Below are 56233 nucleotides of genomic sequence, written 5' to 3' on the forward strand. Positions count from 1 at the left end.
ATGTAAGACCCCTTGTAGACGACGAGGTAGATAGGTTCGGGGTGGAAGCGCGGCAACGTGTGGAGCTGACGAATACTAATCGGTCGAGGGCTTATCCAAAAGATTCAGTGAGCTTTGTTTCGAATCCAGTTTTCAGGGTGCAAGCCACCTTGAACAATCAATGGATGTTTCTTGGCAGAAACGTCATAATCCGTTTGGTGATGATGGCGGAAGGGAACCACGCGTACCCATCCCGAACACGACCGTTAAGCCTTCCAGCGTCGATGGTACTTGGACCGCAGGGTCCTGGGAGAGTAGAACGTCGCCAAGCAAATTGAAAGAGCCTCATTGGACAATATCCAATGGGGCTCTTTTTTTGCTTTTCAAAAAGAATAAATCAGAAGCTATTTACCGAACACTATAACATGGTGGTCTGGAGTTGCAATCTTAAGTAAATCTGGTATAATGTTATTAAAGTCAAAGAAAGTCAAAGTCAATTTACTTCTTTCTGGAGGTTGAATTGATGCGCAATGTTTCAGAAGTGATTGAGCAGTATCTGAAGCAGGTTCTGCAGCAGAGCCCTGAGGGCATAATAGAAATTCAGCGTAACGAGCTGGCTGATCAGTTCAATTGCGTGCCATCGCAAATCAACTACGTCATCAGTACTCGCTTTACCCTTGAGAAGGGGTACATTGTCGAGAGTAAGCGCGGCGGCGGGGGGTACATTCGTATCCAGAAGATCGAGTTGAATTCGCATGGAGCGGTGTTGGACCACATTTTTCAAACGATCAGCACCTTCATGGACCAAACGGCTTCGGAAGGCTTAATTTATCAGCTCAGAGAGGGCGGGTTTATCACGACTCGAGAAGCGTCCTTGATGAAGGCTGCGGTGGATCGGGAAGTGCTGGTGCTCAAGCTCCCTTTGAGGGACGAAATTCGGGCTAAGCTTCTAAAAGCGATGCTAATCTCCTTATTAAGCAGCAAATGATTAGGTGGTTACAACCGACATCAGGATCGGTTGCAACAAGGAGGGAACCAGATGATCTGTCAGGAATGCGGTAAGAAGCAGGCAACGCTTCATTTTACCAAAATACTTAATGGAGAAAAGACGGAATTCCACATCTGTGAGTCATGCGCAAGGGAGAAGGGAGAGTTGATTCCTGGGACGCCGAATGGCTTTTCGATTCACAACCTGCTCAGCGGGTTATTGGACTTTGAACCTTCCTCCGCTCAAAGCACGCTGGCAAACAAAGTCCAACCGAGTCGTTGTGAGCATTGCGGATTGACTTATTCTCAATTCAGCAAGGTAGGCCGATTTGGGTGCAGTGAGTGTTATAAGCACTTTGGCGAGAAATTAGACCCTCTGTTCAAACGAGTGCATGGAAGCACGGTGCATACCGGCAAGGTGCCGAAGCGATCAGGCGGGTTGATTCAATATAAGCGTGAAATCGATCAAATGAAAAAAGATCTGCTGGTGCGCATTGAGAACGAGGAATTCGAGCAAGCGGCTCAGCTTCGGGACCAAATTCGAGAATTGGAGAAAAAGGTGGCCGAGGGCTAGTCTAGTTGACTTGGCGGTTAGGAGGAATGCTTATGACGGAAGTCAGCCGTTTTACGCAGCATGCGCTTAGCGATTGGATGAAGGGAGATGGCCCGGATTCGGATATCGTGATCAGCAGCAGAATCCGGATAGCCCGCAACCTTAGGGCGTACCCATTCCCAATGCTGGCCACAAACCAGCAATCCAAAGAAGTGCTTGATCAAGTGGCAGGGCTGCTTGACAATGATGAATTTCAAACGATTAGCCGGTTTACGCTGCTGCCTCTTTCTGATTTAAATGAGCTTGAGAAGCGCGTATTAGTGGAGAAGCACCTGATCAGTCCGGCACTAGCAAATGAGTCCCGTAATGGGGCTGTCATTTTAAATGAAAATGAATCCATCAGCATCATGGTGAATGAAGAGGACCATCTCCGAATACAATGCTTGTGCCCCGGATTTCAGATTAGGGAGGCCTGGGGGCTAGCAAATCAGATCGATGATGTGTTTGAGGTCCAACTGAATTATGCTTTTGATGAAAAACGAGGCTACCAAACCAGCTGTCCTACAAATGTAGGTACAGGTATACGGGCTTCGGTCATGATCCATTTACCGGCATTGGTTCTTACGCAGCAGATCAATCGGATTTTGTCTGCGGTCACACAAGTTGGGCTGGCTGTCCGCGGTCTATACGGTGAAGGAAGCGAAGCGCTGGGTAATTTGTTTCAAATTTCGAACCAAATTACGCTGGGGCAGTCGGAAGATGAGATTATTGATAATTTGTACAGTGTCGTAAGACAAATCATTGAGCATGAACGCGCAGCGCGGCAGAAGCTGGTGTTTGAGACGAAACCGAAAATTTTGGACCGGGTCAGCCGATCCTATGGGATCCTCTCATATGCTGCTATCATGGACTCCAAGGAAGCGGCACAGCGACTATCCGATGTTCGGCTGGGGATCGACCTAGGCTTTATCAAGAATGTTTCCTCCCATGTGCTTAACGAACTATTAGTAATGACACAGCCGGGTTTTTTGCAGCAGTCGGCAGGAGAAAAGCTAACGGCTGAAGAAAGAGACATTAGGAGGGCTCAGCTGATTCGGGGGAAAATATCCGCCGCGGCTGAATAGGCCTCTACACCTTAGACTATTGCACTGTAATTTTTTTGGTAGAACAATTTTGGAGGTGTTACTCATGATGTTTGGCAGATTTACTGAACGTGCACAGAAAGTGCTGTCTTTGGCGCAAGAGGAAGCGGTCCGTTTAGGACACAACAATATCGGAACAGAGCATATTTTGCTGGGACTCATCCGGGAAGGTGAGGGCATTGCGGCAAAAGCGCTTATTGCTCTGGGGCTCGGCTTAGAGAAAATTCAAGATGAAGTGGAATCGTTGATTGGCCGCGGGCAAGAGCAGCCGACCAATATTGCTTATACGCCTCGGGCAAAGAAGGTCATCGAGCTGTCGATGGACGAAGCCCGCAAGCTGGGTCATACGTATGTAGGCACAGAGCACATTTTGCTGGGCCTGATTCGTGAAGGAGAAGGCGTGGCTGCACGCGTTCTGAACAACCTCGGCGTCAGCTTGAACAAGGCCCGCCAACAAGTACTGCAACTGCTTGGAAGCAGTGAAGTGGTCTCGCCTAACCATGGGAACCAAACCAATGTAAATACGCCGACACTGGACGGTTTGGCACGCGATTTGACCGCCTATGCCAAAGAGGGCAACCTGGACCCAGTGATTGGCCGCAGCAAGGAAATTGAGCGCGTGATTCAAGTCCTGAGCCGCCGCACGAAAAATAACCCGGTGCTCATTGGGGAGCCTGGGGTAGGTAAAACCGCGATCGCGGAAGGGCTGGCGCAGAAGATTGTGGCCAATGAAATTCCGGAGACGCTTCGTGACAAACGCGTTATGACGCTCGATATGGGCTCCGTGGTTGCAGGTACGAAGTACCGCGGCGAATTTGAAGACCGGCTTAAAAAGATTATGGATGAAATCCGCCAAGCGGGAAATATCATCTTGTTCATCGACGAGCTGCATACGCTGATCGGTGCAGGTGGAGCGGAAGGCGCCATCGACGCTTCTAACATCTTGAAGCCGGCACTGGCCCGTGGCGAGCTGCAATGTATTGGTGCGACGACCTTGGATGAATACCGCAAATATATCGAGAAGGATGCGGCACTGGAGCGGCGCTTCCAGCCGATTACGGTGGATCAGCCTTCGCCGGAGGAAGCGATTCAAATTTTGTATGGGCTTCGGGATCGATACGAAGCGCACCACCGCGTGAAAATAACGGATGAGGCTATTGAGCAAGCGGTGAGGCTGTCGGACCGTTATATTACGGACCGCTTCCTGCCGGACAAAGCGATCGACCTGATCGACGAGGCGGGCTCCAAGGTAAGGCTTCGCTCCTACACGGTACCGCCGGACCTGAAGAAGCTGGAGAGCCGTCTGGAGGATATCCGCAAGGAGAAAGACGCTGCGGTGCAAAGCCAGGAGTTCGAGAAAGCTGCTTCGCTGCGCGATACCGAGCAGAAGCTGCGTGAAGAGCTCGACACCACGAAGAACGAGTGGAAAGAGAAGCAAGGGCGTACCGATTCCGAGGTTACACCGGATGACATTGCGCAGGTCGTCACCAGCTGGACCGGTATTCCGGTAGTGAAGCTGGTAGAAGAAGAAACGGAGCGCTTGCTCAAAATGGAATCAATCCTGCACGATCGCGTGATCGGCCAGGAGGAAGCGGTGAAAGCCGTCAGCCGTGCCATCCGACGGGCTAGAGCAGGCCTTAAGGATCCGAAGCGTCCAATGGGCTCCTTCATTTTCCTGGGACCTACTGGGGTAGGTAAAACGGAGCTGGCTCGTGCGCTTGCCGAATCACTCTTCGGTGATGAAAATTCCGTGATCCGGATCGACATGTCGGAATACATGGAGAAGCACTCCACTTCGCGTCTGGTCGGGGCGCCTCCAGGGTATGTCGGCTATGAAGAAGGCGGTCAGCTGACCGAGAAAGTACGCCGCAAGCCATACTCTGTAGTCCTGCTGGATGAGATCGAAAAAGCGCATCCGGAAGTGTTCAATATCCTGCTTCAAGTATTGGAGGATGGACGCTTAACCGACTCCAAGGGCCGTACCGTCGATTTCCGCAATACACTGATCATCATGACATCCAACGTGGGTGCCGATGCGATTAAGAAAAACTCGACGCTGGGCTTTACCGCGGCGCACGATTCAGGTCGTGAATACAATAGCATGAAGGACAAAGTGATGGGCGAGCTCAAGAAGAGCTTCCGTCCGGAATTTTTGAACCGGATTGACGAAATTATTGTGTTCCATTCGCTCGATGAGAAGCACATCGCTGAGATCGTGACACTGATGGCTGACGAGCTGCGTAAGCGTCTGAAAGATCAAGATGTCGATTTCACATTGACGGATTCGGCCAAAGCGTTCCTGGCTAAAGAAGGATACGATCCGACCTTCGGGGCACGCCCGCTGCGCAGAGCGATTCAGAAGCATATTGAAGACCGCTTGTCGGAGGAATTGCTTCGTGGCAATATATCCAAAGGCGATAAGCTGATTATCGATGAAAAAGACGGCGAATTGACCGTCGAGCGGAACACGGAAGTGGCCTCGAAGGCTTAATTGAAGTAATAAATAAATCCAGTCCTACCGATGATAAATGGGGGGCTGGATTTTTTTGTGGTGAACCGATCAAGGAGGGCTTTCATGACTGCGGTAAAAATGGTAAACTTTGAAATGGTGGAATTTGGAGATTGCGGGTGGAAATTCAGTACGTTAGGGGAACAGCATGGCTAAAACGAAAACGAAATTTTTTTGCCAGCAATGCGGCTATGAGTCCTTGAAGTGGTTGGGCAAATGCCCAGGCTGTCATGCATGGAATACATTTGTTGAAGAAGTGGAAACGGTCAGTAAAAGTCAAGGTTTGCATACTTCTTTTTCAAAAAAGAAAGAAAAGCCGATATCCATCATAAACATAGATAGCAGTGAAGAGCAGCGCATCGTGACCGATAATAAGGAGCTGAATCGTGTCTTAGGCGGTGGGATCGTTCCAGGCTCGCTGATCCTGGTCGGGGGCGATCCGGGAATCGGGAAATCAACGCTGCTGCTGCAAACCTCTCATGCGCTGACACAGCAGCAATTGAAGGTGCTGTATATATCAGGAGAAGAATCGGTCAAACAAACGAAGCTGCGGGCAGATCGCCTTCAAGTCACTTCGCCGCTGCTGTTTGTGCTCTGCGAAACGAATGTGGAGCATATCGAAGCCGCGATTGATGAGATTGAACCGGATTTCGTCGTGATCGACTCCATTCAGACGGTATTTCACCCTGCGGTAACCTCGGCGCCTGGCAGCGTCTCGCAGGTGCGGGAGTGCACGGGCCATTTTATGCGCATCGCCAAAATCAAAGGAATTGCAACCGTAGTAGTTGGTCATGTTACTAAGGAAGGGGCCATTGCAGGACCCCGCATGCTGGAACATATGGTCGACTGCGTGCTGTATTTTGAGGGAGAGCGTCATCATTCCTATCGCTTACTGCGTGCGGTGAAGAATCGCTTCGGATCTACGAATGAGATCGGAATCTTCGAGATGCAGGAAGTCGGATTGGTGGAAGTAAGCAATCCATCGGAATTATTTTTGTCCGAACGGCCGCTGGGAGTTTCGGGATCGACGGTTGTGGCCAGTATGGAAGGTACCAGACCGGTGCTCGTTGAACTGCAAGCGCTTGTTTCGTCCACCAATTTTCCTTCGCCTAGACGGATGGCGACCGGCTTTGATCATAACCGTCTGTCTCTGATCATTGCGGTGCTGGAGAAGCGGATGGGCATGTTTTTGCAAAATCAGGATGCCTATTTGAACATCGCCGGTGGTGTGAAGCTAGATGAACCTGCGGTTGACTTGGCCGTGGCGGTTAGTATCGCTTCGAGCTTCCGGGAGCAGCCGACCCAGCCTTATGATGTCGTGTTCGGCGAGGTGGGGCTTACCGGCGAGGTGCGCGGCGTTTCCCGCGTCGATCAGCGCGTACGTGAGGCACAGAAGCTGGGCTTCAAGCGAGTCATTCTTCCGGAGAAGAGCCTCAAGGGCTGGACACCGCCGAAAGGCATAGAAATCATCGGCGTAGAGACTGTGTCGGAAGCCTTGAAAGCGGCATTACTGTAATTTTGTTTAGATATTGGAGCGGAGTGTGGGGACATCGTGAGTAAGGAAGAAGCCAAGAGAGATCAGGTGAGCCAGCTGCTGCAGCTCGTCGCCCCAGGGACCCCTTTTCGCGAGGGGTTGGAAAATGTATTGCGGGCGAAAACCGGAGGCTTGATCGTCGTCGGATATAGTCCTGAGGTGATGGAGATTGTAGATGGAGGGTTCTCCATTAATTGCGATTTTTCCCCCAATTACCTGTATGAGCTCGCAAAGATGGACGGCGCCATTATTTTGAGCGAGGATTTGAAACGGATTCTGTACGCCAACACTCAGCTGATTCCGGATTCTTCCATCTCCTCATCAGAGACGGGGATTCGTCATCGGACAGCCGAACGGGTGGCCAAACAGACTAACAAGCTGGTCGTTTCCATCTCACAGCGTAGAAATATCATTACCCTTTATCAGGGGAATCTGCGGTATGCACTCAAGGATATTGGGGTTATTTTGACCAAAGCGAATCAAGCCATTCAAACGTTGGATCGGTACAAGACGGTGCTCGATCAGGATCTGACGAATCTCGGTGCGTCTGAATTTGAAGAGCTGGTTATGCTCCACGATGTGACCGAGGTCGTTCAACGCGTCGAGATGGTGCTGCGCATTAAAGCGGAAATTAAGCGCTACATTAACGAACTGGGCAACGAAGGTCGGTTGATCAGCATGCAGCTGCAAGAGTTGGTAGGAAATATGGAATTTGAAGCCTATTTGCTGGTGAAGGATTATGTGAAGGACCCCAGCGAGGAAAAGGTGAAAGAAGCACTCAATGCATTCCGGCGGCTGGCGTCCGACGACTTGCTGGACCACTCCCATATTGCCCGCGTGCTCGGCTACCCTCATGCCAACAACAGCGCCGAAGAAACGGTATCGCCGCGCGGCTATCGGGTGCTGCATAAGATTCCGCGACTTCCAACCGTCATCATCCATAATCTAGTGGAGCGATTTGCGTATCTTCCGCACCTGATGATGGCTACAATAGAAGAGCTCGATGAAGTTGATGGAATTGGCGAGGTGCGGGCTAGAACTATTAAGGAAGGATTAAAACGTATCCAAGATCAGGTACTCATTGACAGACATATCTAACTTGCATACAATCAGAAGGTAGCCTAAATGAGAGCATCTGAAGCGGGGCGAACCTGTGGTTCTAACTAAAACTTTCCGGTGCTATAATAATATAGATTAGGGTACAGTAAAACCAGAGGTGGACTATACAATGATAACGAAATCCCTCCCGAACGTATTTACCGTGGGGAATCTGTTTTTGGGCATTATCTCCATAATATTGGTATTTAACAATAAACCGGAGCTGGCGGCCATCATGGTCATTGTGGCCATGCTGATGGACGGACTAGATGGGCGTGTAGCCCGTGCGCTGAATGCACAGAGCGAATTCGGCAAAGAGCTGGACTCGTTGTCCGATGTGATCTCCTTCGGCGTCGCCCCAGCGTTCATTATGTACGTAGTTGCTTTCACAGAGCTCAATGCAGCGGCTGCGTGGATTGCAACAGCAGTATTCCCGATTTGCGGAGCGCTTCGATTGGCACGGTTTAACGTAGTCGCAGGGACACCGGGCTATTTCATCGGCTTGCCGATTCCAGCTGCAGGCGGTGTGCTTTGTACGCTGGCATTGTTCCACAATGAGTTGAATACCATCGTATTGCTGTTGTCGACGCTGCTGCTCTCGTACTTGATGGTCAGTACCGTCAAATATCCAAACTTTAAGAAAGTCGGTATTCCAAAAGCTGCGATCTGGGTAACTCCGATTGTCGTGGCAGCGGCGGTGCTTCTCGCCATTCTATATCCAGGCATGCTGTCCAAACTGATCTTTGTACCGCTGGTCATTTATGCGCTGTGGGGCTTAAAAAAAAACGTTGATCGGCTCTTCTTCCGAAGAAGAAAAAAGAAGTCCGTAGACGACGAATCGAAAACCACGACGTTCTAACAAAACGAATAGACGATGAAAATGAAAAGCATTTATTTTCCTTCGGGGAAGTAAGTGCTTTTTTGTATTTTCTTATGGGGCGGAGGATTAGGCAGGAAACTTTTGGTTCATAATTGTAACGAGGAGTATTTTTTATTGATGGAGGTGAAGTCTATGATGAAAAGATGGTTCCAGCTTCTGTTCGCAGTTATTGGCGGTGTGTTAGGGGTACAGTGGAGTGATACAATTGGTCGGCCATTTTTTAACGTCATAGAACCGGTCTTTGGATGGGGTGAGATTAAAGGGCAGGAAGTATGGATGTTTGGGCTCGGCGCCCTACTGTTTTATTCCTTCAGCTCGCTCACGTTGGAGTACCTGCTGAGCATCATGCACAAAGGGGAAGAACGGGTAGGCACCGTACCGGCGGCGGACTTATTTGCAGGCTCGTTGGGGATGGTTATGGGACTGCTTGCAGCTTCCATGCTGCTAGGGCCGTTCGAGAAAGCGGGGATGGCGAATCCCTTCCTGTATGCGGTGGGTGTCGTGCTGCTAGCCTGGGCCGGCTACCGATTGGGAGTCGTGAAGAAGGAGGAGATCTTCTCCATTCTGGAAAAACGTCAATCCGGCCGTGACCGCGGAGGACAGGGAGAAGGGAAGCGGTATGAGGAGCACAAAATTCTCGACACGAGCGTCATCATTGACGGGCGGATCGCTGATATTTGCAAGACCGGATTTATTGAAGGGACCTTGGTCATTCCTGAATTTGTCCTCGAGGAGCTGCAGCATATTGCAGACTCGTCGGATTTGCTGAAACGGAATCGCGGACGCCGTGGACTTGACATTTTGAACAAAATTCAGAAAGAGCTGGATGTGAAGGTGCTGATCTACGAAGGGGATTTCGATGAAATTTCGGAAGTGGACAGCAAGTTGGTTCGCCTGGCGAAAGTGCTGCAGGGGAAAGTGATTACCAACGATTTTAACCTGAACAAGGTGTGTGAGCTGCAAGGCGTCTCCGTGCTCAATATTAATGACCTAGCCAACGCGGTGAAACCGGTGGTGCTGCCGGGCGAGGAAATTTTGGTGCAGGTGATCAAGGATGGCAAGGAGCACGGGCAAGGCGTGGCTTATCTCGATGACGGTACGATGATCGTCGTGGAAGGTGGACGCGATTTTATCGGAACGACGCTGGATGTACTCGTAACAAGCGTGCTGCAGACGTCAGCAGGCCGAATGATTTTTGCCAAGCCCAAGCTATTGGAAAAAGCGCTCTAACACGGTATGATAGAAGCTGCAGCTGTTATCCGCCCAAGGATCAGTTGTCATAGAGTGTTGTGGCAGGTGAACAAAGTGACGGACAAGCTGGGGATCGTAATTGTTGCCGCGGGCAAGGGCTCACGGATGAAGACCCAAGAAAGCAAGCAGTACTTGATGATCGACGAGAAGCCTATTTTGGTACATACTTTGGCATTGTTTGACCGCATGGAGGTCGTCGATACGATCGTGCTGGTTACAGGGAGCGCTGATGTAGATCGGTGCCAGCAGTATGTCGAGCAATACGGGCTGCGCAAAGTGCAGCACGTTGTAACCGGTGGTTCGGAACGTCAGGATTCGGTCTATCAGGGACTTGCTACGCTGCAAGGAAAGGTCGACTGGGTCATGGTGCATGATGGCGTTCGGCCGTTTGCAGCAGAGGCGCATATCCTCGCATGCTTAGACAAGGCCAAAGAAACAGATGCAGCAGTGCTTGCTGTGCCTGTCAAGGATACGATTAAGGTCGTCGATAGCGACGGGCTTATTCAAGCTACACCAGATCGACGCAGCTTGTGGGCGATTCAGACCCCGCAGGCTTTTCGTCTTTCTATGCTGCTGCAGGCGTATGAGTCGGCTCGGCAGGATGGCTTCCTGGGCACCGACGATGCGATGCTGGTGGAGCGGCTGGGGATCAAGGTAGCTGTCGTAGAGGCAGATTACTACAATATCAAAATCACGACGCCGGAGGATTTGCCTTGGGCTGAGTGGATCATACGCAATGCTAGAGGAGAGAAGAACACATGATTCGAGTGGGACAAGGCTTTGACGTGCATCAATTAACCGAGGGGCGCAAGTGCATTATCGGCGGCGTAGACATTCCATTTGAAAAAGGGCTGCTCGGCCACTCCGACGCGGATGTGCTGCTGCATGCGCTGAGCGATGCCATTTTGGGTGCGTTGGGACTCGGCGATATCGGCAAGCATTTTCCGGATACGGATGCGGCGTTTAAAGATGCGGATAGCTATATTTTACTGGAGCGGGTATGGAAGCTGGCGAAGGAAGCGGGATACCGCTTGGGGAACGCCGATTGTACGATCATTGCGCAAAAGCCGAAGATGGCTCCCCATATTCCGGCTATGGTGCAGCGCATTGCAACGGCCTTGGAAGCGGAAGAGCTTAGTCAAGTCAATGTCAAAGCAACGACGACGGAGCAGCTCGGGTTTACCGGCCGGGGCGAAGGCATTGCAGCGCAGGCGGTTGTTTGTTTGGTAAAAGGTGTGCTATCATAACAGATAATATTTTTTGGGACTATGGATTGGCTAGGTGTGAGAGGAGAAGGGACCATGGCAGATTTTCGCGTTAGATACGCTCCGAGTCCGACAGGACATCTTCATATCGGCGGAGCACGGACGGCCTTGTTTAATTATTTGCTTGCGCGTAAGGAAGGCGGGCAATTCATCATTCGCTTTGAGGACACGGATCAGACCCGGCACCTGGAGGCAGGGATCCAGAATCAGTTCGACGGCCTGGAATGGCTCGGCGTGAACTGGGATGAGAGTGTAGATGTGGGCGGCCCTTACGGCCCTTATCGTCAAACGGAGCGGCTGGATCTGTACCAGCCTTTCATCGATCAACTGCTGGCGCAAGGCGATGCGTATCACTGCTACTGTTCCGAAGCGGAGCTGGAGCAGGAGCGGGCGGAGCAGGAAGCGAAAGGGCAAATGCCGATGTACTCGGGCAAATGCCGTCATTTGACGGAGCAGCAGAAGCAGCAATACCAGGCGGAAGGGCGCAAGCCATCGACTCGTTTCCGCGTGCCGGCGGATAAAGTGATCGCGTTCGAGGATCGCATTCGCGAGCATGTAGAATTTGAATCGGCGGGGATTGGCGATTTTATTATCGTGCGTCCGGATGGCATCCCAACCTATAACTTTGCGGTTATTTTGGATGATCATTTGATGAAAATCACTTTGGTCATCCGTGGGGAGGAGCATTTGACCAATACGCCGCGGCAAATCATGATGTACGAAGCGTTAGGCCTTCCCGTGCCGGAGTTTGCACATTTGTCGCTCATTTTAAATCAGGATCGGAAAAAAATGAGCAAGCGCGATGAATCCATTATTCAGTTTATGGAGCAGTACAAGGAGCTTGGCTACTTGCCAGAGGCTGTACTGAACTTTATCGCGCTGCTCGGCTGGTCGCCTAAGGGTGAAGAAGAGATTTTCACCAAGGAAGAGTTGATCGCGCAGTTTTCCCTAGATCGAGTGTCCAAAAGCCCGGCAGTATTTGATATGGATAAGCTGAACTGGATGAACAATGTGTACATCAAGAAAGCGGACAAAGATCGAATCGCCGAGCTGTCGCTGCCGCATTTGCAAAAAGCAGGCCGCCTTCCAGGCACCCTTACAGCGGAGCAGGAGCAGTGGGCACGTTCGCTGATCGGCCTCTATCAGGAGCAGCTGCGCTATGCAGCGGAGATTGTACCGCTCTCGGAGCTGTTTTTCCGCGACGCGGTGAGCTTTGAAGATGAGGAAGCGAAGGCTGTGCTGGCGGAAGACCATGCCAAGATCGTGCTGCGGAGCTTCTTGTCCCAGATCGAGCAGGCGGCGGATTTCAACGTGGATGCCATGAAGGGCATCATGAAAGCCGTGCAAACCGAAACTGGTTATAAAGGCAAGCCGTTGTTCATGACCGTACGCGTTGCGCTGACCGGACAAATGCATGGACCGGATCTCAACATGACGATTTATTTGCTGGGCAAAGAGACCGTTATGAACCGCGTGAATACATTATTGTAAACTACATGTTTTTCGGATATACTTAGAGAACATATGTCACAGCGACGAACGGGAAAGTACGCGAAAGCTGGGATTCTCAGAGAGGACAATCGGTTTCTTCAATAGAGCCGGCTGCGAGTTGTCCAATCCTAACTTCACGGAAGTGCACCCGGGAGCTGTAAAGACGATCTGTGCGCAACACATCTGTTCAGCGGCAGGGTAGCCTTTACCGTTACGTTCACGATACGAACGATCGAGATGGATTATGTGATCCAAGCAGAGTGGAACCGCGAGACGACGCCTCTGCAGCCTTATGGGCTGTGGGGGCTTTTTTGTTTTTCATCCGAGGTGCTGGGGAGAGGTGGATGGGGATGTTTGACCGAATGAGAGAGGATATTGCTACAATTTTTGAGAACGATCCGGCGGCAAGAGGCTGGTTCGAAGTGGTCTTTACATACTCCGGACTGCACGCGCTTTGGGCGCACCGGGTGGCACATTGGTTTTATGGCAGGCAATGGTACACCACGGCACGGATCATCTCCCAAGTAAGTCGGTTCATGACGGGGATTGAAATTCATCCGGGTGCGGTAATCGGAAGACGGTTTTTTATCGACCATGGCATGGGAGTCGTCATCGGGGAAACCTGTGAGATCGGGGATGACGTATTGCTGTATCACGGAGTAACCTTAGGCGGGACCGGCAAGGAAAAAGGTAAACGGCACCCGACCATTGGAAATAATGTGGTTATATCGGCAGGAGCTAAGGTGCTGGGATCGTTTTCGGTAGGAGATAATTCACGCATTGGCTCCAACGCCGTTGTATTGAGCGAAATCCCTTCAAACAGTACCGTCGTGGGCATTCCTGGACGCATTGTGAAGCGCGATGGCGTGCGGGTAGGTCGATTGGAGCACGATAAGCTGCCGGATCCGGTGGTGGATATGTTTCGCCAGCTTCAGCAGCAGATCGATGAGTTGAAGGTGGAAGTAGAACAGGCCAAATCAAGCAATGGAGGAAACGAAGATCATGACATTAAAGATTTACAATACGATGTCTCGAACAAAAGAGGAGTTTAAGCCGTTGGAGCCCGGCAAAGTGAAAATGTACGTGTGCGGGCCAACCGTATACGGATATATTCATATCGGCAACGCGCGTCCGGCGATCTTTTTCGACGTTGTACGTCGCTATTTAGAATCCATTGGCTACGACGTTAAGTTCATCGTGAACTTTACTGATGTGGACGATAAGCTGATTAAGAAGGCAGCAGAGATGGGAACAACTGTTCCTGAGGTGGCAGAGCTCTTTATTCAAAAATATTATGAGGATACGGATGGGCTGGGTGTGCGCAAAGCTACCGTTAATCCTCGCGTCACGGAAAATATGACCGAAATCATCGCTTTTATCACCGGTCTGGTGGAGAAAGGGATGGCCTATGAAAACGGTGGCGACGTCTTTTACCGCACCTCCTGTTTTCCGGAGTATGGGAAGCTCTCTCATCAAAATATGGAGGAGCTGCAGTTCGGGATTCGCGTTGATGTGGATGAGCGCAAAGAGCATCCGCAAGACTTTGTTCTCTGGAAAGCAGCTAAGCCGGGCGAGATCAGCTGGTCGAGTCCATGGGGAGAAGGCCGCCCAGGTTGGCATATTGAATGCTCGGCGATGGTGCGCAAATATTTGGGTGAGACAATCGACATTCATGGCGGCGGCACGGATTTGACCTTCCCGCATCACGAGTGCGAAATTGCTCAGTCCGAAGGGTTAACGGGGCATGTGATGGCTAACTACTGGATGCATAACGGCTTCGTAAACATTAACAATGAGAAAATGTCCAAGTCGCTGGGCAACGGAATCAACGTGAACGATATGCTGAAAACCATGTCGTCGCAAATTATCCGCTATTTTATGCTGTCGGGCCACTATCGCAATCCGCTCAATTTCAGCGATGAAACGGTAGAGCAGGCCAAGGGCAGCTTAGCCCGGATCGAGAACTGTATCGCAGGCATCAAGCACCGTCTCAAGACAGCGGAAGCGGGAGAGGCGGAAGCGAGCGTTCGGGAAGCGGTTCAGAGCGCGAAGGAACTGTTTGAGTCCAAAATGAACGACGATTTCAATACGCCGGACGCGATTACTGCGGTGTTCGAGCTGGTGAGCGCAGCTAATTTGTACTTAAACCAAGAGCGGGTGGCCGCCCAAGCGCTGGAGCTGCTGCTGCAGCAGTTTGATGCGATGGATCAGGTATTGGGCATACTAGCTAAAGCAGATGACGACCTGGTCGATGAAGAAATCGAACGGTTGATCGCGGAGCGGGCGGAAGCGAGAAGAGCGAAAAATTGGGCGCGTTCCGACGAAATTCGGGATTTGCTTGCGAATCAAGGCATTGTGCTGGAAGATACGGCGCAAGGCATTCGTTGGCGGCGGAAATAAGTGATGGAGTCTAATCCGCTGCTGTTTTCACCCGATCATGTCAATTTGTTTGCTTTCCCACCGGCGCATGATCCCAAATTGTTGAATCCTTTAGTGCTGGCCTATATGGGGGATGCGGTGTACGAGGTCTTTATTCGCCAGTACGTCGTATCCCAACCGAACCAGCGGCCGAATCATCTGCATCGGCAGTCCACACAGTATGTTTCAGCCAAGGCGCAGGCGAAGTCGCTGCAGCGGTGGCTGCCTCATTTGACAGAGGACGAGCTGGATATCGTGAAGCGGGGGCGAAACGCCAAGTCCGGCACAACGGCTAAGAACGCAGATGTCTTGGAATACCGTCATAGCACGGCCTTTGAGTGTTTAATCGGATTTTTATACTATACGCAGCAGTGGGAGCGGCTTCAGTACCTATTGATGCTGTCCCTGGAGCGGGAAAAATAAACTTGATTTAAGGCTGAAAGAGGGACGTTCACGATGGAAGAATTAGAATTTATTGGCGGAAAGCATTCCGTATTGGAAGCGCTGCGTTCCGGTCGAACGATCAACAAGATCTGGATCGCCGAGGCGGCCCAAAAGCAGCTCACTCAGCCGATTTTGGCGGAAGCGAAGCAAAACGGAGTCATCGTTCAGTTTGCAGATAAGCGGAAGCTGGATCAAATGGCAGGGGATGTGCAGCATCAGGGCGTAGTCGCACAGGTTGCGGCCTACGAGTATGTAGAAGTGGACGACCTCTTGGCAAGAGCGGCGGAGCGGGGGGAAGAACCCTTTCTGCTTATTTTGGACGAAATTGAGGATCCGCATAATTTGGGATCGATCCTACGATCGGCGGATTGCACCGGTGTACACGGGGTCATCATCCCCAAAAGACGCTCCGTAGGACTGACCGCCGCCGTGTCTAAGACATCGGCCGGTGCCGTCGAATATGTGCCTGTCGCCCGTGTGACGAATTTGGCGCAAACGATCGAGCAGCTGAAGGAGCAGGGCGTTTGGGTTGCGGGGACGGATGTAAGCGCCAAACAGAATGTCTATGAATCGAACTTCAATCTTCCTTTAGCGATCGTCATCGGCAATGAGGCTAAGGGCGTAGGGCGGCTCATTAAGGAAAAATGCGACTTCCTCCTGAAACTTCCGATGTTTGGCCAGATTAACTCCCTGAACGCTTCCGTCGCGGCCTCCGTACTAATGTACGAGGTCGTGCGCCAGCGTCTTGCAGCTCGAAAATAACGGCCGGCGAGGCGGGACGGTATGATTCAGGAGATACTCATTGTAGACGGCTACAATATAATCGGTGCGTGGCCGGAGCTTCAGAAGCTGAAGGATCTCCGGCTGGAAGATGCGCGCGACCGGCTGATCACGATTATGTCCGAATACCAGTCATTTTCCGGGATGAAGACGATTCTCGTATTCGATGCTTACTATGTGCCGGGACTGGGGAAGAAGTACACGCAGAGCAAGCTCCCGGTCTACTACACGAAGGAAAAAGAAACGGCGGATGAGCTGATCGAACGGCTTGTTACGGCACACATCGGACGCCGCAAGCAGGTCTATGTGGCCACCTCGGATATGACCGAGCAGCATGTCATTTTTGGGAAGGGCGCGTTCCGGATTCCGGCGAGTGAGCTATTGGTCAAGGTCAAGCAATCACGGAAGGAAATTCGCCGAAAAATCGAGGACGATCACACATCTGGCCGTCATAATACGTTGGAAGGCAAGCTGAGCGGAGACATGAAAGCGACGTTCGAAAAGTGGCGTAGAGGCCGTTAAAATATGCCTTAAAGTCTAGTAAAATGAAGGTTTTCTAATCTGAATATTGTTGACGATAATAGATTACATAATGTATACTTATCCTATCTTTCAAGCGCAGGGCCGGAGGGATTGTGGTGAGCGTCGACCTCAAAGAATTGAGAATGTTCGAATATGACCTCAAGGCAGATGAAGATCTTGTCGAAGCGGTTCGCGAAGGCAACAGCGATGCACTGGAGTATCTGATCAACAAATATAAGAATTTTGTGCGCGCCAAAGCGCGTTCATATTTTTTGATCGGTGCGGACAGAGAAGACATCGTGCAAGAAGGTATGATTGGTCTATACAAATCGATACGAGACTTTCGTGGCGATAAGCTTGCATCCTTCAAGGCGTTTGCTGAGTTATGTATAACCCGTCAGATTATTACGGCGATCAAAACGGCCACCCGCCAGAAGCATATACCCCTGAATTCTTACGTCTCTTTGGACAAGCCGATTTATGATGAAGACTCCGATCGAACGCTATTGGATGTCATCTGCGGCTCCCGAGTTTCAGATCCTGAGGAATTGATTATAAATCAGGAGGAATTTAGCGGGCTCGAGGACAAGATGGGAGAAATCCTGAGTGACCTGGAGCGCAGAGTGCTGATGCTGTATTTAGATGGAAGGTCGTATCAAGAAATTGCGGTAGACTTAGATCGTCATGTCAAATCGATAGATAACGCACTCCAGAGAGTGAAACGTAAACTAGAGAGATATTTGGAAGTTCGAGATGCGTAGATCCGAGCACCTTTGCTGAACAGCAAGGTGCTTTTTTTATTTTGTCATAAGGGTGACATGAATATGTAAGGCACAATTCATGGGTGAATTATTGAATTATTGGATAAATCCATTCTAGAACAAATGTTCGAGGTAGTCAAATCTTGAAAGATAGCCTATTTGGTTTAAGTCCGCGCGGATTGGTCGATAATGGATATAGCGGGGCAAGTGGTTCATGTTAATCCTTTTTCCTTGACAGAAAAAAGGGCGTGTGCTAAAGTATTTTGGTAGCCTTAAGCTGTGAGGCGTTTTTTTGCTGATCGTTTAAGGTTGTAAATTTTGAGGCTGGTCCGTAGGAGGTGTACATCATGCGGGTAATTATTACATTAGCGTGCACAAACTGCAAGCAAAGAAACTATACGTCCACCAAAAATAAGCGCAACCATCCTGACCGCATGGAGCTCAAGAAATATTGCAAGTTTTGCAATGAACAAACTGCTCATCGCGAAACTCGCTAGTTTGTTGGAGGTGTAGTTGTGTCCTTTTTGGCTAAAATGAAGCAGGGATTCGGCAACACATTTTCTTTTTTTACGGACAGCTGGTCCGAATTGAAAAAAGTAAAATGGCCTAGCCGTAAAGAAATGATCAGCTACACGCTGGTGGTATTGTTTACGGTCGCCTTCGTAACGGTGTACTTCTACGTTCTGGACTTGGGTATTTCTGAGCTGCTTCGCCTCGTATTTCAATGATGACGACGACGGGTGGCGCTATGGAAATGGAGAAAAGATGGTACGTCGTGCATACCTATTCCGGGTATGAGAACAAGGTTAAGGCAAACTTGGAAAAGCGTGTGGAATCCATGGACATGAAGGATAAGATCTTTCGTGTGCTAGTTCCCATGGAAGAAGAGCTTGTGAATAAAGACGGCAAGAAAAAGACGGTTATGCGTAAGGTGTATCCGGGCTACGTTCTGGTGGAGATGATCCAAACGGACGATTCCTGGTATGTCGTGCGCAACACGCCTGGGGTTACCGGGTTTGTAGGGTCAACCGGTTCTGGTTCGAAGCCGACTGCGCTGCTGCCTGAAGAGGTAGAAGCGATTCTTAAGCACATGGGGATGGAAGAGCCGAAGCCGAAAGTGGATTTCGTGCTCAAAGAAACCGTTCGCGTGAAAGTTGGACCGTTCGCGAACTTTGTCGGCTCGATCGAAGAGATTTTGTTCGACAAAGGCAAGCTGAAGGTTCATGTCAACATGTTTGGCAGAGAAACTCCGCTGGAGCTCGATTTCAACCAAGTTGAGAAGCTGTAGTTTGGATTTTCGGCCATACTAGAATGAGGAGGTGCACACAATGGCAAAAAAGGTTATCAAAATGGTAAAACTGCAGGTTCCTGCAGGTAAAGCGAATCCGGCGCCGCCGATCGGTCCTGCACTTGGTCAAGCAGGGGTTAACATCATGGCGTTCTGTAAAGAGTTTAACGCTCGTACAGCAGATCAAGCAGGTTTGATTATTCCTGTTGTGATCACGGTATTCGAAGATCGTTCCTTTACGTTCGAGACTAAGACGCCTCCAGCTGCAGTTCTTCTGCGCGTTGCTGCTGGGATTCCTAAAGGATCTGGCGAACCGAACAAGAAGAAAGTTGCTACGGTTAAGCGTTCCAAAGTTCGCGAAATCGCTGAGCAAAAAATGCCTGACCTGAACGCTGCATCTGTTGAAGCTGCTATGCGTATGATCGAAGGTACGGCTCGCAGCATGGGCGTAGTTATCGAAGACTAATTCGGTAACGGGCAGCTCGTGCCCAATTCGGTGGGAGGATATTCCGCTAATACCACATAGGAGGACTAGAAAGTGGCTAAACACGGCAAGAAATACCTTGAAGTAGCCAAGCTGATCAACGCTGAAACGTTCTATGAACCGGCTGAAGCGATCGAGCTTGTTAAGAAAACAGCACGCGCGAAATTCGACGAAACGGTTGAAGTAGCAGTGCGTTTGGGCGTAGACCCGCGGAAACAAGACCAAGCTGTTCGTGGTGTAGTTGTATTGCCACACGGTACTGGTAAAACTAAACGTGTTCTTGTATTTGCTAAAGGCGAAAAAGCAAAAGAAGCAGAAGCGGCTGGCGCTGATTTCGTAGGCGATCTGGACATGATCAACAAAATCCAACAAGGTTGGTTCGACTTTGATGTCTGCGTAGCTACACCGGACATGATGAGTGAAGTCGGTAAACTCGGCCGTATCTTGGGTGGTAAAGGTTTGATGCCTAACCCTAAAGCGGGTACAGTTACATTTGACGTAACTAAAGCCGTTCAGGAAATCAAGGCAGGTAAAATCGAATACCGTCTGGATAAAGCGGGTCAAATCCACGCGCCGATCGGTAAAGTATCCTTCGACGCTGAGAAGCTTGCTGAGAATTTCAAGGCACTTATCGATGCTTTGAACAGAGCGAAGCCGGCTGCAGCGAAAGGTGTTTACTTGAAAAACGTAGCGGTAGCTTCCACTATGGGCCCTAGCGCTCGGATTAACGCTGCGAACCTGCGCTAATCTTAAATAGCATAGTTTGGTAGTTGACTTCAGAAGTCACCCGTGCTAATCTATTTAAGTTGCAATTGACATTGTTGTTTGATGAAACGGCAATTGTCAACCAGGTTCTTGACAAACGAATATGCTTACCGTAGACAGTAGGTGCTCGCGTTAGAGCTTAATTCCCTACCGAGGTGTTATGATATAAGTTCGGTATTCTTTGCTAGTGATGTACAAAGAATTCGTGAATCATCATGCCTTCGCCTTGTCTGCGAAGGCATTTCGCTTTTAATGGCGGATGCTTTCGTAGAACACGAATGTGAACGAGTTGTTTACGAGATAGGCTTCGAAATGTAGAGCAAGCATACTGCTACATGAAAAGAGGTGCAAATATGGCAAACACAAAAGTTCTCGAGCAAAAAGCGGCACAAGTAGCTGAGATCAGCGAGAAGCTGAAAGAAAGCTCTTGTACGATTGTTGCGGATTACCGCGGATTGAACGTAGCTCAAGTAACTGAGCTTCGTAAACAGCTGCGTGAAGCCGGCATTGAATTCCAAGTGTTGAAAAACACAGTGGTTCGCCGTGCGACTGCAAGCGTTGAATTGTCTGCACTGGATGAATACTTGACCGGTCCTACCGCGATTGCATTCAGCAAAGACGAAATCGTAGCTCCAGCAAAAATCTTGTCTGATTTCGCTAAGAAAAACGACAAGCTGAGCGTAAAAGCGGGTGTGGTTGAAGGTAAAGTCGTTGACGTTACTCAAATCCAAGCTTTGGCAGCATTGCCTTCCAGAGAAGGCCTTCTGTCCATGTTGCTCAGCGTGCTTCAAGCTCCTATGCGCAACTTCGCCCTTGCGGTTAAGGCTGTTGCAGAGAAGCAAGAAGGCGGAGCGCAAGAAGCTTAATTGTTTTAGCTTTTTCCAAAAAAATAATCTATCGAAGATACAATGGAGGTTTAACCATGAGCAAAGAGCAAATCTTGGAAGCCATTAAAGGCATGACTGTACTTGAACTGAACGACCTGGTTAAAGCAATCGAAGAGGAGTTCGGCGTAACAGCAGCAGCTCCGGTTGCAGTAGTAGCTGGCGGCGGCGCAGCAGAAGTTGCTGAGCAAACTGAATTCGACGTAATCTTGATGAACGCTGGTGCTTCCAAAATCAACGTTATCAAAGTTGTTCGCGAAATCACAGGCCTTGGCTTGAAAGAAGCTAAAGATCTCGTAGACGGCGCACCTAAGCCGCTTAAAGAGAAAATCGGTAAAGAAGAAGCTGAAGGTATCAAAGCTAAATTGACAGAAGCAGGCGCTACTGTTGAAGTGAAGTAATTTCAGCTTAAAGCACCCCTTGCAGAGGCGACTCTTCAAGGGGTTTTCCTTTTCGAAGTAGAGTGAAGGAGGGGTAATCGCTTGTCGGAGCACTATTATACAAAGAAGCCGAGCGTTGCGCATGATCTGCATACAATTGAAGAAACGATGCGCGGTCGTAAATATGTGTTTACAACAGATGCCGGTGTATTCTCCAAGCGGGGGGTGGATTACGGATCAAGGCTGCTGGTCGAAACCATGCAGTTTGCAGAGGGCGCGCGGGTATTGGATGTCGGCTGTGGCTATGGAACGATGGGGCTTGCGGCGGCTGTGCTTGCAGTTCGGGGCTCGGTGACGATGGTGGACATCAATGAAAGAGCGATCGAGCTCGCAAAAAGCAACGCGGCTCGCAATCACATTTCGAATGTACATATTATGCAAAGTGATTTATTGGCGCAGGTAATGAATCAAAGCTTCGACGTGGTGTTGACGAATCCTCCGATTCGAGCAGGGAAGGAAACGGTGCATCGCATTTTCGAACAAGCACACGAGGTGCTCGTTCCAGGTGGAGCGCTGTGGGTTGTCATTCAGAAGAAGCAAGGAGCACCGTCGGCGGTGGCCAAGTTGGAGACGCTGTTTACCAAGGTGGAAGAAGTAGAACGCGACAAGGGGTATTGGATCCTGAAAGCCACCAAATAGCTTGAAAACCGATTTATACCGCAACAGGAAAAATGTTGACTTGCATTGCTCAATGTGGTACTATTATAAAATGTCAGCATTATGATTGGGTTTTATGTCTTTAGTTTGCTAAAATGTCAAGATATTTTTCGTGCCTGGTTGAATAAAATGTTGGCGTTATACGTATAATGTCTAAGTTTTAGGTACAACCTACATGGTATGAAGAAAATTATGGTAAGTTGAAGGATGGTCTCCAATTCATTGTTAAGTGATTAGAAGCTTTCTAAAGAAGTTCCAACTTCGGGCGGCAATTACTCGAGAAGGCTTCCAAGAGGCTTTTATTTTGTTCTATTGAGTAGACATGAGGGGTGAATCTAAGTTGGCGGGTCATCTTGTTCAATTAGGTCGACGTAAACGCAGGTCGTACGCGCGGATCAATGAGGTTCTGGAGGTTCCGAATCTGATTGAAATCCAACAAAAATCGTATCAATGGTTTTTGGATGAAGGATTGCGTGAAATGTTTCAGGATATTTCCCCGATTCAAGACTTTACGGGGAATTTAGTGCTGGAGTTTATCGATTATAGCTTGGGAGAGCCTAAGTATTCGGTAGATGAATCCAAGGAACGCGACGTCACCTTTGCAGCGCCGCTTCGTGTAAAAGTACGTCTGATCAATAAGGAAACCGGCGAGGTCAAGGAGCAGGAAGTCTTTATGGGCGATTTCCCTCTCATGACAGAAACGGGGACCTTTATCATCAATGGTGCCGAACGGGTTATCGTCAGTCAGCTGGTTCGTTCTCCTAGTGTTTATTTTAGCACGAAAGTGGACAAAAACGGCAAGAAAACTTATACCGCGACTGTCATTCCTAACCGTGGCGCATGGCTTGAGCTTGAAACGGATGCCAAGGATATCATTTACGTGCGGATCGACCGTACGCGTAAGATTCCAGTGACCGTATTGCTTAGAGCGCTTGGGTTCGGATCGGATGCGGAAATCATAGATTTGCTCGGTGATGACGAGTACATCCGCAATACGCTGGACAAAGATAACACCGATTCAACCGACAAAGCGTTGATCGAGATTTATGAGCGTCTCCGTCCGGGTGAGCCACCGACGTTGGATAACGCGAGAAGCTTGCTGATCGCACGTTTCTTCGATCCAAAGCGGTATGACTTGGCAAACGTGGGTCGTTACAAAATTAACAAAAAACTGCATATCAAAAACCGACTATTCAATCAGCGGTTGGCAGAAACCTTGGTTGATCCAGATACGGGTGAAATCATTGCGGAAGCGGGTCAGGTGATCGATCGTCGCTTGCTTGATGCCATCATACCGAACTTGGAGAACAACATCGGATTTAAGGAATATACGGCAGTGAATGGTGTGATGGAGACGAACCAAATTCCATTACAGACGATTAGCGTGTATTCTCCGATCGAGGATGGCAAAGTAGTTAAAGTCATTGCGAACGGCAAGATTGATAAGACGGTTAAGAATATTACTCCGGCAGACATTATTGCTTCGATTAACTATTTCATGGACTTACTTCATGGTATCGGAAGCACGGATGATATTGACCACTTGGGTAACCGTCGTTTGCGTTCGGTAGGCGAGTTGCTCCAGAACCAATTCCGTATCGGTCTATCCCGTATGGAGCGTGTGGTTCGTGAGCGGATGTCGATCCAAGACGTCAACACGATTACGCCACAGCAGCTGATCAACATCAGACCGGTCATCGCGTCGATTAAAGAGTTCTTTGGAAGCTCCCAGCTGTCGCAGTTTATGGATCAGACGAACCCGCTGGCCGAGTTGACGCATAAGCGTCGTTTGTCTGCACTGGGACCTGGTGGTTTGACGAGAGAGCGGGCGGGCTTTGAAGTGCGCGACGTGCATCACTCCCACTATGGGCGGATGTGTCCGATTGAGACGCCTGAGGGACCGAACATCGGTTTGATCAACTCGCTGTCTACTTTTGCAAGAGTGAACGAGTTCGGATTTATTGAGGCGCCATATCGCCACGTAGATCCGAATACCGGCGTGGTAACCGATGATATCGCTTATCTGACGGCGGATGAAGAGGATAACTACGTAGTCGCACAGGCGAATGCTGAACTGACTGAAGACGGCAAATTCGCCAATGATTCCGTTATCGTGCGTTACAAGGATGATATCCTGACGCTTTCAAAAGATCGGGTAGACTACATGGACGTTTCGCCGAAGCAGGTTGTGTCCGTAGCTACGGCGCTCATTCCGTTTCTTGAGAACGATGACTCCAACCGTGCGCTCATGGGTTCCAACATGCAGCGGCAGGCCGTTCCGCTTTTGATTCCAAAGGCGCCTCTCGTAGGTACAGGGATGGAGCACAAATCCGCGAAGGATTCCGGGGTTTGTATCGTATCCAAAGTGAACGGTGTTGTAGAACGCGTATCCGCTAATGAGATTTGGGTCCGCCGCCAGGAGATGGTGGATGGCCGTCTGGTGAACGGGGATCTCGTTAAGCATAAACTGCATAAATTTTTGCGCTCCAACCAAGGGACTTGCATTAACCAACGTCCGATTTGCCACAAAGGCGAGCAAGTTCGCGTAGGTGACATTTTGGCGGACGGTCCTTCGACGGAGCAAGGAGAATTGGCGCTGGGCCGTAACGTAGTCGTCGCGTTTATGACGTGGGAAGGCTACAACTACGAGGATGCCATTCTGCTAAGCGAAAAGCTGGTGAAGGAAGATGTGTACACTTCCATTCACATTGAAGAATATGAATCCGAATCCCGCGATACGAAGCTGGGTCCGGAAGAAATCACTCGCGACATTCCGAACGTTGGGGAAGACGCGCTCAAGAATCTCGACGAGCGCGGCATTATCCGTGTCGGTGCAGAGATTGCCGCTGGCGACATTCTCGTTGGTAAAGTAACGCCTAAAGGGGTTACGGAGCTTACGGCGGAAGAGCGTCTCCTGCACGCAATCTTCGGTGAGAAAGCGCGCGAAGTTCGTGATACCTCTCTCCGTGTACCGCACGGTACCGATGGTATTGTCGTAGATGTCAAAGTATTTACCCGTGAGAATGGCGACGAGCTTCCTCCTGGGGTTAACCAATTGGTACGCGTCTATATCGCTCAGAAACGGAAAATTTCCGAAGGCGATAAAATGGCGGGTCGCCACGGTAACAAAGGGGTTATCGCACGCATCCTGCCAGAAGAGGACATGCCGTTCATGCCGGATGGCACACCTGTAGAAGTCGTTCTTAACCCGTTGGGCGTACCTTCGCGGATGAACATCGGTCAGGTGCTTGAGGTTCACTTGGGGATGGCGGCAAGATTCCTTGGTATTCACACAGCATCTCCTGTATTTGACGGAGCGCGTGAGTATGACGTGTTTGATGCGATGGAAGAAGCTGGCATGCAGCGTAACGGTAAGACGTTGCTCTACGATGGTCGTACCGGTGATCCGTTTGAACGTGAAGTTACAGTCGGCGTCATGTACATGATCAAACTGGCGCACATGGTTGATGATAAGATTCATGCGCGGTCCACTGGACCGTACTCGTTGGTTACGCAGCAACCGCTCGGTGGTAAAGCACAGTTCGGTGGACAGCGTTTCGGGGAGATGGAGGTATGGGCGCTTGAAGCTTACGGTGCCGCATATACTCTGCAAGAAATTTTGACTGTCAAATCCGATGACGTGGTTGGACGCGTGAAGACCTACGAATCGATTGTTAAAGGTGAGAATGTTCCTGAGCCGGGTGTTCCGGAATCCTTCAAGGTATTGATCAAAGAGCTTCAAAGCTTGGGTATGGACGTTAAGATCCTCTCCGAGAACGAAGAAGAGATCGAGATGAAGGAAATGGACGATGACGACGAGGTAACCAGCGATAAGCTGAATCTCAATCTTGAAGGCGCAGAGCTCGGTGTAGAATAAGGGCTGCAGCGCAGGACGTTAGTAAAGTGGGCCACTAAGCACACAAGTAGGATCATGGGCATCGGCCGCAGGGTCGGTGTCTATGGTCATCACGAATAACACTTCGCATCCTAAGATGCAGTAAGTTCCACAATAGCTGGAGGAGGGTTGCTCCTTGATCGACGTCAACAATTTTGAATTCATGAAGATCGGCTTGGCTTCACCCGACAAAATCCGTTCATGGTCGCGCGGCGAAGTAAAGAAGCCTGAAACGATTAACTATAGGACGCTAAAGCCTGAAAAAGAAGGCTTGTTCTGTGAGAAAATCTTTGGACCGACGAAGGATTGGGAGTGCCATTGCGGTAAATACAAGCGAGTGCGTTATAAAGGCGTAGTCTGTGACCGTTGCGGAGTTGAAGTAACCCGCCAAAAGGTGCGCCGTGAGCGTATGGGGCACATCGAGCTCGCTGCTCCGGTATCCCACATCTGGTATTTCAAAGGTATTCCTAGCCGCATGGGCTTGGCACTGGATATGTCTCCGCGTTCGCTTGAGGAGATCATTTACTTCGCATCTTATGTTGTAACGGATCCAGGGGATACGCCGCTGGAGAAGAAGCAGCTGCTGTCGGAGAAAGAATACCGCAGCTATCGTGAAAAGTATGGTTACGCGTTCCAAGCTGGAATGGGTGCCGAAGCGGTGAAAAAGCTGCTCCAGGATATCGACATCGAGAAAGAAGTCGAGATGCTGAAGGAAGAACTGAAAACCGCACAAGGCCAACGCCGCAATCGCGCGATTAAGCGCCTTGAGGTTATGGAAGCGTTCCGGAATTCGAAGAACTTGCCTGGTTGGATGGTTCTTGATGTATTGCCGGTTATTCCGCCAGAGCTTCGCCCGATGGTGCAGCTCGACGGAGGACGTTTCGCTACATCTGACTTGAACGACTTGTATCGCCGTGTAATTAACCGTAACAACCGTCTGAAGAGACTGCTGGATCTCGGAGCGCCGGACATCATCGTGCAGAACGAGAAGCGCATGCTGCAAGAAGCAGTTGACGCGTTGATTGACAACGGCCGTCGCGGGCGTCCTGTTACAGGTCCGGGTAACCGTCCTTTGAAATCCCTCAGCCACATGCTGAAAGGTAAACAAGGTCGTTTCCGTCAGAACTTGCTGGGTAAGCGGGTAGACTACTCCGGTCGTTCCGTTATCGTCGTAGGGCCTAGCTTGAAGATGTACCAATGTGGACTTCCAAAAGAAATGGCGTTGGAGCTGTTCAAGCCTTTCGTAATGAAAGAGCTTGTGAATAAAGGTCTTGCTCATAACATCAAGAGCGCGAAGCGTAAAGTAGAGCGTGTGAGTCCGGAAGTTTGGGATGTGCTTGAAGAAGTCATTAAGGAGCATCCAGTACTGCTGAACCGTGCCCCTACGCTTCACAGATTGGGGATCCAGGCGTTCGAACCGATCCTGGTTGAAGGACGCGCCATTAAGCTTCATCCGCTCGTATGTACAGCCTATAACGCTGACTTCGACGGTGACCAAATGGCGGTTCACGTTCCATTGTCGGCGGAAGCCCAGGCAGAAGCGCGCGTACTGATGCTTGCTTCAGGGAACATTCTTAACCCTAAGGACGGTAAACCGGTTGTTACACCATCTCAGGATATGGTCTTGGGAAGCTTCTACTTGACCACAGAGAACAAAAATTCGCAAGGATCTGGAACGATTCTTCGTACCGTTTCCGAAGCTGTTTCCTTGTATCAACGTGGCGAAGCGTCCCTGCATGCACGTGTTGCAATTCCTGCCAAAGCTTTGGGTAAGACCAGCTTTACGCCGGAGCAACAAGAAGCGATGTTGATTACAACCGTTGGTAAAATCATTTTCAACGAAATCTATCCGAAGGATTTCCCATTCATCAATGAGGCAACTAAGCCGAATTTGATTAACGGTCCAGCGGATCGATATTTCGTATTCGATAAAGGCGGAGACATTCGTAAGCAGATGAATGAGCTGCCGGAAACGAAAGCCGTTGGTAAAGACTATCTTGGTAATATCATTGCGGAATGCTTCCGTAAATACCATACAACTCAAACCTCGGTAATTCTCGATAACATCAAGCAACTCGGGTTTACTTACTCGACTCGTGCAGGGATTACGATCGCTGTAGCCGATGTTACAGTTCCGCAGGAAAAAGTTAGGATTCTTCAAGAGTCGGATGAGAAAGTCAAGGTTGTTACAAATCAGTATCGCCGCGGCTTAATTACCGATGATGAAAGATATGACCGTGTTATTGCGATCTGGAGTAAAGCTAAGGATGAACTGACGGATATCCTGATGAAATCCCTGGATAAGTACAACTCCATCAATATGATGGTGGAATCCAAAGCACGGGGTAATAAATCGCAGATTACTCAGCTTGGCGGGATGCGCGGTCTCATGGCTAACCCGTCCGGTAAAATCATCGAGTTGCCAATCAAATCGAACTTCCGTGAAGGTCTTACCGTCTTGGAGTACTTTATCTCCACACACGGTGCACGAAAAGGTTTGGCGGACACGGCACTTCGGACAGCGGACTCCGGGTATTTGACGCGTCGTTTGGTCGACGTTGCGCAGGACGTGATCGTTCGCGACGAAGATTGCGGCACAGACAAGGGCTTCCTTGTCAGCCGGATCCAGGACGGCAAAGAGGTTATTGAGGATCTGTACGACCGTATCGAAGGACGTTATTCCTTTGAGACGATTCGTCATCCGCAAACTGGTGAAATTATTGTTTCCCGCAACGATTTAATTGAAGCAAACATTGCCGACCAGATTATCGACGCGGGCATTGAAAAGCTGCAAATTCGTTCTGTACTGAGCTGCCGTTCCAGACATGGCGTTTGTAAAAAATGCTATGGTCGTAACTTGGCGACTGGTCAGCACGTCGAGATCGGGGAAGCGGTTGGTATCATCGCTGCACAATCGATCGGTGAACCGGGAACTCAGCTCACGATGCGTACGTTCCATACCGGGGGCGTAGCAGGGGACGATATCACTCAAGGTTTGCCGCGGATTCAAGAGCTCTTTGAAGCTCGAAATCCGAAAGGTCAAGCGATCATTTCCGAAATCGACGGAGTCGTTAAGGAAATTCGTGAAGCCAAGGATCGCCGGGAAATTGAAGTGCAGGGTGAAGCGGAGAACAAGGTGTATTCCGTACCTTACGGTTCTCGTGTTCGTGTAACAGCGAATCAGGCCGTTGAAGCCGGCGATGAACTGACAGACGGTTCGATCGATCCGAAAGAAATGCTGCGCATTAAGGGTATTCGTGGCGTGCAGAACTACATTTTGCAAGAAGTTCAACGCGTTTACCGAAACCAAGGGGTGGAAATCAACGACAAGCACGTTGAGGTTATGATCCGCCAAATGCTACGCAAAATAAGAATCGTCGATGCAGGTAACACAACGTTGCTGCCTGGATCGTTCGTAGATATGCACGAGTACGAAGAAGCAAACAAGGTTGCACTATTCGCTGGTGAAGAGCCGGCGGTTGCGAAGCCTATTTTGCTCGGGATTACCAAGGCATCGCTCGAGACGGATTCCTTCTTGTCTGCAGCTTCCTTCCAAGAAACGACTCGTGTCCTGACGGATGCAGCGATCAAGGGTAAGGTTGACCAACTGCTCGGCTTGAAAGAAAATGTCATCATCGGTAAGCTGATCCCGGCAGGTACGGGGATGGCGAGATACCGCAACATCCGGATTACCGATCCGAATGCGGAAGAACTGGATGAATCATTTGATGAAGCAGAAGCTGTTACTGTAGAATAAGGATGAGGCGGCCGCCTTCAAAAAAATGGATTGTAAAATCTATTTGAAGGCGGTCGACTATTCTTGACACGGTATGGTTGAAGTGCTAATATATCAAAGTGTGCCATTTTGGGTGACCAGCTGAGCGCTTTGGAGGATGTGCAACATGTCTTACGATAAAGTGAAGCAGGCTGTGAAGATCACAACTGGCACGAAGCAAGCGACAAGAATGGTTGAGCTAGGAATAGCTACGGAAGTCTTCGTTGCTAAAGATGCAGATCCGCGAATTACGATAAAGATGATTAACCTCTGCGAGACTCTGGGGGTTAAAGTGACATACGTGGACTCCATGAAAATGTTAGGTAAAGCGTGTGGAATCGAAGTAGGCGCCGCGATGGCGGCTGTTGTGAATGAATAAATAAAATGTTTTTGTCTGAGAAAATGCAAGAAAGTCGACGACAAAAACTTTTGCTTTGCTCATTTACGATTCGCCTGGATCTGTGGGCTTGAAATTGAAAGATCATTATCTTGAAGGAGGTGGCCAATATGCCAACAATTAACCAGCTCGTTCGTAAAGGACGCCAAGCTAAAGTTGTTAAATCCAAGTCCCCAGCTCTGCAAAGAGGCTTCAATGCCTTGAAGAGAGAAGCGACGGATCAAAGCTCTCCGCAAAAACGCGGTGTTTGTACTCGTGTAGGTACAATGACGCCAAAGAAACCGAACTCCGCCCTTCGTAAGTATGCGCGTGTTCGTTTGACTAACCGTGTTGAGGTTACTGCCTACATCCCGGGTATCGGACACAACCTGCAAGAGCACAGCGTTGTTCTGATTCGCGGCGGTCGTGTTAAGGATCTTCCAGGGGTTCGTTACCACATCGTTCGTGGTGCGCTTGATACTGCAGGCGTGAACAACCGTAAACAAGCTCGTTCCAAGTACGGCGCTAAGCGTCCGAAAGTGAAGAAGTAATACCAAATCCTAAGAATGAACTTTTTTAGAAAGGGGGATAACTATGCCTCGTAAAGGTCCAGTTACTCGCAGAGACGTATTGCCAGATCCGATTTACAACAGCAAGCTTGTTACCCGTCTGATCAACCGAATCATGATTGATGGTAAAAGAGGAACAGCCCAGACAATTCTTTATAACGCATTCAACTTGATTCAAGAACGCACTGGTAAAGAACCTATGGAAGTGTTCGAAACAGCGATCAAAAACATTATGCCTGTTCTTGAAGTTAAAGCTCGCCGTGTTGGGGGTGCTAACTACCAAGTACCGGTAGAAGTTAGACCAGATCGCCGTACCACCTTGGGTCTTCGCTGGCTCGTGAACTACTCCCGCCTTCGCGGTGAGAAGACGATGGAAGAAAGATTGGCTCAAGAAATCATTGATGCAAGCAACAGCACAGGTGCTTCCGTTAAGAAACGCGAAGACACACACAAGATGGCAGAAGCCAACAAGGCGTTCGCGCACTATCGTTGGTAAAATAATTCCTATTTATAGGAAGGAGACAACCTAATGGCTAGAGAGTTCTCCTTAAAAGATACACGTAATATCGGGATTATGGCGCATATCGATGCCGGTAAAACGACTACAACTGAGCGTATTCTGTTCTATACAGGCCGCGTGCACAAGATCGGTGAAGTTCACGAGGGTGCAGCTACAATGGACTGGATGGCACAGGAGCAAGAGCGCGGAATTACAATCACTTCCGCTGCTACTACAGCTCAATGGAAAGGTCACCGCATCAATATTATCGACACCCCGGGGCACGTTGACTTCACTGTAGAAGTAGAACGCTCCCTGCGTGTATTGGACGGAGCAGTAGGTGTATTCAGTGCGAAAGAAGGCGTTGAACCGCAATCGGAAACCGTTTGGAGACAAGCGGACCGTTATAGTGTTCCTCGGATTGCTTATGTTAATAAGATGGACATTATCGGTGCAGACTTCCTTCAAGTTATTGAGTCGATGAAAGCGAAGCTTGGTGCTAACGCTGTAGCGATTCAATTGCCAATCGGCGCTGAAAATGATTTTGTAGGTGCGATTGACTTGATCGAGCGCGTGGCTTATGTCTACAAAGACGATCTTGGCAAAGAGCCTATCAAATCGGAAATTCCTGCAGAGCTGAAAGACAAAGCTGAAGAGCTGCGTCTTGAGCTTGTAGAGAAAGTTGCCGAGCTTGACGAAGAGCTGATGATGAAATACCTGGAAGGCGAAGAGCTGACTGTGGAAGAAATCAAATCTGCGCTTCGTAAAGGCGTTTGCTCCGTTAAGATTTTCCCAGTAATCTGCGGATCTTCTTACCGGAACAAAGGCGTTCAAATGATGCTGGATGCCGTTATCGACTACTTGCCAGCTCCAATCGATGTGCCTGATATTAAAGGTACTCTTGAAGATGGTACAGAAGTAGTGCGGAAATCTGCTGATGATCAGCCGTTCTCTGCTCTGGCATTCAAAATCATGACAGATCCGTTTGTTGGTAAGTTGACGTTCTTCCGCGTATACTCTGGTGTTTTGAACTCCGGATCCTACGTATTGAATGCAACTAAAGGCAAGCGCGAACGTATCGGCCGTATCCTTCAAATGCATGCTAACAGCCGTCAAGAAATCGAAGTGGTATACTCCGGTGATATCGCGGCTGCAGTAGGCTTGAAAGATACCGTTACAGGCGATACGCTTTGTGATGAGAAGAACCCGGTTGTGCTTGAGTCCATGAACTTCCCTGAGCCGGTTATCCAGCTCGCGGTTGAGCCTAAGACTAAAGCAGACCAAGACAAAATGGGCGTTGCATTGTCCAAGCTGTCTGAAGAAGATCCAACCTTCCGTGCGCACACAGACGAAGAAACAGGCCAAACAATTATCTCTGGTATGGGTGAGCTTCACCTCGAGATTATTGTTGACCGTATGCTTCGTGAGTTCAAGGTAGAAACCAATGTGGGTAAACCACAGGTAGCTTACCGTGAAACATTCAAGCAAGCAGCGAAGGTAGAAGGTAAGTTCGTACGCCAATCCGGTGGCCGTGGTCAATACGGACATTGTTGGGTGGAGTTCGAGCCGCTTGAGCCAGGAACTGGCTTCCAGTTCGTAAGCAAGATCGTTGGTGGCGCAATTCCGAAGGAATTCGTTGCTCCGATCCAAGCAGGTATCGAAGAGTCGATGAAGAACGGCGTATACGCTGGCTTCCCGCTTGTTGATATCAAGGCGACCGTTGTAGACGGTTCTTACCATGATGTAGACTCCAGTGAGATGGCGTTTAAGATTGCTGGTTCCATGGCACTTAAGGCAGCTGCCGAGAAGTGTAAGCCAGTATTGCTTGAGCCAATCATGAAAGTCGAAGTTACGGTTCCTGAAGAGTATATGGGCGATGTAATGGGTGACCTGAACTCCCGCCGCGGACGCATTGAGGGAATGGACGCTCGCTTCGGAGCGCAAATCATCCGTGCGAAAGTACCTCTTTCCGAAATGTTCGGTTACTCCACGACACTTCGTTCCCGTACGCAAGGTCGCGGTGTATACTCGATGGAAATCTCGCATTATGAAGAAGTACCTAAGTCGATTGCAGAAGAAATCGTTGCAAAGAACAAAGGTGCTTAATATAAATTGATATTTTAAGGGAGGCTTCTTTCCATGGCAAAAGCGAAATTTGAACGTAATAAGCCGCACGTTAACATTGGTACCATCGGTCACGTTGACCACGGTAAAACAACTTTGACAGCGGCAATCACAACGGTTCTTTCCAAAAAATACGGCGGTGCAGCTGTAGCATTCGACCAAATCGATAAAGCTCCAGAAGAGCGCGAGCGCGGGATCACAATCTCCACAGCTCACGTTGAATACGAAACACCTAACCGTCACTATGCACACGTTGACTGCCCAGGCCACGCCGACTATGTTAAAAACATGATCACAGGCGCAGCTCAAATGGACGGCGCAATCCTGGTTGTATCCGCAGCTGACGGCCCAATGCCGCAAACTCGTGAGCACATCCTGTTGTCCCGCCAAGTAGGCGTACCTTACATCGTCGTGTTCTTGAACAAATGCGACATGGTTGAAGACGAAGAACTTCTTGAACTGGTTGAAATGGAAGTTCGCGACTTGCTGAATGAGTATGAGTTCCCAGGCGACGATACTCCAATCGTTCGCGGCGCAGCTCGTGAAGCTCTTCAAAACCCAGATGGCCCTTGGGCTGACAAAATCGTTGAGTTGTTCGAGCACATCGACTCCTACATCCCAACTCCACAACGCGATACTGACAAGCCTTTCTTGATGCCAGTAGAGGACGTGTTCACGATCACTGGTCGTGGTACCGTTGCTACAGGTCGTGTAGAGCGCGGTGTAGTTAAAGTAGGCGACGAGATCGAAATCATCGGTCTGGCTGAAGAAACTCGTAAATGCGTTGTTACAGGCGTAGAAATGTTCCGTAAGCTTCTTGACTCCGCTCAAGCGGGCGACAACATCGGCGCATTGCTTCGCGGTGTAGATCGTAAAGATATCGAGCGTGGACAAGTATTGGCTAAGCCAGGTTCCGTTAAGCCACACACGAACTTCGCGGCTCAAATCTACGTTCTGACTAAAGAAGAAGGTGGCCGTCACAAGCCTTTCTTCACTGGCTACCGTCCACAGTTCTACTTCCGTACAACGGACGTTACTGGTATCATCAACCTTCCAGAAGGTTCCGAAATGGTAATGCCTGGAGATAACGTTACAGTTACTGTTGAACTGATCGCTCCAATCGCTATCGAAGAAGGTACTCGCTTCGCGATTCGCGAAGGCGGCCGTACTGTAGGCGCTGGCGCTGTAGCAACAATCAGCAAGTAATAAATGGTCTTTTCGACCGGCCCTTCATCTTCCGATGAGGGGCTTTATATTTTTTTGGGCAAAGGCACACTTTTTCCTTGCTTTTTGTTTTTATTTTTGTTATTATAGTGAACGTTGGTCTGAGACGTTGCGATGATGTGAGAGGTTGCTGACACACCCGGCCCCTTTGCCATAGGGACGGCGTCAGGAGATTTTCACGGAGTATGTCCGATACTAAATTGGGCGATAGAAGGAGGGAATACTATGGCAAAGCAAAAGATTCGTATTCGTTTGAAGGCTTATGATCACAGAATTTTGGATCAATCCGCTGAGAAAATCGTGGAAACGGCCAAGCGTTCGGGTGCAGGAGTGTCTGGTCCGATTCCGCTTCCTACAGAGAAGCAAATCATCACCATTCTCCGCGCTGTTCACAAGTACAAAGATTCTCGTGAACAATTCGAAATGCGTACGCACAAACGTTTGATCGATATCGTAAATCCGACGCCGCAAACAGTCGATGCACTGATGCGTTTGGATCTGCCGTCCGGTGTGGACATTGAGATTAAACTGTAATATTACGCACATTGTGGATAAATACAAAGCAACAAAAGAAAAGAGGTGTCAACGATGACAAAAGGTATCTTAGGTAAAAAGCTTGGGATGACTCAAGTGTTTACTCCCGAAGGATTGGTTGTTCCTGTAACTGTAATTGAAGCAGGTCCTTGCACTGTGTTCCAGAAGAAGGATGCAGAAAACGACGGTTATGAAGCCATCCAAATCGGTTTTGCAGATAAGAAAGAAAAGCGTGCTAACAAACCTGAGTTGGGCCATGCGAAAAAAGCTGGCGCAACACCTAAGCGCTACGTTAAAGAAATCCGCGGCGTTCAAATGGGTGACTATGAAGTTGGCCAGGTAATCAAAGCTGACTTGTTCGCTGAGGGTGAATTCGTTGATGTAACGGGTACTTCCAAGGGTAAAGGTTTCCAAGGTGTTATCAAGAGACATAATCAATCCAGAGGTCCAATGGCTCACGGTTCCCGTTATCACCGCGGTCCAGGTTCCATGGGTTCGATTCAAGCCAACCGTGTTCCTAAAGGTAAAAACCTGCCAGGTCACATGGGTAAAGAAACAGTTACGATCCAGAAGCTTGAGGTCGTTAAAGTGGATACAGAGCGCAATGTGCTCCTCATTAAAGGTTCCATTCCAGGACCTAAAAACAGCTTCGTAACCGTGAAGTCTTCGGTGAAGAAGTAATAACGCGAGAAAGGAGGATAACAGATGCCTAAAGTAGCAGTATTTAATGTTAGTGGTGCCCAGGTAGGCGAAGTTGAGCTGTCCGAATCCGTATTCGGAATCGAGCCGCATGCTCATGCATTGAATGAAGCGGTATTGATGCAGCGCGCATCCCTTCGTGCTGGTACGCATAAAACAAAAGGTCGTTCTGAAGTGCGCGGCGGTGGCCGTAAGCCTTGGAAACAAAAAGGTACTGGTCGTGCCCGTCAAGGTAGTATCCGCTCTCCACAATGGAAAGGCGGCGGTATCGTATTTGGACCGACTCCACGCAGCTATTCTTACAAGCTGCCTAAGAAAGTTCGCCGTTTGGCAATCAAATCCGCGTTGTCTTCCAAGGTGAAAGCAAGCGAAATTATCGTTTTGGATCAGCTTACATTGGCTGCGCCTAAGACGAAAGAATTCGCAGCTATTTTGAACAACCTCAAAGTAGATCGCAAAGCATTGGTAGTGACTGCAGCTTATGACGAGAACGTAGCATTGTCCACACGTAACATTCCAGGCGTGAAGTTTGTCGCGGCTGAAGGGATCAACGTGCTTGATGTTATGGTTTACGACAAGCTGATCATCACGAAAGACGCGGTGCAAAAAGTAGAGGAGGTGTTTGCGTAATGAAAAACCCTCGCGATATTATTAAGCGCCCAATCATTACTGAACGTTCCAGCGAAATGATGGCTGACAAGAAATATGTTTTCGAAGTCGACATCCGTTCGAACAAAACAGAAGTGAAGCAAGCGATCGAGCAAATTTTCAAAGTGAAAGTTACGAATGTAAATACACTTAGAATGCCTGCTAAGCCAAAGCGTTATGGTCGTTATTCCGGTTATACTTCCGAGTGGAAGAAAGCCATCGTAACCCTGAGCGCAGACAGCAAAGAGCTGGAGTTCTTTGAATCGGTATAAGTAATCTTCTAAAGTAAGGAGGGAATCCACGTGCCAATCAAAAAATACAAACCAACGTCACCTGCTAGACGTGCGATGTCGGTTTCTACATTTGAAGAAATCACAACATCCACACCGGAGAAGTCGCTTTTGGCGCCTCTGAGCAAAAATGCAGGCCGTAACAACCAAGGTAAAATTACGGTTCGTCATCAAGGCGGCGGACACAAGCGTAAATACCGTATTATCGACTTCAAGCGGACGAAAGATGGAATACCCGGTAACGTTGCTACAATCGAGTATGATCCTAACCGCTCTGCTAACATCGCTTTGATCAACTATGCTGATGGTGAGAAGCGTTATATTCTCGCTCCTAAAGGTTTGAAAGTGGGCGACAAGATCGTTTCCGGTCCTGACGCGGACATCAAAATCGGTAACGCATTGCCGATGGAGAACATCCCAGTTGGTACAGTGATTCACAACATCGAGTTGAAGCCAGGCAAAGGCGGCCAATTGGTTCGCGCAGCTGGTACAGAAGCTCAACTTCTCGGTAAAGAGGATATTTACGTAATCGTACGTCTGTCCTCCGGTGAAATGAGAAGAATCTTGAAAGTTTGCCGCGCAACCATCGGTTCCGTAGGTAACGAAGATCACGAACTCGTGAAAATCGGTAAAGCTGGACGTTCCCGTTGGCTCGGCCAAAGACCGGAAGTTCGCGGTTCCGTAATGAACCCTAACGATCACCCTCACGGTGGTGGTGAAGGCCGTTCGCCAATCGGACGCAAATCTCCAATGTCTCCTTGGGGCAAACCGACACTTGGTTACAAAACTCGGAAGAAGAACAAAGCTTCCAATCAATATATTATTCGTCGCCGCACGAAATAATTTTGGTTTCGGTTCGGTTAAAGAAGGGAGGAACGAAGCATGGGTCGCAGTTTGAAAAAAGGGCCGTTTATTGATGGCTATCTTTTGAAGAAAGTTGAAGCTTTGGGAACTGAGGGCACTAAGAAGCAAGTAATCAAAACTTGGTCCCGCCGCTCCACGATTTTCCCGCAATTCATCGGCCACACATTTGCTGTTTATGATGGCAAGAAACATGTTCCGGTATATGTAACTGAAGATATGGTCGGACATAAGCTGGGTGAATTTGCTCCAACCCGTACTTACAAAGGTCACTCCGGTGATGACAAGAAAACGGGCAAGCGCTAAGAATTACTCGTGATATAGATTAGTTGTGAATGAGAGGAGGTACTTCCATGCAACAAGCTAAAGCTATTGCAAGATATGTCCGAATTGCTCCCCGTAAGGTTCAATTAGTTGTTGATTTGATCCGCGGTAAGCAAGTGGGTGAAGCGATCGCGATTTTGCGTCACACTCCAAAGTCGGCTTCCCCAGTCGTTGAGAAGCTTTTGAACTCGGCTATCGCCAATGCAGAGCATAACTACTCCTTGGATCCTAACAGTCTGGTAGTTAGCACTGTATTTGTAGATCAAGGTCCAACTTTGAAGAGATTCCGTCCTCGCGCTATGGGTCGTGCGAGCCGCATCAATAAACGTACCAGCCACATTACATTAGTGGTATCTGAGAAATAAGGAGGGATAACGTGTGGGTCAGAAAGTAAACCCGGTAGGACTTAGAGTAGGTATCATTCGCGACTGGGAATCCAAATGGTTCGCTGGAAAAGATTTCGGCGATCTCTTGATGGAAGACGTCAAAATTCGCGAATACTTAAAAGGCAAGCTGAAAGAATCCGCTGTTTCCCGCATCGAGATCGAGCGTGCGGCGAATCGCGTGAACGTTACGATTCATACGGCTAAGCCTGGTATGGTAATCGGTAAAGGCGGTTCCGAGGTTGAAGTAATCCGCGCTTACCTGTCCAAGTTGACGAACGGTAAGAAAGTTCATATCAACATCACTGAAATCAAAAACTCGGATCTGGATGCGATCTTGGTTGCAGAAAGCATTGCACAACAATTGGAGCGTCGCGTTTCCTTCCGTCGTGCATTGAAACAAGCTATCCAAAGAACTATGAGATCCGGCGCTAAAGGTATTAAAACATCGGTTAGCGGTCGTTTAGGCGGAGCGGAAATCGCTAGAACGGAAGGGTACAGCGAGGGTACGGTACCACTTCATACGCTGCGTGCAGACATCGACTACGGTACTGCGGAAGCACATACCACTTATGGTCGTATCGGCGTAAAAGTATGGATCTATCGTGGCGAAGTTCTTCCAACGGCTAAGAAAAAGGTCGCAACGGAAGGAGGCAACTAATCATGTTAGTTCCTAAACGTGTAAAACACCGCAAAGAGCACCGCGGCAATATGCGCGGCAACGCTAAAGGCGGAGCTGAAGTTCATTTCGGCGAATACGGTCTGCAAGCTCTTGAGCCGGCTTGGGTAACCAACCGTCAAATCGAAGCTGCCCGTATCGCGATGACTCGTTATATCAAACGTGGTGGTAAAGTTTGGATTAAGATTTTCCCTTCCAAGCCAATCACGCAAAAGCCGCTTGAAGTCCGGATGGGTAGCGGTAAAGGTAACGTTGAGAAATGGGTTGCTGTCGTTAAGCCAGGTAAAGTTCTGTTTGAACTTGCAGGCGTAAGCGAAGAAATTGCCCGTGAAGCTATGCGTCTCGCGTCTCACAAGCTGCCAATCAAGACGAAGTTTGTGAAAAGAGAAGAAGTGGGTGGTGAAGCAAATGAAAGCTAGTGAATTTCGCAACTTAACCACTGCTGAGATCGAACAAAAAATTGCCGGATTTAAAGAGCAACTCTTTAACCTCCGTTTTCAACTGGCTACCGGTCAACTGGATAATCCCGTACAAATTCAAAAAGTCCGCAAAGAGATTGCCCGGGCAAAAACTGTTTTGCGTGAAAGAGAATTGGGAATCACTAGTTAATGAATGAGAGAGGAGGATCTCACATGGCTGAACGCAACGAGCGTAAAACGCAAGTGGGTAAAGTAGTGAGTGACAAAATGGATAAAACCATTGTTGTTGCTGTAGAAACCTACAAAAAGCACGACTTGTACCACAAGCGCATCAAATACACCAAGAAGTTTAAGGCTCATGACGAAAACAATGAAGCTAACATCGGTGACGTTGTAGAAATCATGGAAACCCGCCCAATCTCCAAAGACAAGCGTTGGAGACTGGTTAAAGTAGTAGAAAAAGCGGTTATCGTTTAATATTAGTTCCTGGCATCAAGTCCGGAAGGAGGGAATACACAATGATTCAACCATTTACTCGTTTGGCCGTAGCTGACAACTCTGGTGCTAAATCGCTGATGTGTATCCGCGTATTGGGTGGTACGGGTCGCCGTACAGCTAATATCGGAGACTTAATCGTTTGCTCCGTGAAAGAAGCAACACCAGGTGGCGTTGTCAAAAAGGGTGACGTTGTTAAGGCTGTAGTTGTGCGTACGAGACGCGGTGCTCGTCGTAAGGACGGATCCTACATCACTTTTGATGAGAATGCAGCTGTTATCGTAAAAGAAGACAAGAGCCCTCGTGGCACTCGTATCTTTGGACCGGTAGCACGTGAACTCCGTGACAGAGATTTCATGAAAATCGTATCTCTGGCTCCAGAGGTTATCTAATTGTACGAAATAAGCTTTCAACGGAGAGCTTAAGCTAATCCTTACGAAGTCAGCATTCCTACGAATGCTCACAGGAGGTGTAAACGAAATGCCAAAACAACCGAAGAAACTCGAGTCCCATAACAATAAATTGCACGTTAAGAAAGAAGACAACGTATTTGTTATTACTGGGAAAGACAAAGGCAAAAAAGGCCGCGTACTCGCAGCGTTTCCTCGTGAAAACCGAGTGTTGGTTGAAGGTGTGAATCTAATCAAGAAGCACACTAAGCCATCCCAGCAAAATCCGCAAGGCGGCATCATTGAGCAAGAAGCTCCAATTCACGTGTCCAACGTGATGCTCATTGATCCAAAGAGCGGCCAACCTACACGTGTAGGTTACAAAGTGCTTGAGAACGGTAAAAAAGTCCGCGTCGCGAAAAAATCCGGCGAGGTTATCGATTAATCGTAAAGGTAAGAAAGGAGGTACATGGAACGATGGCAGCAAGAATGAAAGATCGTTTTCTGAACGAAATCACTCCTGCACTCATGCAAAAGTTTAACTACACTTCCGTGATGCAGGTTCCTAAGATTGAAAAGGTCGTTATCAACATGGGTGTTGGTGAAGCTGTTTCCAACTCCAAAGTGCTTGATGTCGCTGTGGCAGAACTCCAATTGATCTCTGGTCAAAAGCCAGTAATCACTAGAGCTAAAAAATCCATCGCAGGCTTCAAACTCCGCGAAAATATGCCGATCGGTGTGAAGGTAACCCTTCGCGGCGAGCGTATGTATCAATTCCTGGATAAATTGTTCAACGTTGCACTTCCGCGTGTACGCGACTTCCGTGGTATTTCTAACAAAGCATTCGACGGTCGTGGTAACTACACACTTGGTTTGAAAGAGCAACTCATTTTCCCAGAAGTTGAGTATGACAAAGTGGATAAAGTTCGCGGTATGGATATCGTTATCGTAACTACGGCTAAGACGGACGAGGAGTCCCGTGAATTATTAACCCAATTAGGTATGCCGTTTACTAAATAATAGGGCGGCATAATCGGAGGTGTAAACTTAAAGTGGCAAAAACTTCGATGAAGATAAAGCAGCAACGCGCACCAAAGTTTAAGGTTCAAGCCTATACTCGTTGCGAGCGCTGCGGTCGTCCACATTCCGTACTTCGTAAGTTCAAAATTTGCAGAATTTGCTTCCGCGAATTAGCATACAAAGGCCAGATTCCTGGCGTTAAGAAAGCAAGCTGGTAAAACTCAAAGCTTCGGGAAGGAGGTTTACAAAACATGGTTATGTCCGATCCAATTGCAGATATGCTTACACGCATTCGCAACGCAAACGTAGTTCGTCATGAGACTGTTGAAATTCCTGCTTCTTCGATCAAGCGCGAAATCGCTGAGATCCTGAAGAAGGAAGGCTTCATCCGTGACGCTGAATATATCGAAGATAACAAGCAAGGTATCATTCGCGTGTTCCTGAAATACGGTCCGAACCAAGAGCGCGTTATCACTGGTCTGAAAAGAATCAGCAAGCCTGGCCTGCGCGTTTACGCGAAAAGCCAAGAGGTACCTCGCGTACTCGGCGGTCTCGGAATTGCAATTCTGTCCACCTCCAAAGGGGTTATGACAGATAAAGAAGCACGTCAATCCAAAGCTGGCGGAGAAGTTATCTGCTACGTTTGGTAATTACGATTTTTAAAGAACGGAGGTGCAAATATGTCCCGTATTGGTCGCAAGCCCATCACGATCCCAAGTGGAGTAAACGTGACTTTAGATAACACATTGATTACGGTTAAAGGACCTAAAGGTACTTTGAGCCGCGAGCTGCATAAGGATATGAAGATTAGCGTTGAGGACAATGTCCTGACTGTAGAGCGCCCTTCTGATAATAAATTGCATCGCTCCCTGCATGGTACTACGCGCAGCGTGGTTCAAAACATGGTTAGTGGTGTAACTGATGGTTTCGTTAAGAACCTTGACCTCGTTGGCGTAGGTTACCGTGCGAACAAATCCGGCAACAAGCTGGTATTGAACGTTGGTTATTCCCACCCAGTTGAGATCGAGCCAGAGAACGGTATTGAGTTCGAAGTTCCTTCGAACACTAAGATCATCGTTAAAGGTATCGATAAAGAATTGGTCGGCGCTACTGCTGCTAAAGTTCGTTCCGTTCGTGAACCAGAACCTTACAAAGGTAAAGGTATCAAGTATGAAGGCGAACGTATTCTTCGTAAAGAAGGTAAAGCCGGTAAGAAGAAATAAGGCGGCTTAAATAAATTAGCACTGCAGATTCGGATCTAACCCGAAAGGAGTGAACCCTAGAATGATTACTAAAGGCGATAAAAATAAAGCTCGTCTGAAAAGACACCTTCGCGTTCGTAAGAAAATTCAAGGAACGGCTGAGCGTCCACGCCTCAACATTTTCCGTTCTTCCAAGCACATGTATGCACAATTGATCGATGATGTAAAAGGCGTGACTATCGCAGCAGCATCGACTCAAGATAAAGCTCTGAAAGAAACTATCGGTAACGGCGGTAACGCTGAAGCTGCTACTAAAGTAGGCGCTTTGATCGCAGAACGTGCTAAGCAAGCAGGAGTAGACAAAGTGGTTTTTGACCGCGGCGGATACCTGTACCATGGACGTGTTAAAGCACTTGCAGATGCTGCTCGTGAAGCAGGTCTTGAATTCTAATATAATCTACAAACAAGGAGGTTAAGGTCTTGCGTATTGATCCCAATACTTTAGAGCTGACTGAAAAAGTCGTTCATATTAACCGCGTTGCTAAAGTAGTAAAAGGCGGTCGTCGTTTTAGCTTTAGCGCGCTCGTAGTTGTGGGCGACGGTAAAGGTTGGGTAGGCGCTGGAATCGGTAAAGCTTCCGAGGTACCTGATGCGATTCGCAAAGGTATCGAAGATGCGAAGAAAAACCTGATTCACGTTCCTATCGTTGGAACTACTATTCCTCACCTGGTGACTGGACATTTTGGCGCGGGCCGCGTACTTCTGAAGCCTGCTTCGAAAGGTACCGGAGTTATCGCCGGCGGTCCTGTTCGTGCAGTGCTCGAACTGGCTGGCGTAGGCGACATCTTGACGAAGTCCCTTGGGTCTTCGAACTCCATCAACATGGTTAACGCTACCTTGGAAGGCCTTGGACGCCTGAAGCGTGCGGAAGAGGTTGCAAAGCTTCGCGGAAAAACCGTAGAAGAACTCTTAGGTTAGGAGGGATACCATGGCTAAGCAATTGCAAATCACCCTCAAGCGCAGCCTGATCGGTCGTCCTGAACCGCAACGTAAAACCGTTGCTGCTCTTGGACTTCGCAAGCTGCATCAAACTGTCACTCAAGCTGATAATGCTGCAATCCGCGGTATGGTGAGCCAAGTACAGCATTTGATCGAAGTTAAAGAAGTAGAAGCATAAATCGTTTAATTAAAAAGCTAGAGGAGGTGCAAACGATGAAATTGCATGAACTTACATCTGCTCCTGGTTCCCGTAGCTCCCGCAAGCGTGTAGGCCGCGGAATCGGTAGCGGTATGGGTAAAACGGCTACTCGTGGTCACAAAGGTCAAAACGCGCGTTCCGGTGGTGGCGTTCGTCCAGGATTTGAGGGCGGTCAGAACCCATTGTATCGTCGCTTGCCTAAGCGTGGATTTAACAACAGATTCCGTACGGAATATGCGGTAATCAACGTCGAGGAATTGAACAAATTTGCAGCGGGTACGGAAATTACTCCGGAAGTTCTGTTTGAATCGGGTATCGTGAAAAACCCTAAAGACGGCATCAAGATCTTGGGTAATGGCGAAGTAACGGTTCAACTGAGCGTAAAAGCCAATAAATTCTCCCAATCTGCGGTAGAGAAAATCCAGGCTGCCGGCGGTAAAACCGAGGTGATTTAATGTTCCGTACCATATCCAATATTATGAAAGTAGACGATCTCAGAAAGCGGATTTTATTTACGCTTATCGTTCTGATCGTCTACAGAATTGGTGCTTTTATTCCAGTACCTAACATCAACACAGATATTCTTAAACTTCAAGATCAGGCTAACTCGAGCGATGTTTTCGGTTTGCTGAACACTTTCTCCGGTGGAGCATTGTTCCAATTCTCCATCTTTGCGATGGGTATTATGCCGTATATCACGGCATCGATCATCGTGCAGCTTTTGTCCATGGATGTCATTCCGACATTTACGCAGTGGGCTAAAGAAGGGGAAGTAGGAAGAAAGAAGTTAGGGCAGTTTACTCGATACGGTACGATCATCCTTGGTCTTATCCAAGCGTTCGGGCTAGCGATCGGATTCAACCGTCTCTATAACGGGTTGGTTGTGAATCCGACTTTTACCACGTACGCATTGATTGCCATCGTGCTTACCGCGGGTACTGCTTTTCTGATGTGGTTAGGGGAACAAATCACCGAAAATGGCATTGGAAATGGTATTTCCATTATCATCTTCGCGGGGATCGTGGCTGCGATTCCGACTGGCATTCGTCAGATCTACCAGTCCCAATTTTCGGACGCAGGTGATGCGCTCTTCCTGAATATTGTGAAGGTCGTTCTGATTGCAGTCGTAATAGTCGCTTTGATTGCCGGTGTGATTTTCGTTCAGCAAGGTGTTCGTAAAATACCGGTTCAATATGCAAAGAGAGTCGTCGGACGGAAAATGTTCGGAGGCCAATCCACGCACATTCCTTTGAAAGTGAATGCTGCAGGGGTTATCCCGGTCATCTTCGCACTCTCCTTGTTGGTATTTCCACCTACAATCGCAAGTTTCTGGAGAGGCAATGCGGTTGCTGAATGGATTATTACCAACTTGAACTACACTCACCCGCTGGGTATGGTGTTGTATGTCTTGTTAATCATCGGTTTTACTTACTTCTACACATTTGTACAGATCAATCCTGTGCAGATGGCGGATCAGATGAAGAAAAACGGTGGTTACATCCCAGGGATCCGTCCTGGTAAAACAACATCGGTCTACTTAACACGGGTAATGACAAGAATCACTTTGTCTGGTGCGCTCTTCTTGGCAGCCATCTCCATTGTTCCAATGCTGATCGGTAGTCTTGCCGGTTTGCCAAACTCCGTACGGATCGGCGGTACTTCGCTTCTGATCGTGATCGGGGTAGGACTTGAAACAATGAAGACCATCGAAAGCCAGTTGATCAAACGCCATTACAAAGGCTTCATTAATAAATAGTGCAGCAGGGAGACTTTGAGCTCCGCTCAAAGATCCCTATATGAGGTACCGATAGTCGAAAGCTATCGGCACCTATTGTGCTGTTAGCATCGATCGATGCAATGGGGGAGGAAGTCATGATGAATATCATCTTTATGGGGCCTCCTGGGGCAGGTAAAGGTACTCAGGCTGAAAGAATCGTTAGCGAGTTTCAAATTCCGCATATATCTACAGGGGACGCGTTCCGTCTGGCGATGAAGCAGGAAACACCGCTTGGTGTTGAAGCGAAAAAATATGTGGATCAAGGATTGCTCGTTCCGGATGAAATTACAATCGGTATCGTTCGCGAACGATTGCAGCAGCCGGATTGCGGTAAAGGATTTCTACTGGATGGTTTCCCTAGAACTATTTCTCAAGCCGAGGCATTGGATGGAATCATGGCTTCGATGGGGAAAACGATGGGTCATGTCGTTAACTTGAAAGTAGATCGAGCTTTACTGCTTGCACGTTTGACGGGTCGTAGAATCTGTAAATCTTGCGGAGCTACGTATCATATCTTGTTTAACCCCCCTGCACGTGACAATGTTTGCGACAAGTGTTCTGGTGAACTGTATCAGCGTTCAGACGATACCGAAGAAAAAGTAGGTACACGTTTGGATGAGTACATCAATAAAACGGCTCCGCTTTTGGAGTATTATCGTAACCAAGGAATATTGCGTGAGGTTAACGGTGAGCAAGAGATTAATACGGTTACTGAACAAATCAGTTCACTATTGCGAGGGCAGGCGTAATGATCATTTGTAAGTCAGCAGCTGAGTTGGAGCTTATGCGCGAGGCGGGCCGCATAGTCGCGGAAACGCATCGTCTGCTTAAAGAAGCCATTCAGCCCGGCATTACAACCAAACAGCTCGATCAAATCGCAGAAGACTACATTCGCAGTCAGGGCGCTATTCCGTCTTTTAAAGGCTACAATGGTTTTCCAGGAAGTATCTGTGCTTCGGTCAATGATGAATTGGTTCATGGTATACCCAGTCAAAGAGTGCTTACAGATGGTGACATCATTAGTATTGACATCGGCGCGCAGTACAAAGGATATCATGGTGACTCTGCTTGGACGTATGGAGTCGGCAACATTTCCGATACAGCTCGCAAGCTGCTGGATGTAACCGAAAGGTCGCTCTATGCAGGCCTTGCACAAGCTGGGCCGGACGTGAGGCTATACACGATATCTCACGCCATTCAAAAATGCATTGAAGATGAAGGGTTTTCGGTAGTTCGTGAGTATGTTGGGCATGGGATCGGAACGAAGCTTCATGAGGAGCCTCAGATTCCGAACTACGGTCTGCCTGGACGCGGTCCGCGGCTAAAGCCCGGTATGGTATTGGCAATTGAGCCAATGGTCAATGTAGGAGAACGTTATGTACGTACTCTGGAAGACGATTGGACAGTTGTAACAGTGGATGGCACACTTTGCGCTCATTTTGAGCATACCATAGCGATCACTCCGGACGGCTACGAAATTTTAACGCTGCCCGGTAAGTAGGAGACCTAGATGGATGCATCGAATATGCCTAGACTCGGACAACTCGTTAGGGTGAATCGAGGACGTGATTCCGGAAAGTATGCCGTCGTTATCGGCGTCGTAGACCAACGTTACGTATGGGTTGCTGACGGCAGCAAACGGAAGTTCGATCAGCCTAAGAAAAAAAACATTATTCATCTCGAGCTTCTGCCAGTGATCAGCTCTGAAGTAGCTGACAGCTTGCTGGAGACCTCTCGTGTCACCAACGCGAAGCTACGATTTGCACTGAATAAGTATGTGGACAATTTGCAAACTGAAGCGCTAGAGAAAGGAGAATGACTGTGGCCAAAGAAGATGTAATTGAAGTTGAAGGTACAGTGATTGAACCTCTTCCGAATGCAATGTTTAAAGTGGAACTGGAGAACGGTCATAAGATACTTGCTCATGTATCCGGTAAAATCAGAATGCACTTTATCCGGATCCTGCCCGGTGATAAAGTGACGGTTGAGCTCTCGCCTTATGATTTAACCAGAGGTCGGATAACCTATCGTTTTAAATAAATGAATGCTTACGAAGAAAGTTTTCTCGCGAAAACTCTTAGGAGGTAACCACCATGAAGGTAAGACCGTCGGTCAAGCCAATTTGCGAAAAATGCAAAGTCATTCGCCGCAAAGGGAATGTTATGGTAATCTGTGAAAATCCGAAACATAAACAAAAACAAGGTTAAGGAGGTGCTCCGTTAAATGGCACGTATTGCTGGTGTAGACTTACCTCGTGACAAGCGAGTTATTATTGCTCTGACCTACATTTTCGGAATCGGAAATACGACAGCTCAGAAAATCGTTGCCCAGACAGGCGTTAACCCTGACACTCGCGTTAGAGACTTGACGGAAGATGAAGTTAGCAAAATCCGTGATGTCATCGACAAAACGCTTAAAGTTGAAGGTGACCTTCGTCGTGAAATCGCATTGAACATCAAGCGTCTGATCGAAATCGGATGCTACCGTGGTGTTCGTCACCGTCGCGGCTTGCCTGTTCGTGGACAACGGACTAAAACTAACGCTCGTACGCGTAAAGGTCCTCGTCGTACTGTAGCTAACAAGAAAAAATAGTAAAGGAGGATAAATGTTAAATGGCTAAACCTAAAAAAGTAGTTCGTACAAAACGTCGTGACCGGAAAAATATCGACTCCGGAGTGGCTCATATCCGCTCTACGTTCAACAATACGATCGTAACTATTACGGATCCACACGGTAATGCTATCTCCTGGGCAAGCTCCGGTAACCTGGGATTCAAAGGCTCCCGTAAAAGCACTCCGTTTGCTGCGCAAATGGCTGCTGAGTCCGCTGCTAAAGCGGCAATGGAGCATGGCATGAAAACTGTTGAAGTAATGGTTAAAGGTCCGGGCGCAGGCCGCGAGGCAGCGATTCGCTCTTTGCAAGCAGCAGGTTTGGAAGTAAACCTGATTAAAGACGTGACTCCGGTTCCTCACAACGGTTGCCGTCCTCCAAAACGTCGTCGTGTCTAATTCAGGATTGCTAGGCAGTGTGGTATAATTATCCAAAAGATGTGAATACTGATTGGATAGGCAAACTGCACGTTTTATACGTCTTAAGTTATCTTGAGGGAAACGACGTTTGAAGGAGGGTTTTACAAATGATCGAAATCGAAAAGCCGAAAATAGAAACCGTATCACTGAGTGAAGATGGGACTTACGGCAAGTTTGTCGTAGAACCTTTAGAAAGAGGCTACGGTACTACGCTCGGTAACTCGCTTCGCAGAATCTTGCTCTCGTCCTTGCCGGGCGCAGCAGTTACATCGGTGCAAATCGATGGGGTTCTGCACGAGTTCTCCACCATTCCAGGAGTCATGGAAGATGTTACGGAGATCATTCTGAACCTTAAAGGACTTTCGCTGAAGATTCACTCCGATGAAGAGAAAGTATTGGAGATCGACGCGGAAGGCGAAGGACCAGTTGTGGCTGGAGATATTCGTGGTGATAGCGATGTGGAAATTTTAAACCCTGATTTACACATTGCTACACTTTCCTCCGATGCCCGTCTCCATATGCGGATCCATGCCGCTCGTGGAAGAGGATATATGTCGGCAGACAAGAACAAGAGAGAGGATCAGCCGATCGGCGTGATTCCGATCGATTCGATCTATACTCCGATTACCCGTGTGAATTACAGCGTTGAAAATACGCGAGTAGGTCAGGTTACGAACTATGATAAACTGACCCTCGAAGTATGGTCCGATGGAAGTATTAGACCGGAGGAAGCTGTGAGCTTGGGCGCTAAGATTTTGACGGAGCATCTGCTGCTGTTCGTCGGTTTGACCGATGAAGCGAAGGATGCCGAAATCATGGTGGAGAAAGAAGAAGATAAGAAGGAGAAAGTTCTCGAGATGACGATCGAGGAACTGGATCTTTCCGTTCGTTCTTATAACTGCCTGAAGCGTGCCGGCATTAACACGGTGCAAGAACTGATTACCAAAACGGAAGAAGATATGATGAAGGTTCGCAACCTAGGTCGCAAATCTCTGGAGGAAGTACAAGAAAAGCTGGAAGAGCTTGGTCTTGGACTGAGAATGGAAGACTAACGCACCTGCTGCGCATCCTTACCAATCAAGCAGAAGGAGGCTATGGCACAATGGCATACCAAAAGTTGGGTCGTGACTCCAGCGCACGTAAAGCTTTGTTTCGTGACCTGGTAACCGACTTGTTCATTTATGAGCGCATTCAAACAACAGAGGCTAAAGCGAAGGAATTGCGTTCTATCGCAGAAAAGCTGATTACTTTGGCAAAGCGCGGTGACCTGCATGCGCGTCGTCAAGTGGCTTCCTTTGTTCGCCGCGAGGCAGCAAACGATAACCAAGACGCAATTCAAAAGCTCTTCACTGATCTGGCACCTCGTTATGCAGAGCGTCAAGGCGGATACACTCGGATTTTGAAGCTGGGTCCTCGTCGCGGCGATGCTGCACCTATGGTGTATTTAGAGCTGGTTGACCGAGCTTAATTGTAAAGTGGACAACTGGCGGCGTTTCTAAACGTAGCACAGTTGCTAATATGGATGGGAAAGGGTGGACGGGATCTCATGATTCTGATGAAACCCTTTTTTTTGTAGGCTCAGGATACGGTAGCATGGCAATTCGGAGGCAAGCCGTGAGAAATGTTCGAATGACGGTTAGCTATGACGGTACGGCATATTGCGGCTTTCAAACGCAACCGGGCTTAAATACGGTCCAGGAGCAGTTGGAGCAGGCGATTAAGGTCTTGACCGGTGAAGATGCTAAGATTACGGCTTCGGGTCGTACGGATGCTGGAGTGCATGCAAGAGGGCAAGTATTTAATTTCTACACGGAATCTCAGATTCCGATTAGACGATGGAGCTTGGCCCTCAATGCTAGGCTGCCAGAGGATATTGTGGTTCGAGATGCTGTTGAGGTGCCGGAGGAGTTTCATAGCACAAAATCCGCTATACGAAAAACGTATCGGTATACAATCCGATGCGGCAAACACCCCGATCTATTTAAGCGTCATCTCGAATTTCATCATCCGTCGCCGCTTAATGTGAATGCGATGAGAGAAGGGCTTCAGCATCTACTTGGAGAGCATGAGTTCACCTCTTATTGTTCTACACGGACAACGAAAACAAACCACTTCAGAACCATTTATGAGGCTCGAGTAGAATGCGAACCTTACGATGCGGAGCTGCAATCCTTTGCTCTTCATATAATTCTTTCAGGCAATGGGTTTCTGTACAACATGGTGCGTATTATTGCCGGCACACTTATACAGGTGGGGCAAGGGAAGCGCAACAGCCTGGAAATGAAGACCATCCTGGACGGGAAAAACCGCAAGTTAGCGGGTCCAACAGCTGTGGCTCATGGTTTAATGCTATGGGAAGTTTTTTACGATGATTCGAGTATTACTACTTGATTATTGTAGGTGTATATAGTACAATAATTAACGGTGTTTCTCGATCGGCTACCCCACGGCCCCGGGTCTTGAAATGCTTTGAACTTGCTAATGTACTGAAATGCATAACTAAATGAATAATGACCTGTAAAGATAGATTTTAGGAGGAACATTACATGCGTACCACATATATGGCGAAGCCAAATGAAGTTGAACGCAAATGGTACATCATCGATGCTACCGACAAAACGCTTGGTCGTCTTGCTAGCGAAGCTGCAAGCATTATCCGCGGCAAGCACAAGCCTGAATTTACTCCGCACGTAGACACTGGTGATTTCGTAATCGTGATCAATGCTGAGAAAATTCACTTGACTGGTAAGAAGCTTCAAAACAAAATGTACTACCGCCACTCCCTTCACCCGGGTGGTTTGAAAGTAACTTCTGCTGGAGATATGCTGAAAAACAAGCCTGAGCGTATGTTGGAACTTGCTATTCATGGTATGCTTCCAAAGACTCGTCTGGGCAACAGCATGAAGACGAAACTGAAAGTATACGCTGGCTCTGAACATCCGCATCAAGCACAACAACCTGAAGTTTGGGAACTTCGCGGTTAATAAAGGGAGGACTGTCTTGTGGCACAAGTACAATATTATGGCACTGGTCGTCGTAAGCATTCGGTAGCACGTGTACGTTTGGTACCGGGCGAAGGCCGTATCATTATCAATAAACGTGAATTGGATGAGTATTTCGGTCTGGAAACATTGAAGCTGATCGTTAAGCAGCCTTTGAATCTGACGGATACACTGACTCGTTACGATGTTTTGGTTCTTGCTCACGGTGGTGGTATTTCCGGACAAGCTGGCGCAATCCGTCACGGGATTTCCCGCGCATTGCTCAAAGCAGATCCAGAATTCCGCGGCGCGCTGAAAAAAGCAGGATTCTTAACTCGTGACCCTCGTATGAAAGAGCGTAAGAAGTACGGCTTGAAAGCTGCTCGTCGTGCGCCTCAATTCTCCAAACGTTAAGATGCTTTTGCGAAAGACCTTTCCGAATTATTTCGGAAAGGTTTTTTTTGTGTTCACCGATCAAGCCCGATTTTAATAAAATAGCATAGTGTTAGAACAAAATTTTAATTTGACAAAAAGGTATGCATCTTTATAATTAAATACAAATATAATAAAACATATTACAATACTCGGAATAATTAGGACGGAGGATTACTTATATGAATTTGTTTGAAAAGGAAGAACTGATTCGTAAAGCCGCGGAGGAGTTTGAAACCAAGTCTGCGGAGGAACTTATTGCTTGGGCGGTGGGGAAATTTCCTAATATTACGCTGGCCTGTAGTTTTGGCGCCGAAGATGTAGTGTTGGTGGATATCCTTCAGAAGGTTAGCCCCAAAACAGACATATTTTATCTAGATACCAATGTGCATTTCAAAGAAACATACGAAACAAGAGATCGTTTGCAGAAGCATTATGGATTGGAGTTTGTGCAAGTGCTTCCTAAGCTTACTTTGGAAGAGCAAGCAGAGCGTCATGGTGATGAGTTGTGGAAAAGTGATCCTACACAGTGCTGCAATATCCGTAAAGTAGATCCTCTCACGGATATTCTCAAAAACTATAATGCTTGGATCACTGGGATTCGGAGAGATCAAGCGCCTACACGTGCTAACGCTAAGAAAGTGGAGTACGATGTAAAATTCGGGCTGGTGAAATTTAATCCGTTAGCTGACTGGACATCAGAAGATGTTTGGAATTATATCCGTAATAACAATATCATTTACAATCCACTTCACGATCAGAACTACCCTAGTATTGGCTGTGAGCATTGCACCCGTCAGGTAGCGGCTGGTGAAGATCCAAGAGCCGGCAGATGGTCTGGCTTTGAGAAGACAGAGTGCGGACTGCATAAGTAATTTGCAGAAAGCTTAGGAGGAGATTGTTCATGAGAGAGACCATCAAACCGCATGGCGGCATATTGATCAATCGTCTGGTTGAAGGAGAACTTAGAGAGCACCTCTTAGAGCAGTCTAAGCAATTACCGCAGATTATAATCAATACATGGGCGATTTCCGACCTAGCTTTAATTGGTGTGGGCGCATTTTCTCCATTGGCGGGCTTTATGTCTGAAGCAGACTATAATGCTGTAGTGGAAACGATGAAATTGGCTGACGGTACCGTGTGGAGCATTCCGATTACGTTGGGTGTAGAGGCTCCAGTAGCAGATAAACTTCAGCTCGGAGGTCAGGCAGCTCTGGTTGGCGAGCAAGATGGTGTGGTTTATGGGATCATTGATGTACAAAGCATTTACCAGGTCGATCAGAAGCACGAAGCGGTCAAAATCTTCAAAACAACGGAGTTAGCGCACCCAGGCGTGCAAAAGCTGTTCACCAAGCCACCCACCTACATTGGCGGGCCTGTTCAAGTGTTGAATAGTCCAAAACCGGAGAAGTTTGAGGATTTTTATTTTGACCCTGCAGAAACACGCCGCATATTCTCCGAGAAGGGCTGGAAGACGGTTGTCGGCTTTCAAACTCGCAATCCAGTACACCGGGCTCATGAGTATATCCAGAAGAGCGCTATGGAGATTGTAGATGCTTTATTTTTGAACCCACTCGTTGGAGAAACAAAGTCGGACGATATTTCTGCAGATGTACGTATGCGGAGCTACCTTACTCTGCTTGAGAACTACTATCCGAAGGATCGAGTATTCCTTGGTGTATTTCCGGCAGCTATGCGCTATGCTGGACCTCGAGAAGCGATTTTTCATGCAATAGTTCGTAAAAACTATGGCTGTACTCATTTTATCGTTGGCCGCGACCACGCAGGTGTAGGCGACTATTACGGTACTTATGAGGCGCAGCAAATTTTCAGCAACTTCACATCGGAAGAGCTGGGAATTACGCCATTGTTCTTTGAACATAGCTTCTTTTGCACCAAGTGCGGCAACATGGCCTCGAGCAAAACTTGCCCGCATGATGCATCGGATCATTTGCATTTGTCCGGAACCAAAGTACGTGCCTTGCTGCGTGGCGGTCAGTGCCCGCCTCCACAATTCACCCGCCCTGAAGTGGCTCAGGTGCTGATTGATGGTATGAAGGAACCTGAATATCAGGTGTAACGCAAAGGTATATTTGTCCACCTCGTCCCATAAGATGGTACAAAGTCTATGGGGATGCGAGGTGGATTTTTCATGTTCGGAAGAAAGAAAAGGGTCGTAATTTGGCTGACCATGCACAGTGGTATAAAAATCGTGATGTCGGCTTTATTAGTGGCTCTGATGCTGTTTATGTTCACGTACGAGCTGCCTGCAACAAAGACTTGGACATATTGGACCATGCCGCTGTCGGGCAAAATCATTGCCTTGGATGCAGGACATGGTGGCCCGGATGGGGGCGCTCAAAGTAAGGATGGGCTTGTAGAGAAAGACGTGAACTTAGCGATTACCAAGTATTTAAGGGACTATTTGCAGCAAGCTGGAGCGCTTGTGGTGATGACACGTGAGGAAGATAAGGACTTAGCCAATCCGACAACCAAAGGCCTCAGTATGAGAAAGACAGAAGATCTGCTCAAGCGAGCGGAATTCATTTCACAGCAAAATTCAGATCTGTTCGTCACCATACATTTAAACAGCATTCCATCGGTGAAGTGGTCGGGGGCGCAAACGTTTTTTTATTCCGGCAACAATAAAGATAACCAGGTGCTGGCCACGCTAATCCAAGAAGAAATTAAGAAAAACCTGAAGAACACCGATCGAGTTGCCAAGCAAGCAGATAAAGAGATTTATCTTCTGAAGGCCATGAAAATCCCAAGCGCACTAGTAGAGGTCGGGTTCTTGTCCAATCCAACGGAAGCGCAAATGCTAAGAGATTCGGCGTACCAGAAAAAAATTGCCGCTTCGATTTATCAGGGGATCTTAAGGTACTATTCGGGAGAAAAAGTGGGAGCGAACTAAAATTATGCTATAATAACCTCTGTACATATTCTTATATTAACTACACTTGAGGTGACAACGTGTTAAATAAAGAACAGTTATTAGCCGCGATAAGCCATATCCAAGACCCGGAGTATCGATTGAGCCTGCCGGAGTTGAACTTTGTTCGCGACGTCATGATAAAGGAAAACAATGTTGCCGCTACCGTATTAGTTTCCCGTGAGGACGAGACTTATAAAGGGCAAGTGCAGCAAGAGATCGTGACCGCGTTTAAAGAAGTGGGTGCAAGTGAGGTTCACCTTCGTTTTCGTGGGCTGTCCGATTTTGAACGCAATGACGCAGCACGGAAGCTGCAGGAATCGGGTGCAACAGCAGAGAAGCAACCGACACGGGTGAGTGTGCTTGATCCACAATCGGGAGTAAATTTCATTGCGATTGCTAGCGGTAAGGGGGGCGTAGGGAAGTCCACTGTAACCGTAAATTTAGCCGTAGCGCTGGCGAGACTGGGGAAAAAAGTAGGGCTAGTCGATGCTGATATATACGGCTTCAGTGTGCCGGACATGATGGGAATTGAAGAGCGGCCGCAGCTTGTGGACAATCGGATCATTCCTGTAGAACGCTTTGGAGTGAAAGTGATTTCGATGGGCTTTTTTGTGGAAGAAAACACACCGGTCATTTGGCGGGGGCCAATGCTGGGCAAAATGCTGCGTAACTTCTTCAATGAAGTAGAGTGGGGAGAGCTTGACTATCTCTTGCTGGATTTGCCTCCGGGAACTGGGGATGTAGCGCTGGATGTGCATCAAATGATCCCGCAAAGTAAGGAGATTATCGTTACCACCCCTCATGCAACAGCATCCTTTGTGGCAGCTCGAGCTGGCGCAATGGCGATTCATACGGAGCACGAAATTATCGGTGTGGTTGAAAATATGTCTTACTATTCCTGCAGCAAGTGCGGGGAAAAAGATTATGTATTCGGCAGAGGCGGCGGCGCCAAATTGGCTGATGAGCTCCATACACAGCTGCTGGCACAGATTCCGCTTGGAGTTCCCGATAATCATGTGGCTGAGCCGGATTACTCACCGTCTGTTTATAAAGCGGAGACGGAAACAGGTTTAATTTATAAAGAAGTCGCGGAGCAAATCATATTGAAAGTGGAAAAAGGACAGGCATAAGCGAGGCCACTGAAAAAGTCTCTTAAAAAGGTATAGTTCCTCAAGGAAACTGAGGAGGCTGTACCTTTTTTCCTGTATACTGATGAATTAAGGGGAAATAGGGTGAGCCGAGTGATTCAAAAACAGCAGACAATTATGTTAAGTCCATACTCCGAGCTGTACAACATCATCGTGCCGAAGGATAACTTGTTGCGGCAAATCAATGAATTGGTGG

The 56233-nt window shown here is 48.4% G+C and carries 70 protein-coding genes, 2 rRNA genes and 1 other annotated feature; all 72 genes read left to right on the plus strand.

The genetic code is table 11. The features are described 5' to 3' along the window. A 23S ribosomal RNA gene (locus FPZ49_RS27960) occupies positions 1–99 on the plus strand; the annotation flags it as partial. A 94-nt stretch (positions 100–193) separates the two neighbouring features. Further along, positions 194–310 (plus strand): 5S ribosomal RNA (rrf, locus tag FPZ49_RS27965). A 192-nt stretch (positions 311–502) separates the two neighbouring features. After that, on the plus strand, positions 503–967 hold the full coding sequence (locus FPZ49_RS27970) for a CtsR family transcriptional regulator (RefSeq protein WP_144853430.1): 465 nt from the start codon (positions 503–505) through the stop codon (positions 965–967). 51 nt (positions 968–1018) lie between these two features. Continuing rightward, entirely contained in the window at positions 1019–1540 is a 522-nt protein-coding gene (locus tag FPZ49_RS27975; protein ID WP_144853432.1) for a UvrB/UvrC motif-containing protein, read from the plus strand. Between the two features lie 32 nt (positions 1541–1572). Then, on the plus strand, positions 1573–2643 hold the full coding sequence (locus FPZ49_RS27980; protein WP_144853434.1) for a protein arginine kinase: 1071 nt from the start codon (positions 1573–1575) through the stop codon (positions 2641–2643). A gap of 64 nt (positions 2644–2707) precedes the next feature. After that, a complete protein-coding gene (gene clpC, locus FPZ49_RS27985; protein ID WP_144853436.1) occupies positions 2708–5152 on the plus strand; it encodes an ATP-dependent protease ATP-binding subunit ClpC in 2445 nt (814 codons plus the stop codon). Positions 5153–5318: 166 nt separating this feature from the next. Then, positions 5319–6686 (plus strand): DNA repair protein RadA, encoded by a 1368-nt coding sequence (gene radA / locus FPZ49_RS27990; RefSeq protein WP_144853438.1) that lies wholly within the window; start codon positions 5319–5321, stop codon positions 6684–6686. 36 nt (positions 6687–6722) lie between these two features. After that, a complete protein-coding gene (gene disA / locus FPZ49_RS27995; RefSeq protein ID WP_186446144.1) occupies positions 6723–7802 on the plus strand; it encodes a DNA integrity scanning diadenylate cyclase DisA in 1080 nt (359 codons plus the stop codon). 130 nt (positions 7803–7932) lie between these two features. Then, on the plus strand, positions 7933–8661 hold the full coding sequence (gene pssA / locus FPZ49_RS28000) for a CDP-diacylglycerol--serine O-phosphatidyltransferase (RefSeq protein WP_144853444.1): 729 nt from the start codon (positions 7933–7935) through the stop codon (positions 8659–8661). 153 nt (positions 8662–8814) lie between these two features. Continuing rightward, complete coding sequence (locus tag FPZ49_RS28005; RefSeq protein ID WP_144853447.1) at positions 8815–9912, plus strand: PIN/TRAM domain-containing protein; 1098 nt, start codon at positions 8815–8817, stop codon at positions 9910–9912. A gap of 75 nt (positions 9913–9987) precedes the next feature. Continuing rightward, the gene (gene ispD, locus FPZ49_RS28010) at positions 9988–10695 is read left to right on the plus strand and encodes a 2-C-methyl-D-erythritol 4-phosphate cytidylyltransferase (RefSeq protein WP_144853585.1); all 708 of its coding nucleotides are present in this window, start codon (positions 9988–9990) and stop codon (positions 10693–10695) included. Further along, entirely contained in the window at positions 10692–11180 is a 489-nt protein-coding gene (gene ispF / locus FPZ49_RS28015; protein WP_144853449.1) for a 2-C-methyl-D-erythritol 2,4-cyclodiphosphate synthase, read from the plus strand. The genes ispD and ispF overlap by 4 nt, the downstream gene beginning before the upstream one ends. Positions 11181–11234: 54 nt before the next feature. After that, positions 11235–12689 carry a glutamate--tRNA ligase gene (gene gltX, locus FPZ49_RS28020; protein WP_144853452.1) on the plus strand — a complete coding sequence of 485 codons (1455 nt, stop codon included), beginning with the start codon at positions 11235–11237 and terminating at the stop codon, positions 12687–12689. 350 nt (positions 12690–13039) lie between these two features. Further along, positions 13040–13741, plus strand: a complete 702-nt coding sequence (gene cysE / locus FPZ49_RS28025) for a serine O-acetyltransferase (RefSeq protein WP_144853455.1) — start codon at positions 13040–13042, stop codon at positions 13739–13741. Next, positions 13692–15089, plus strand: coding sequence for a cysteine--tRNA ligase (gene cysS, locus FPZ49_RS28030; protein ID WP_144853459.1), 1398 nt, complete (start codon positions 13692–13694; stop codon positions 15087–15089). Before cysE ends, cysS begins: the two co-directional genes overlap by 50 nt. A 3-nt stretch (positions 15090–15092) precedes the next feature. Then, positions 15093–15530 carry a Mini-ribonuclease 3 gene (locus FPZ49_RS28035; RefSeq protein ID WP_144853588.1) on the plus strand — a complete coding sequence of 146 codons (438 nt, stop codon included), beginning with the start codon at positions 15093–15095 and terminating at the stop codon, positions 15528–15530. Positions 15531–15563: 33 nt separating this feature from the next. Continuing rightward, positions 15564–16313, plus strand: a complete 750-nt coding sequence (gene rlmB / locus FPZ49_RS28040) for a 23S rRNA (guanosine(2251)-2'-O)-methyltransferase RlmB (RefSeq protein ID WP_144853462.1) — start codon at positions 15564–15566, stop codon at positions 16311–16313. A gap of 21 nt (positions 16314–16334) precedes the next feature. Beyond that, complete coding sequence (locus FPZ49_RS28045; RefSeq protein WP_144853465.1) at positions 16335–16853, plus strand: NYN domain-containing protein; 519 nt, start codon at positions 16335–16337, stop codon at positions 16851–16853. Between the two features lie 116 nt (positions 16854–16969). Beyond that, entirely contained in the window at positions 16970–17614 is a 645-nt protein-coding gene (sigH, locus tag FPZ49_RS28050) for an RNA polymerase sporulation sigma factor SigH (protein ID WP_144853468.1), read from the plus strand. A 347-nt stretch (positions 17615–17961) separates the two neighbouring features. Next, the gene (rpmG, locus tag FPZ49_RS28055) at positions 17962–18111 is read left to right on the plus strand and encodes a 50S ribosomal protein L33 (RefSeq protein ID WP_025851018.1); all 150 of its coding nucleotides are present in this window, start codon (positions 17962–17964) and stop codon (positions 18109–18111) included. A gap of 18 nt (positions 18112–18129) precedes the next feature. Next, entirely contained in the window at positions 18130–18342 is a 213-nt protein-coding gene (gene secE, locus FPZ49_RS28060; RefSeq protein WP_144853471.1) for a preprotein translocase subunit SecE, read from the plus strand. Positions 18343–18368: 26 nt separating this feature from the next. Continuing rightward, positions 18369–18902 (plus strand): transcription termination/antitermination protein NusG, encoded by a 534-nt coding sequence (nusG, locus tag FPZ49_RS28065; protein WP_144853474.1) that lies wholly within the window; start codon positions 18369–18371, stop codon positions 18900–18902. 40 nt (positions 18903–18942) lie between these two features. Further along, positions 18943–19368: a 50S ribosomal protein L11 gene (gene rplK / locus FPZ49_RS28070; RefSeq protein ID WP_144853477.1), complete on the plus strand. Its 426-nt coding sequence runs from the start codon at positions 18943–18945 to the stop codon at positions 19366–19368. A 72-nt stretch (positions 19369–19440) separates the two neighbouring features. Beyond that, entirely contained in the window at positions 19441–20133 is a 693-nt protein-coding gene (gene rplA / locus FPZ49_RS28075; RefSeq protein ID WP_144853480.1) for a 50S ribosomal protein L1, read from the plus strand. Positions 20134–20243: 110 nt separating this feature from the next. Beyond that, positions 20244–20407 (plus strand) — a sequence feature (ribosomal protein L10 leader region). A 97-nt stretch (positions 20408–20504) separates the two neighbouring features. After that, positions 20505–21017 (plus strand): 50S ribosomal protein L10, encoded by a 513-nt coding sequence (gene rplJ, locus FPZ49_RS28080; RefSeq protein ID WP_144853483.1) that lies wholly within the window; start codon positions 20505–20507, stop codon positions 21015–21017. A gap of 56 nt (positions 21018–21073) precedes the next feature. Beyond that, the gene (gene rplL, locus FPZ49_RS28085; RefSeq protein WP_144853486.1) at positions 21074–21436 is read left to right on the plus strand and encodes a 50S ribosomal protein L7/L12; all 363 of its coding nucleotides are present in this window, start codon (positions 21074–21076) and stop codon (positions 21434–21436) included. A gap of 81 nt (positions 21437–21517) precedes the next feature. Then, on the plus strand, positions 21518–22114 hold the full coding sequence (locus FPZ49_RS28090) for a class I SAM-dependent methyltransferase (RefSeq protein ID WP_144853489.1): 597 nt from the start codon (positions 21518–21520) through the stop codon (positions 22112–22114). Positions 22115–22454: 340 nt separating this feature from the next. Next, positions 22455–26009, plus strand: coding sequence for a DNA-directed RNA polymerase subunit beta (gene rpoB, locus FPZ49_RS28095; protein ID WP_144853492.1), 3555 nt, complete (start codon positions 22455–22457; stop codon positions 26007–26009). Between the two features lie 154 nt (positions 26010–26163). Next, on the plus strand, positions 26164–29784 hold the full coding sequence (rpoC, locus tag FPZ49_RS28100; protein WP_144853495.1) for a DNA-directed RNA polymerase subunit beta': 3621 nt from the start codon (positions 26164–26166) through the stop codon (positions 29782–29784). 145 nt (positions 29785–29929) lie between these two features. Next, entirely contained in the window at positions 29930–30181 is a 252-nt protein-coding gene (locus tag FPZ49_RS28105) for a ribosomal L7Ae/L30e/S12e/Gadd45 family protein (RefSeq protein ID WP_144853498.1), read from the plus strand. 128 nt (positions 30182–30309) lie between these two features. After that, complete coding sequence (rpsL, locus tag FPZ49_RS28110; RefSeq protein WP_144853501.1) at positions 30310–30729, plus strand: 30S ribosomal protein S12; 420 nt, start codon at positions 30310–30312, stop codon at positions 30727–30729. Positions 30730–30772: 43 nt separating this feature from the next. Beyond that, a complete protein-coding gene (gene rpsG / locus FPZ49_RS28115) occupies positions 30773–31243 on the plus strand; it encodes a 30S ribosomal protein S7 (protein ID WP_144853503.1) in 471 nt (156 codons plus the stop codon). A 33-nt stretch (positions 31244–31276) separates the two neighbouring features. After that, a complete protein-coding gene (gene fusA / locus FPZ49_RS28120; protein WP_144853506.1) occupies positions 31277–33352 on the plus strand; it encodes an elongation factor G in 2076 nt (691 codons plus the stop codon). A 33-nt stretch (positions 33353–33385) separates the two neighbouring features. Continuing rightward, a complete protein-coding gene (gene tuf, locus FPZ49_RS28125; RefSeq protein WP_144853509.1) occupies positions 33386–34576 on the plus strand; it encodes an elongation factor Tu in 1191 nt (396 codons plus the stop codon). A 243-nt stretch (positions 34577–34819) separates the two neighbouring features. Next, entirely contained in the window at positions 34820–35128 is a 309-nt protein-coding gene (gene rpsJ, locus FPZ49_RS28130; RefSeq protein ID WP_005544556.1) for a 30S ribosomal protein S10, read from the plus strand. A 54-nt stretch (positions 35129–35182) separates the two neighbouring features. Then, positions 35183–35809 (plus strand): 50S ribosomal protein L3, encoded by a 627-nt coding sequence (rplC, locus tag FPZ49_RS28135; RefSeq protein WP_144853512.1) that lies wholly within the window; start codon positions 35183–35185, stop codon positions 35807–35809. Positions 35810–35833: 24 nt separating this feature from the next. Then, positions 35834–36457, plus strand: a complete 624-nt coding sequence (gene rplD, locus FPZ49_RS28140) for a 50S ribosomal protein L4 (RefSeq protein ID WP_144853515.1) — start codon at positions 35834–35836, stop codon at positions 36455–36457. After that, positions 36457–36747, plus strand: coding sequence for a 50S ribosomal protein L23 (rplW, locus tag FPZ49_RS28145; protein WP_144853518.1), 291 nt, complete (start codon positions 36457–36459; stop codon positions 36745–36747). The genes rplD and rplW overlap by 1 nt, the downstream gene beginning before the upstream one ends. Before the next feature lie 30 nt (positions 36748–36777). Further along, the gene (rplB, locus tag FPZ49_RS28150; protein ID WP_144853521.1) at positions 36778–37608 is read left to right on the plus strand and encodes a 50S ribosomal protein L2; all 831 of its coding nucleotides are present in this window, start codon (positions 36778–36780) and stop codon (positions 37606–37608) included. Positions 37609–37647: 39 nt separating this feature from the next. Then, the gene (gene rpsS, locus FPZ49_RS28155) at positions 37648–37932 is read left to right on the plus strand and encodes a 30S ribosomal protein S19 (protein ID WP_144853524.1); all 285 of its coding nucleotides are present in this window, start codon (positions 37648–37650) and stop codon (positions 37930–37932) included. 47 nt (positions 37933–37979) lie between these two features. Next, positions 37980–38315 (plus strand): 50S ribosomal protein L22, encoded by a 336-nt coding sequence (rplV, locus tag FPZ49_RS28160; protein ID WP_144853527.1) that lies wholly within the window; start codon positions 37980–37982, stop codon positions 38313–38315. A gap of 13 nt (positions 38316–38328) precedes the next feature. Continuing rightward, positions 38329–38994 carry a 30S ribosomal protein S3 gene (rpsC, locus tag FPZ49_RS28165; protein WP_144853530.1) on the plus strand — a complete coding sequence of 222 codons (666 nt, stop codon included), beginning with the start codon at positions 38329–38331 and terminating at the stop codon, positions 38992–38994. A 2-nt stretch (positions 38995–38996) separates the two neighbouring features. Then, positions 38997–39431: a 50S ribosomal protein L16 gene (gene rplP / locus FPZ49_RS28170; protein ID WP_144853533.1), complete on the plus strand. Its 435-nt coding sequence runs from the start codon at positions 38997–38999 to the stop codon at positions 39429–39431. Next, positions 39421–39621, plus strand: a complete 201-nt coding sequence (gene rpmC / locus FPZ49_RS28175) for a 50S ribosomal protein L29 (RefSeq protein WP_013921153.1) — start codon at positions 39421–39423, stop codon at positions 39619–39621. Before rplP ends, rpmC begins: the two co-directional genes overlap by 11 nt. A gap of 23 nt (positions 39622–39644) precedes the next feature. Further along, positions 39645–39908 carry a 30S ribosomal protein S17 gene (gene rpsQ, locus FPZ49_RS28180; protein WP_144853536.1) on the plus strand — a complete coding sequence of 88 codons (264 nt, stop codon included), beginning with the start codon at positions 39645–39647 and terminating at the stop codon, positions 39906–39908. Between the two features lie 41 nt (positions 39909–39949). Continuing rightward, a complete protein-coding gene (gene rplN / locus FPZ49_RS28185; RefSeq protein ID WP_144853539.1) occupies positions 39950–40318 on the plus strand; it encodes a 50S ribosomal protein L14 in 369 nt (122 codons plus the stop codon). Positions 40319–40406: 88 nt separating this feature from the next. Then, a complete protein-coding gene (gene rplX, locus FPZ49_RS28190; protein ID WP_222429976.1) occupies positions 40407–40760 on the plus strand; it encodes a 50S ribosomal protein L24 in 354 nt (117 codons plus the stop codon). A gap of 32 nt (positions 40761–40792) precedes the next feature. Then, complete coding sequence (gene rplE / locus FPZ49_RS28195; protein ID WP_144853541.1) at positions 40793–41335, plus strand: 50S ribosomal protein L5; 543 nt, start codon at positions 40793–40795, stop codon at positions 41333–41335. A 32-nt stretch (positions 41336–41367) separates the two neighbouring features. Beyond that, positions 41368–41553, plus strand: coding sequence for a type Z 30S ribosomal protein S14 (locus FPZ49_RS28200; RefSeq protein WP_113022649.1), 186 nt, complete (start codon positions 41368–41370; stop codon positions 41551–41553). A gap of 33 nt (positions 41554–41586) precedes the next feature. Continuing rightward, positions 41587–41985 (plus strand): 30S ribosomal protein S8, encoded by a 399-nt coding sequence (gene rpsH, locus FPZ49_RS28205; RefSeq protein ID WP_144853544.1) that lies wholly within the window; start codon positions 41587–41589, stop codon positions 41983–41985. Positions 41986–42015: 30 nt separating this feature from the next. Then, positions 42016–42558, plus strand: coding sequence for a 50S ribosomal protein L6 (rplF, locus tag FPZ49_RS28210; RefSeq protein WP_144853547.1), 543 nt, complete (start codon positions 42016–42018; stop codon positions 42556–42558). 61 nt (positions 42559–42619) lie between these two features. Further along, complete coding sequence (gene rplR, locus FPZ49_RS28215; protein WP_144853550.1) at positions 42620–42988, plus strand: 50S ribosomal protein L18; 369 nt, start codon at positions 42620–42622, stop codon at positions 42986–42988. A gap of 29 nt (positions 42989–43017) precedes the next feature. Then, positions 43018–43515 carry a 30S ribosomal protein S5 gene (gene rpsE / locus FPZ49_RS28220; RefSeq protein ID WP_144853553.1) on the plus strand — a complete coding sequence of 166 codons (498 nt, stop codon included), beginning with the start codon at positions 43018–43020 and terminating at the stop codon, positions 43513–43515. A gap of 10 nt (positions 43516–43525) precedes the next feature. Further along, complete coding sequence (gene rpmD, locus FPZ49_RS28225) at positions 43526–43714, plus strand: 50S ribosomal protein L30 (RefSeq protein ID WP_144853556.1); 189 nt, start codon at positions 43526–43528, stop codon at positions 43712–43714. 35 nt (positions 43715–43749) lie between these two features. After that, positions 43750–44190: a 50S ribosomal protein L15 gene (rplO, locus tag FPZ49_RS28230; protein WP_144853558.1), complete on the plus strand. Its 441-nt coding sequence runs from the start codon at positions 43750–43752 to the stop codon at positions 44188–44190. Beyond that, entirely contained in the window at positions 44190–45491 is a 1302-nt protein-coding gene (gene secY / locus FPZ49_RS28235; RefSeq protein ID WP_144853560.1) for a preprotein translocase subunit SecY, read from the plus strand. Before rplO ends, secY begins: the two co-directional genes overlap by 1 nt. A 119-nt stretch (positions 45492–45610) precedes the next feature. Beyond that, the gene (locus tag FPZ49_RS28240) at positions 45611–46261 is read left to right on the plus strand and encodes an adenylate kinase (RefSeq protein ID WP_144853592.1); all 651 of its coding nucleotides are present in this window, start codon (positions 45611–45613) and stop codon (positions 46259–46261) included. Continuing rightward, a complete protein-coding gene (gene map, locus FPZ49_RS28245) occupies positions 46261–47013 on the plus strand; it encodes a type I methionyl aminopeptidase (RefSeq protein ID WP_144853562.1) in 753 nt (250 codons plus the stop codon). Before FPZ49_RS28240 ends, map begins: the two co-directional genes overlap by 1 nt. Before the next feature lie 9 nt (positions 47014–47022). Next, the gene (locus FPZ49_RS28250; RefSeq protein ID WP_144853564.1) at positions 47023–47331 is read left to right on the plus strand and encodes a KOW domain-containing RNA-binding protein; all 309 of its coding nucleotides are present in this window, start codon (positions 47023–47025) and stop codon (positions 47329–47331) included. Between the two features lie 2 nt (positions 47332–47333). Then, positions 47334–47552 carry a translation initiation factor IF-1 gene (infA, locus tag FPZ49_RS28255; protein WP_009676800.1) on the plus strand — a complete coding sequence of 73 codons (219 nt, stop codon included), beginning with the start codon at positions 47334–47336 and terminating at the stop codon, positions 47550–47552. Positions 47553–47605: 53 nt separating this feature from the next. Then, entirely contained in the window at positions 47606–47719 is a 114-nt protein-coding gene (gene rpmJ / locus FPZ49_RS28260; protein WP_003333770.1) for a 50S ribosomal protein L36, read from the plus strand. 16 nt (positions 47720–47735) lie between these two features. Further along, positions 47736–48104: a 30S ribosomal protein S13 gene (gene rpsM, locus FPZ49_RS28265; RefSeq protein ID WP_144853566.1), complete on the plus strand. Its 369-nt coding sequence runs from the start codon at positions 47736–47738 to the stop codon at positions 48102–48104. Between the two features lie 20 nt (positions 48105–48124). Beyond that, entirely contained in the window at positions 48125–48520 is a 396-nt protein-coding gene (gene rpsK, locus FPZ49_RS28270; RefSeq protein WP_112885744.1) for a 30S ribosomal protein S11, read from the plus strand. A 128-nt stretch (positions 48521–48648) separates the two neighbouring features. Beyond that, entirely contained in the window at positions 48649–49593 is a 945-nt protein-coding gene (locus tag FPZ49_RS28275; RefSeq protein WP_144853568.1) for a DNA-directed RNA polymerase subunit alpha, read from the plus strand. A 50-nt stretch (positions 49594–49643) separates the two neighbouring features. Further along, positions 49644–50009 (plus strand): 50S ribosomal protein L17, encoded by a 366-nt coding sequence (rplQ, locus tag FPZ49_RS28280; RefSeq protein WP_144853570.1) that lies wholly within the window; start codon positions 49644–49646, stop codon positions 50007–50009. A gap of 146 nt (positions 50010–50155) precedes the next feature. Then, on the plus strand, positions 50156–50932 hold the full coding sequence (gene truA / locus FPZ49_RS28285; RefSeq protein WP_144853571.1) for a tRNA pseudouridine(38-40) synthase TruA: 777 nt from the start codon (positions 50156–50158) through the stop codon (positions 50930–50932). A 155-nt stretch (positions 50933–51087) separates the two neighbouring features. Beyond that, positions 51088–51525: a 50S ribosomal protein L13 gene (gene rplM, locus FPZ49_RS28290; RefSeq protein WP_144853573.1), complete on the plus strand. Its 438-nt coding sequence runs from the start codon at positions 51088–51090 to the stop codon at positions 51523–51525. 18 nt (positions 51526–51543) lie between these two features. Continuing rightward, the gene (rpsI, locus tag FPZ49_RS28295) at positions 51544–51936 is read left to right on the plus strand and encodes a 30S ribosomal protein S9 (RefSeq protein WP_144853575.1); all 393 of its coding nucleotides are present in this window, start codon (positions 51544–51546) and stop codon (positions 51934–51936) included. A gap of 200 nt (positions 51937–52136) precedes the next feature. Beyond that, positions 52137–52829, plus strand: a complete 693-nt coding sequence (locus FPZ49_RS28300) for a phosphoadenylyl-sulfate reductase (RefSeq protein WP_144853577.1) — start codon at positions 52137–52139, stop codon at positions 52827–52829. A 29-nt stretch (positions 52830–52858) separates the two neighbouring features. Then, positions 52859–54034 carry a sulfate adenylyltransferase gene (sat, locus tag FPZ49_RS28305; protein WP_144853579.1) on the plus strand — a complete coding sequence of 392 codons (1176 nt, stop codon included), beginning with the start codon at positions 52859–52861 and terminating at the stop codon, positions 54032–54034. A gap of 72 nt (positions 54035–54106) precedes the next feature. Then, entirely contained in the window at positions 54107–54868 is a 762-nt protein-coding gene (cwlD, locus tag FPZ49_RS28310) for an N-acetylmuramoyl-L-alanine amidase CwlD (protein ID WP_144853581.1), read from the plus strand. A 59-nt stretch (positions 54869–54927) separates the two neighbouring features. After that, a complete protein-coding gene (locus tag FPZ49_RS28315; RefSeq protein ID WP_144853583.1) occupies positions 54928–56019 on the plus strand; it encodes an Mrp/NBP35 family ATP-binding protein in 1092 nt (363 codons plus the stop codon). The last annotated feature ends 214 nt before the right edge of the window (positions 56020–56233 follow it).

The organism is Paenibacillus cremeus (assembly GCF_007786445.1).
Classification (GTDB): domain Bacteria; phylum Bacillota; class Bacilli; order Paenibacillales; family NBRC-103111; genus Paenibacillus_G; species Paenibacillus_G cremeus.

Coding starts and splice junctions, on each gene's coding strand:
- FPZ49_RS27970 (WP_144853430.1), top strand. CDS start 503: ATGCGCAATGTTTCAGAAGTGATTGAGCAGTATCTGAAGCAGGTTCTG.
- FPZ49_RS27975 (WP_144853432.1), top strand. CDS start 1,019: ATGATCTGTCAGGAATGCGGTAAGAAGCAGGCAACGCTTCATTTTACC.
- FPZ49_RS27980 (WP_144853434.1), top strand. CDS start 1,573: ATGACGGAAGTCAGCCGTTTTACGCAGCATGCGCTTAGCGATTGGATG.
- clpC (WP_144853436.1), top strand. CDS start 2,708: ATGATGTTTGGCAGATTTACTGAACGTGCACAGAAAGTGCTGTCTTTG.
- radA (WP_144853438.1), top strand. CDS start 5,319: ATGGCTAAAACGAAAACGAAATTTTTTTGCCAGCAATGCGGCTATGAG.
- pssA (WP_144853444.1), top strand. CDS start 7,933: ATGATAACGAAATCCCTCCCGAACGTATTTACCGTGGGGAATCTGTTT.
- FPZ49_RS28005 (WP_144853447.1), top strand. CDS start 8,815: ATGATGAAAAGATGGTTCCAGCTTCTGTTCGCAGTTATTGGCGGTGTG.
- ispF (WP_144853449.1), top strand. CDS start 10,692: ATGATTCGAGTGGGACAAGGCTTTGACGTGCATCAATTAACCGAGGGG.
- gltX (WP_144853452.1), top strand. CDS start 11,235: ATGGCAGATTTTCGCGTTAGATACGCTCCGAGTCCGACAGGACATCTT.
- cysE (WP_144853455.1), top strand. CDS start 13,040: ATGTTTGACCGAATGAGAGAGGATATTGCTACAATTTTTGAGAACGAT.
- cysS (WP_144853459.1), top strand. CDS start 13,692: ATGACATTAAAGATTTACAATACGATGTCTCGAACAAAAGAGGAGTTT.
- FPZ49_RS28035 (WP_144853588.1), top strand. CDS start 15,093: ATGGAGTCTAATCCGCTGCTGTTTTCACCCGATCATGTCAATTTGTTT.
- rlmB (WP_144853462.1), top strand. CDS start 15,564: ATGGAAGAATTAGAATTTATTGGCGGAAAGCATTCCGTATTGGAAGCG.
- FPZ49_RS28045 (WP_144853465.1), top strand. CDS start 16,335: ATGATTCAGGAGATACTCATTGTAGACGGCTACAATATAATCGGTGCG.
- rpmG (WP_025851018.1), top strand. CDS start 17,962: ATGCGGGTAATTATTACATTAGCGTGCACAAACTGCAAGCAAAGAAAC.
- nusG (WP_144853474.1), top strand. CDS start 18,369: ATGGAGAAAAGATGGTACGTCGTGCATACCTATTCCGGGTATGAGAAC.
- rplK (WP_144853477.1), top strand. CDS start 18,943: ATGGCAAAAAAGGTTATCAAAATGGTAAAACTGCAGGTTCCTGCAGGT.
- rplJ (WP_144853483.1), top strand. CDS start 20,505: ATGGCAAACACAAAAGTTCTCGAGCAAAAAGCGGCACAAGTAGCTGAG.
- rplL (WP_144853486.1), top strand. CDS start 21,074: ATGAGCAAAGAGCAAATCTTGGAAGCCATTAAAGGCATGACTGTACTT.
- rpoB (WP_144853492.1), top strand. CDS start 22,455: ATGAGGGGTGAATCTAAGTTGGCGGGTCATCTTGTTCAATTAGGTCGA.
- FPZ49_RS28105 (WP_144853498.1), top strand. CDS start 29,930: ATGTCTTACGATAAAGTGAAGCAGGCTGTGAAGATCACAACTGGCACG.
- rpsL (WP_144853501.1), top strand. CDS start 30,310: ATGCCAACAATTAACCAGCTCGTTCGTAAAGGACGCCAAGCTAAAGTT.
- rpsG (WP_144853503.1), top strand. CDS start 30,773: ATGCCTCGTAAAGGTCCAGTTACTCGCAGAGACGTATTGCCAGATCCG.
- fusA (WP_144853506.1), top strand. CDS start 31,277: ATGGCTAGAGAGTTCTCCTTAAAAGATACACGTAATATCGGGATTATG.
- tuf (WP_144853509.1), top strand. CDS start 33,386: ATGGCAAAAGCGAAATTTGAACGTAATAAGCCGCACGTTAACATTGGT.
- rpsJ (WP_005544556.1), top strand. CDS start 34,820: ATGGCAAAGCAAAAGATTCGTATTCGTTTGAAGGCTTATGATCACAGA.
- rplC (WP_144853512.1), top strand. CDS start 35,183: ATGACAAAAGGTATCTTAGGTAAAAAGCTTGGGATGACTCAAGTGTTT.
- rplD (WP_144853515.1), top strand. CDS start 35,834: ATGCCTAAAGTAGCAGTATTTAATGTTAGTGGTGCCCAGGTAGGCGAA.
- rplW (WP_144853518.1), top strand. CDS start 36,457: ATGAAAAACCCTCGCGATATTATTAAGCGCCCAATCATTACTGAACGT.
- rpsS (WP_144853524.1), top strand. CDS start 37,648: ATGGGTCGCAGTTTGAAAAAAGGGCCGTTTATTGATGGCTATCTTTTG.
- rplV (WP_144853527.1), top strand. CDS start 37,980: ATGCAACAAGCTAAAGCTATTGCAAGATATGTCCGAATTGCTCCCCGT.
- rplP (WP_144853533.1), top strand. CDS start 38,997: ATGTTAGTTCCTAAACGTGTAAAACACCGCAAAGAGCACCGCGGCAAT.
- rpmC (WP_013921153.1), top strand. CDS start 39,421: ATGAAAGCTAGTGAATTTCGCAACTTAACCACTGCTGAGATCGAACAA.
- rpsQ (WP_144853536.1), top strand. CDS start 39,645: ATGGCTGAACGCAACGAGCGTAAAACGCAAGTGGGTAAAGTAGTGAGT.
- rplN (WP_144853539.1), top strand. CDS start 39,950: ATGATTCAACCATTTACTCGTTTGGCCGTAGCTGACAACTCTGGTGCT.
- rplX (WP_222429976.1), top strand. CDS start 40,407: ATGCCAAAACAACCGAAGAAACTCGAGTCCCATAACAATAAATTGCAC.
- rplE (WP_144853541.1), top strand. CDS start 40,793: ATGGCAGCAAGAATGAAAGATCGTTTTCTGAACGAAATCACTCCTGCA.
- rpsH (WP_144853544.1), top strand. CDS start 41,587: ATGGTTATGTCCGATCCAATTGCAGATATGCTTACACGCATTCGCAAC.
- rplF (WP_144853547.1), top strand. CDS start 42,016: ATGTCCCGTATTGGTCGCAAGCCCATCACGATCCCAAGTGGAGTAAAC.
- rplR (WP_144853550.1), top strand. CDS start 42,620: ATGATTACTAAAGGCGATAAAAATAAAGCTCGTCTGAAAAGACACCTT.
- rpmD (WP_144853556.1), top strand. CDS start 43,526: ATGGCTAAGCAATTGCAAATCACCCTCAAGCGCAGCCTGATCGGTCGT.
- rplO (WP_144853558.1), top strand. CDS start 43,750: ATGAAATTGCATGAACTTACATCTGCTCCTGGTTCCCGTAGCTCCCGC.
- secY (WP_144853560.1), top strand. CDS start 44,190: ATGTTCCGTACCATATCCAATATTATGAAAGTAGACGATCTCAGAAAG.
- FPZ49_RS28240 (WP_144853592.1), top strand. CDS start 45,611: ATGAATATCATCTTTATGGGGCCTCCTGGGGCAGGTAAAGGTACTCAG.
- map (WP_144853562.1), top strand. CDS start 46,261: ATGATCATTTGTAAGTCAGCAGCTGAGTTGGAGCTTATGCGCGAGGCG.
- FPZ49_RS28250 (WP_144853564.1), top strand. CDS start 47,023: ATGGATGCATCGAATATGCCTAGACTCGGACAACTCGTTAGGGTGAAT.
- rpmJ (WP_003333770.1), top strand. CDS start 47,606: ATGAAGGTAAGACCGTCGGTCAAGCCAATTTGCGAAAAATGCAAAGTC.
- rpsM (WP_144853566.1), top strand. CDS start 47,736: ATGGCACGTATTGCTGGTGTAGACTTACCTCGTGACAAGCGAGTTATT.
- rpsK (WP_112885744.1), top strand. CDS start 48,125: ATGGCTAAACCTAAAAAAGTAGTTCGTACAAAACGTCGTGACCGGAAA.
- FPZ49_RS28275 (WP_144853568.1), top strand. CDS start 48,649: ATGATCGAAATCGAAAAGCCGAAAATAGAAACCGTATCACTGAGTGAA.
- rplQ (WP_144853570.1), top strand. CDS start 49,644: ATGGCATACCAAAAGTTGGGTCGTGACTCCAGCGCACGTAAAGCTTTG.
- rplM (WP_144853573.1), top strand. CDS start 51,088: ATGCGTACCACATATATGGCGAAGCCAAATGAAGTTGAACGCAAATGG.
- FPZ49_RS28300 (WP_144853577.1), top strand. CDS start 52,137: ATGAATTTGTTTGAAAAGGAAGAACTGATTCGTAAAGCCGCGGAGGAG.
- sat (WP_144853579.1), top strand. CDS start 52,859: ATGAGAGAGACCATCAAACCGCATGGCGGCATATTGATCAATCGTCTG.
- cwlD (WP_144853581.1), top strand. CDS start 54,107: ATGTTCGGAAGAAAGAAAAGGGTCGTAATTTGGCTGACCATGCACAGT.